49 protein-coding genes, 1 other RNA gene and 1 pseudogene (1 of these 51 only partly in view) are annotated in these 57,414 nt (G+C 66.1%); 29 read left to right on the top strand and 22 right to left on the bottom strand.

What is annotated here, in order from left to right; all coding sequences use genetic code 11:
* The 7 genes from M3A49_RS12260 to M3A49_RS12230 form a co-directional block, all read right to left on the bottom strand.
* Nucleotides 1-743 carry the 5' portion of a bifunctional UDP-4-keto-pentose/UDP-xylose synthase gene (locus tag M3A49_RS12260; protein WP_254355172.1) on the bottom strand. Its footprint begins 307 nt before the window's first position, so the window shows 743 of its 1,050 coding nt (coding positions 1-743); the start codon lies at nt 741-743; its stop codon lies beyond the left edge, outside the window.
* Complete coding sequence (locus tag M3A49_RS12255; protein ID WP_266228924.1) at nt 740-1,696, bottom strand: formyltransferase; 957 nt, start codon at nt 1,694-1,696, stop codon at nt 740-742. Before M3A49_RS12255 ends, M3A49_RS12260 begins: the two co-directional genes overlap by 4 nt.
* The gene (locus tag M3A49_RS12250) at nt 1,693-2,799 is read right to left on the bottom strand and encodes a glycosyltransferase (protein ID WP_266228923.1); all 1,107 of its coding nucleotides are present in this window, start codon (nt 2,797-2,799) and stop codon (nt 1,693-1,695) included. The genes M3A49_RS12255 and M3A49_RS12250 overlap by 4 nt, the downstream gene beginning before the upstream one ends.
* Before the next feature lie 189 nt (nt 2,800-2,988).
* A complete protein-coding gene (locus M3A49_RS12245) occupies nt 2,989-4,152 on the bottom strand; it encodes a DegT/DnrJ/EryC1/StrS family aminotransferase (protein WP_266228922.1) in 1,164 nt (387 codons plus the stop codon).
* A gap of 145 nt (nt 4,153-4,297) precedes the next feature.
* Entirely contained in the window at nt 4,298-4,669 is a 372-nt protein-coding gene (locus tag M3A49_RS12240; protein WP_028204911.1) for an SMR family transporter, read from the bottom strand.
* A 160-nt stretch (nt 4,670-4,829) separates the two neighbouring features.
* Nucleotides 4,830-6,521, bottom strand: a complete 1,692-nt coding sequence (locus M3A49_RS12235; protein WP_266228921.1) for a glycosyltransferase family 39 protein — start codon at nt 6,519-6,521, stop codon at nt 4,830-4,832.
* Between the two features lie 157 nt (nt 6,522-6,678).
* Complete coding sequence (locus M3A49_RS12230) at nt 6,679-7,053, bottom strand: Mth938-like domain-containing protein (RefSeq protein ID WP_254355177.1); 375 nt, start codon at nt 7,051-7,053, stop codon at nt 6,679-6,681.
* Nucleotides 7,054-7,610: 557 nt separating this feature from the next.
* Here M3A49_RS12230 and M3A49_RS12225 point away from each other — a divergent pair.
* The 6 genes from M3A49_RS12225 to M3A49_RS12200 all read left to right on the top strand — a co-directional run bounded on the left by M3A49_RS12225 (nt 7,611) and on the right by M3A49_RS12200 (nt 13,990).
* On the top strand, nt 7,611-8,849 hold the full coding sequence (locus M3A49_RS12225; RefSeq protein WP_266228920.1) for a pyridoxal phosphate-dependent aminotransferase: 1,239 nt from the start codon (nt 7,611-7,613) through the stop codon (nt 8,847-8,849).
* Nucleotides 8,850-8,898: 49 nt separating this feature from the next.
* Nucleotides 8,899-10,230: a homoserine dehydrogenase gene (locus M3A49_RS12220; RefSeq protein ID WP_266228919.1), complete on the top strand. Its 1,332-nt coding sequence runs from the start codon at nt 8,899-8,901 to the stop codon at nt 10,228-10,230.
* Between the two features lie 10 nt (nt 10,231-10,240).
* The gene (gene thrC, locus M3A49_RS12215; protein ID WP_266228918.1) at nt 10,241-11,692 is read left to right on the top strand and encodes a threonine synthase; all 1,452 of its coding nucleotides are present in this window, start codon (nt 10,241-10,243) and stop codon (nt 11,690-11,692) included.
* Nucleotides 11,693-11,990: 298 nt separating this feature from the next.
* Nucleotides 11,991-13,217: a gephyrin-like molybdotransferase Glp gene (gene glp / locus M3A49_RS12210; protein ID WP_416338953.1), complete on the top strand. Its 1,227-nt coding sequence runs from the start codon at nt 11,991-11,993 to the stop codon at nt 13,215-13,217.
* A gap of 13 nt (nt 13,218-13,230) precedes the next feature.
* Complete coding sequence (gene moaD / locus M3A49_RS12205) at nt 13,231-13,488, top strand: molybdopterin converting factor subunit 1 (RefSeq protein WP_254314079.1); 258 nt, start codon at nt 13,231-13,233, stop codon at nt 13,486-13,488.
* 19 nt (nt 13,489-13,507) lie between these two features.
* The gene (locus tag M3A49_RS12200; protein ID WP_266228916.1) at nt 13,508-13,990 is read left to right on the top strand and encodes a molybdenum cofactor biosynthesis protein MoaE; all 483 of its coding nucleotides are present in this window, start codon (nt 13,508-13,510) and stop codon (nt 13,988-13,990) included.
* Between the two features lie 100 nt (nt 13,991-14,090).
* Here the strand turns inward: M3A49_RS12200 and M3A49_RS12195 are convergent, their stop codons facing one another.
* Nucleotides 14,091-14,651 (bottom strand): group III truncated hemoglobin, encoded by a 561-nt coding sequence (locus M3A49_RS12195; protein WP_266228915.1) that lies wholly within the window; start codon nt 14,649-14,651, stop codon nt 14,091-14,093.
* A gap of 210 nt (nt 14,652-14,861) precedes the next feature.
* Between M3A49_RS12195 and M3A49_RS12190 the strand changes: the two genes are divergently transcribed.
* Both M3A49_RS12190 and clpB read left to right on the top strand, forming a co-directional pair.
* Nucleotides 14,862-15,362 carry an Rrf2 family transcriptional regulator gene (locus M3A49_RS12190; protein ID WP_266228914.1) on the top strand — a complete coding sequence of 167 codons (501 nt, stop codon included), beginning with the start codon at nt 14,862-14,864 and terminating at the stop codon, nt 15,360-15,362.
* Between the two features lie 168 nt (nt 15,363-15,530).
* A complete protein-coding gene (clpB, locus tag M3A49_RS12185; protein ID WP_266228913.1) occupies nt 15,531-18,128 on the top strand; it encodes an ATP-dependent chaperone ClpB in 2,598 nt (865 codons plus the stop codon).
* A 111-nt stretch (nt 18,129-18,239) separates the two neighbouring features.
* On the opposite strand, the gene M3A49_RS12180 is transcribed toward clpB, so the two are convergent.
* The 3 genes from M3A49_RS12180 to M3A49_RS12170 form a co-directional block, all read right to left on the bottom strand.
* Nucleotides 18,240-18,680: a YidB family protein gene (locus M3A49_RS12180; RefSeq protein ID WP_266228912.1), complete on the bottom strand. Its 441-nt coding sequence runs from the start codon at nt 18,678-18,680 to the stop codon at nt 18,240-18,242.
* A 125-nt stretch (nt 18,681-18,805) separates the two neighbouring features.
* Entirely contained in the window at nt 18,806-19,396 is a 591-nt protein-coding gene (locus M3A49_RS12175; protein ID WP_266228911.1) for a ComEA family DNA-binding protein, read from the bottom strand.
* 218 nt (nt 19,397-19,614) lie between these two features.
* Nucleotides 19,615-21,624 (bottom strand): sigma-54-dependent Fis family transcriptional regulator, encoded by a 2,010-nt coding sequence (locus tag M3A49_RS12170; protein ID WP_266228910.1) that lies wholly within the window; start codon nt 21,622-21,624, stop codon nt 19,615-19,617.
* Between the two features lie 477 nt (nt 21,625-22,101).
* Between M3A49_RS12170 and M3A49_RS12165 the strand changes: the two genes are divergently transcribed.
* From M3A49_RS12165 to lipA, 6 genes are all read left to right on the top strand, one after another.
* Complete coding sequence (locus tag M3A49_RS12165; protein ID WP_266228909.1) at nt 22,102-23,169, top strand: ATP-NAD kinase family protein; 1,068 nt, start codon at nt 22,102-22,104, stop codon at nt 23,167-23,169.
* Nucleotides 23,170-23,218: 49 nt separating this feature from the next.
* Entirely contained in the window at nt 23,219-23,995 is a 777-nt protein-coding gene (locus tag M3A49_RS12160) for an SDR family NAD(P)-dependent oxidoreductase (RefSeq protein WP_266228908.1), read from the top strand.
* A gap of 68 nt (nt 23,996-24,063) precedes the next feature.
* Nucleotides 24,064-25,041, top strand: coding sequence for a thiamine pyrophosphate-dependent dehydrogenase E1 component subunit alpha (locus tag M3A49_RS12155; protein WP_266228907.1), 978 nt, complete (start codon nt 24,064-24,066; stop codon nt 25,039-25,041).
* A gap of 46 nt (nt 25,042-25,087) precedes the next feature.
* Nucleotides 25,088-26,092, top strand: a complete 1,005-nt coding sequence (locus M3A49_RS12150; RefSeq protein WP_266228906.1) for an alpha-ketoacid dehydrogenase subunit beta — start codon at nt 25,088-25,090, stop codon at nt 26,090-26,092.
* A gap of 4 nt (nt 26,093-26,096) precedes the next feature.
* Nucleotides 26,097-27,218: an acetoin dehydrogenase dihydrolipoyllysine-residue acetyltransferase subunit gene (locus M3A49_RS12145; protein WP_266228905.1), complete on the top strand. Its 1,122-nt coding sequence runs from the start codon at nt 26,097-26,099 to the stop codon at nt 27,216-27,218.
* A gap of 2 nt (nt 27,219-27,220) precedes the next feature.
* Complete coding sequence (lipA, locus tag M3A49_RS12140) at nt 27,221-28,219, top strand: lipoyl synthase (protein WP_266228904.1); 999 nt, start codon at nt 27,221-27,223, stop codon at nt 28,217-28,219.
* Between the two features lie 44 nt (nt 28,220-28,263).
* Here the strand turns inward: lipA and M3A49_RS12135 are convergent, their stop codons facing one another.
* From M3A49_RS12135 to trxA, 8 genes are all read right to left on the bottom strand, one after another.
* Nucleotides 28,264-29,631 carry an MATE family efflux transporter gene (locus M3A49_RS12135; protein WP_266228903.1) on the bottom strand — a complete coding sequence of 456 codons (1,368 nt, stop codon included), beginning with the start codon at nt 29,629-29,631 and terminating at the stop codon, nt 28,264-28,266.
* A gap of 7 nt (nt 29,632-29,638) precedes the next feature.
* Nucleotides 29,639-31,393, bottom strand: coding sequence for an ArnT family glycosyltransferase (locus M3A49_RS12130; protein WP_266228902.1), 1,755 nt, complete (start codon nt 31,391-31,393; stop codon nt 29,639-29,641).
* Between the two features lie 321 nt (nt 31,394-31,714).
* Nucleotides 31,715-31,978, bottom strand: a complete 264-nt coding sequence (locus M3A49_RS12125) for a type B 50S ribosomal protein L31 (protein ID WP_133184305.1) — start codon at nt 31,976-31,978, stop codon at nt 31,715-31,717.
* Nucleotides 31,979-32,136: 158 nt separating this feature from the next.
* A complete protein-coding gene (locus M3A49_RS12120; protein ID WP_266228901.1) occupies nt 32,137-32,973 on the bottom strand; it encodes a M90 family metallopeptidase in 837 nt (278 codons plus the stop codon).
* Nucleotides 32,974-33,008: 35 nt separating this feature from the next.
* Nucleotides 33,009-34,565: an MFS transporter gene (locus M3A49_RS12115; RefSeq protein ID WP_266228900.1), complete on the bottom strand. Its 1,557-nt coding sequence runs from the start codon at nt 34,563-34,565 to the stop codon at nt 33,009-33,011.
* Nucleotides 34,562-35,095 (bottom strand): MerR family transcriptional regulator, encoded by a 534-nt coding sequence (locus M3A49_RS12110; RefSeq protein WP_266228899.1) that lies wholly within the window; start codon nt 35,093-35,095, stop codon nt 34,562-34,564. Before M3A49_RS12110 ends, M3A49_RS12115 begins: the two co-directional genes overlap by 4 nt.
* A gap of 161 nt (nt 35,096-35,256) precedes the next feature.
* On the bottom strand, nt 35,257-36,519 hold the full coding sequence (rho, locus tag M3A49_RS12105; protein WP_027818379.1) for a transcription termination factor Rho: 1,263 nt from the start codon (nt 36,517-36,519) through the stop codon (nt 35,257-35,259).
* Between the two features lie 302 nt (nt 36,520-36,821).
* Nucleotides 36,822-37,148, bottom strand: a complete 327-nt coding sequence (gene trxA / locus M3A49_RS12100) for a thioredoxin TrxA (RefSeq protein WP_027818380.1) — start codon at nt 37,146-37,148, stop codon at nt 36,822-36,824.
* Nucleotides 37,149-37,603: 455 nt separating this feature from the next.
* On the opposite strand from trxA, the gene ffs reads away from it, so the two are divergent.
* The 5 genes from ffs to M3A49_RS12075 all read left to right on the top strand — a co-directional run bounded on the left by ffs (nt 37,604) and on the right by M3A49_RS12075 (nt 42,827).
* An RNA gene (ffs, locus tag M3A49_RS12095) (signal recognition particle sRNA small type) lies at nt 37,604-37,702 on the top strand.
* A gap of 220 nt (nt 37,703-37,922) precedes the next feature.
* Nucleotides 37,923-40,298 carry a DNA polymerase III subunit gamma/tau gene (dnaX, locus tag M3A49_RS12090; protein WP_266228898.1) on the top strand — a complete coding sequence of 792 codons (2,376 nt, stop codon included), beginning with the start codon at nt 37,923-37,925 and terminating at the stop codon, nt 40,296-40,298.
* A gap of 82 nt (nt 40,299-40,380) precedes the next feature.
* Nucleotides 40,381-40,707 carry a YbaB/EbfC family nucleoid-associated protein gene (locus M3A49_RS12085; protein WP_028204938.1) on the top strand — a complete coding sequence of 109 codons (327 nt, stop codon included), beginning with the start codon at nt 40,381-40,383 and terminating at the stop codon, nt 40,705-40,707.
* A 181-nt stretch (nt 40,708-40,888) separates the two neighbouring features.
* Nucleotides 40,889-41,485 carry a recombination mediator RecR gene (recR, locus tag M3A49_RS12080; RefSeq protein ID WP_028204939.1) on the top strand — a complete coding sequence of 199 codons (597 nt, stop codon included), beginning with the start codon at nt 40,889-40,891 and terminating at the stop codon, nt 41,483-41,485.
* Between the two features lie 70 nt (nt 41,486-41,555).
* The gene (locus M3A49_RS12075) at nt 41,556-42,827 is read left to right on the top strand and encodes a CaiB/BaiF CoA transferase family protein (protein ID WP_266228897.1); all 1,272 of its coding nucleotides are present in this window, start codon (nt 41,556-41,558) and stop codon (nt 42,825-42,827) included.
* A gap of 86 nt (nt 42,828-42,913) precedes the next feature.
* On the opposite strand, the gene M3A49_RS12070 is transcribed toward M3A49_RS12075, so the two are convergent.
* Nucleotides 42,914-43,885 (bottom strand): NADPH:quinone oxidoreductase family protein, encoded by a 972-nt coding sequence (locus M3A49_RS12070; RefSeq protein ID WP_266228896.1) that lies wholly within the window; start codon nt 43,883-43,885, stop codon nt 42,914-42,916.
* 269 nt (nt 43,886-44,154) lie between these two features.
* Between M3A49_RS12070 and surE the strand changes: the two genes are divergently transcribed.
* Genes surE through M3A49_RS12045 form a run of 5 tightly spaced genes read left to right on the top strand, consistent with a single transcriptional unit; the run spans nt 44,155 to nt 48,837 of the window.
* Nucleotides 44,155-44,916: a 5'/3'-nucleotidase SurE gene (gene surE, locus M3A49_RS12065; protein ID WP_028204942.1), complete on the top strand. Its 762-nt coding sequence runs from the start codon at nt 44,155-44,157 to the stop codon at nt 44,914-44,916.
* Nucleotides 44,913-45,989, top strand: a complete 1,077-nt coding sequence (locus M3A49_RS12060; RefSeq protein WP_266228895.1) for a protein-L-isoaspartate(D-aspartate) O-methyltransferase — start codon at nt 44,913-44,915, stop codon at nt 45,987-45,989. Before surE ends, M3A49_RS12060 begins: the two co-directional genes overlap by 4 nt.
* 5 nt (nt 45,990-45,994) lie before the next feature.
* Nucleotides 45,995-46,918, top strand: coding sequence for a peptidoglycan DD-metalloendopeptidase family protein (locus M3A49_RS12055; protein ID WP_266229031.1), 924 nt, complete (start codon nt 45,995-45,997; stop codon nt 46,916-46,918).
* 13 nt (nt 46,919-46,931) lie between these two features.
* Entirely contained in the window at nt 46,932-48,038 is a 1,107-nt protein-coding gene (rpoS, locus tag M3A49_RS12050) for an RNA polymerase sigma factor RpoS (protein ID WP_266228894.1), read from the top strand.
* Nucleotides 48,039-48,057: 19 nt separating this feature from the next.
* Nucleotides 48,058-48,837, top strand: a complete 780-nt coding sequence (locus M3A49_RS12045; protein ID WP_266228893.1) for a 3'-5' exonuclease — start codon at nt 48,058-48,060, stop codon at nt 48,835-48,837.
* A gap of 15 nt (nt 48,838-48,852) precedes the next feature.
* Here M3A49_RS12045 and M3A49_RS12040 read toward each other — a convergent pair whose 3' ends face one another.
* Nucleotides 48,853-49,734 (bottom strand): endonuclease/exonuclease/phosphatase family protein, encoded by an 882-nt coding sequence (locus M3A49_RS12040; protein ID WP_266228892.1) that lies wholly within the window; start codon nt 49,732-49,734, stop codon nt 48,853-48,855.
* Nucleotides 49,735-50,013: 279 nt separating this feature from the next.
* Between M3A49_RS12040 and rlmD the strand changes: the two genes are divergently transcribed.
* Entirely contained in the window at nt 50,014-51,432 is a 1,419-nt protein-coding gene (gene rlmD, locus M3A49_RS12035; RefSeq protein WP_266229030.1) for a 23S rRNA (uracil(1939)-C(5))-methyltransferase RlmD, read from the top strand.
* A 115-nt stretch (nt 51,433-51,547) separates the two neighbouring features.
* On the opposite strand, the gene M3A49_RS12030 is transcribed toward rlmD, so the two are convergent.
* Nucleotides 51,548-52,387, bottom strand: a complete 840-nt coding sequence (locus M3A49_RS12030) for an outer membrane protein assembly factor BamD (RefSeq protein ID WP_266228891.1) — start codon at nt 52,385-52,387, stop codon at nt 51,548-51,550.
* 98 nt (nt 52,388-52,485) lie between these two features.
* Between M3A49_RS12030 and M3A49_RS12025 the strand changes: the two genes are divergently transcribed.
* The 4 genes and pseudogenes from M3A49_RS12025 to M3A49_RS12010 all read left to right on the top strand — a co-directional run.
* Nucleotides 52,486-53,733 carry an RluA family pseudouridine synthase gene (locus M3A49_RS12025; protein WP_266228890.1) on the top strand — a complete coding sequence of 416 codons (1,248 nt, stop codon included), beginning with the start codon at nt 52,486-52,488 and terminating at the stop codon, nt 53,731-53,733.
* Entirely contained in the window at nt 53,730-54,599 is an 870-nt protein-coding gene (gene pgeF / locus M3A49_RS12020; protein ID WP_266228889.1) for a peptidoglycan editing factor PgeF, read from the top strand. Before M3A49_RS12025 ends, pgeF begins: the two co-directional genes overlap by 4 nt.
* Nucleotides 54,600-55,010: 411 nt before the next feature.
* The gene (gene phaC, locus M3A49_RS12015) at nt 55,011-57,026 is read left to right on the top strand and encodes a class I poly(R)-hydroxyalkanoic acid synthase (RefSeq protein ID WP_416338947.1); all 2,016 of its coding nucleotides are present in this window, start codon (nt 55,011-55,013) and stop codon (nt 57,024-57,026) included.
* Between the two features lie 90 nt (nt 57,027-57,116).
* Nucleotides 57,117-57,414 (top strand): annotated as a pseudogene (locus M3A49_RS12010) (acetyl-CoA C-acetyltransferase); the annotation flags it as partial.

Genomic DNA, 57,414 nt, shown 5'->3' with positions numbered 1-57,414 from the left:
ATCTTGCCCGTGGCGACGCCGTCCTTGTTCTCGATGATCTTCATGAGCGCTTCGATGCCGTCGTCGATGTCGGTAAACGCACGTTTTTGCGCGCCGCCATCCACGAGGCTGATGTTCTCGCCGCGCACGATATGGCCGAGGAACTGCGTCACGACGCGCGACGAACCTTCCTTCGGCGTGTAGATCGAGTCGAGGCCAGGGCCGATCCAGTTGAACGGACGGAACAGCGTGAAATTCAGGCCTTCCATGCCGTAGCCCCAGATCACGCGGTCCATGAGCTGCTTCGAGCACGCGTAGATCCAGCGCGGCTTGTTGATCGGGCCGTAGGTCAGCGCCGAGGCGTCCGGGTCGAACTGCTCGTCCGGGCACATGCCATAGACTTCCGACGTCGACGGGAAGACGAGGTGCTTGCGGTACTTCACGGCCGAACGCACGATCGGCAGGTTCGCTTCGAAGTCGAGTTCGAACACGCGCAGCGGCTGCTGCACGTAGGTGGCGGGCGTCGCGATGGCGACCAGCGGCAGGATCACGTCGCACTTCTTGACGTGGTACTCGACCCACTCCTTGTTGATCGTGATGTCGCCTTCGAAGAAGTGCATCCGCTCATGCTTGACGAGGTCGCCGAGGCGATCCGTCTGCATGTCCATGCCGAACACTTCCCAGTTCGTGGCTTCGAGGATGCGTTTGGAGAGGTGGTGGCCGATAAAGCCGTTCACACCCAGGATCAGAACTTTTTTGGTCATGGACGGGGGACAGATGAAATGAGTTCGGAGAACGCGGCGGGGCTGATGACGGTCTCCTGACCGTCATGCGCATGCCGCAGTTCGTGGATCGCGATGGCGCGTGCGTCGCCGCAGACGGCGAAAAGCGCATTATCGCTTACGTGGATGCCGGCGGGCAATCCGGCGAGCGGGCGGACCCTTTCGGCGTCTTGCGAGCCGGGGCGCACGAGACGCGCACGGGCAATCACGAAACGCGCGTTGCCGATGTCGGTGAACGCGCCCGGATACGGCGGCGCGACGGCGCGGATCAGGTTGTACACGTGCTGCGCGCTCTCGCCGAAATCGATGCGGCCGTCCTCGGGCTTGCGCCCGCCGTAGTAGCTGCCCCGGGTGAGATCGTTCGGCAGATGCGGCGCCTCGCCCGCGATCAGCGCGGGCAGCACGCGCCAGAGCGTCTGCTCGGCGGCGACCGTCACCTTGTCGAAGACCTGCGCGGCGGTGTCGTCGGGCAGGATCGGCACCGGGGTTTGCGCGACGATTGCGCCCGCGTCGGGCTTCGCGGCCATTTCGTGCAGCGTGGCGCCCGTTTCGGTTTCGCCGTTGAGCACGGCCCAGTTCGTGGGCACGCGGCCGCGGTATTTCGGCAGCAGCGAGCCGTGCATGTTGTACGCGCCGCGCCCGGCGAGGGCGAGCAGGTCCACGGGCAGTATGTGCCGGTAGTAGAACGAGAAGATGAAGTCCGGGCGCGCCGCGGAAACGGCCGCGCGCAGTTCGGCGCTCGTCGGGTCGGCGGGCGTGACGACCTCGATGCCATGCTCCTCGGCCACCGACTTCACGCTGCCGAACCAGATGTTTTCAGTCGGGCTGTCTTCATGCGTGACGACGAGTGCAACATCGACGCCGCCCGCGAGCAACACCTGCAGACAGCGCACGCCCACGTTGTGATACGCGAAGACTACGGCGCGCGGTTTCATTGGCCGGCTCCTTCGTTGGCCGGGTTCGTGGTGGCGGGCCGTGCAGCAGCACCTGCCGCTCGCGCGGGTTCAGCCGGCTGCGCGAATGCGGCGGCCTGCATGAAATCCTGGCGCGGCGTATCGGCGACGGCGCGGCCATTGCGCTCCTCGAGGATCGTCTGGATCAGGTAACGCGGACGCGCGCGCACCTGCTGGTAGATGCGGCCGATGTACTCGCCGAGCAGACCGAGCGCGAAGATGATCACGCCGAGCAGGAAGAACGTGATGGCGAAGAGCGTGAACACACCTTGCACTTCCGCGCCGAGGATGAAGCGGCGAATCAGCAGCAGCAGGAACAGGCCTGCCGAGCCGAGCGAGAGGATCACGCCGATGAACGAGAGCCACTGCAGCGGCACGACGGAGAAGCCCGTCACGAGGTCGAAATTCAGGCGAATGAGGCTGTAGAGCGAGTACTTCGATTCGCCCGCGAAGCGCTCCTCGTGCGCCACCTCGACCTCGACCGGGTTCTGCGAGAACGTGTAGGCGAGCGCCGGGATGAAGGTGTTGATTTCGCCGCAGCGGTTGATCGTGTCGATGATGCGGCGGTTGTACGCGCGCAGCATGCAGCCCTGGTCGGTCATCTTGATGCGCGTGATGCGCTCGCGCAGACGGTTCATCGCCTGCGAGGCCTTGCGCCGCCAGAGGCTGTCCTGGCGCTGCTTGCGGATGGTGCCGACGTAGTCGTAGCCCTCGCGCATCTTCTCGACGAGCTTGCCGATTTCCTCGGGCGGATTTTGCAGGTCGGCGTCGAGCGTGATGACGATCTCGCCGCGGGCCTGCTCGAAGCCCGCGAGAATCGCCATGTGCTGGCCGTAGTTGCCGTTGAGCAGGATCGCGCGCGTGGTATCGGGCCGCGCGCGGAACTGCTCCGCGAGCATCGCGGCCGAGCGGTCGCGGCTGCCGTCGTTGATGAAGATCACTTCGTACGAGGTGCCGAGCTTGTCGAGCGCCGGATACAGGCGCGCGAACAGCGCGGGAAGGCCAGCTTCCTCGTTGTAGACCGGAATGATGACCGAGACTTCCGGCGTGTCCGGGGTCAAGGTGACTTGTTCCGTTTGACTCATGTGTGCGTCGATTCCGTTATTGGATGCTTCGGTTTGCTGCATGCGCAAATCGGCGGCGCGTGCGCTGCGCCGTCCGCCTGCGTTTCCCCTGTGTCGACCAGCGTTGGCGCTTTCGCGCTTATTCTGGTCCCATGCCCGTCAGGGCGGCTCCATCCAGTCCCCGACTTCCGTTACTGCCTGTTTTGCCAGTTACCTGGCGAACTTTGCGCAAATCTCGTTCACGGCACTGCACACGCGTGCCACGTCGGCTTCGCTCATCTGCGTGAAGAGCGGCAGCGTGACCGTGCTCGCGCCGAAGCGCTCCGCGTGCGGGAACATGCCCGCCCTGAAACCACGTTCGCGGTAGAGCGTGAAGAGGTGGATGGCCGGGTAATGCACGCCCGAGCCAATCCCGCGCTCCTTGAGTTCGCCCATGAAACCGGCGCGGTCGATCGCGAGCTTGTCGAGCGGCAGCGTGATCTGGAACATGTGCCAGTTGCTGTTGGCGAAATCGGCGAGCGGCAGGCCGACACCGAGCTTAACCGCCGCGCCGCCTTCGAAGCCCGCGAAGTAAGCCCGCGCAAGCTCGCGGCGCTGCCGGATGAAGCGCTCGATGTGCTTGAGCTGGCCGAGCCCGACACGCGCCGCCACATCCGTGAGATTGTACTTGCCGCCAAGCACGTCGCAGTCCATACCGTCGAAGCCCGTGCGTGTAATGCCCTGGAGGCGGTACTTCTGCGCGAGCACGGCCTCGGCTTCGTCGTTGAGGACGAGCGCGCCGCCTTCGATCGACGTGAGGTTCTTGTTGGCGTGAAAGCTGAACGAGACGATGTCGCCGATCGCGCCGATGCGCTTGCCGTTCCAGCTCGAGCCGAACGCCTGTGCGGCGTCCTCGATCACGCGCAGCTTGTGCTGGCGGGCGATCGCGTAGAGCCGGTCCATGTCGACGGGCAGGCCCGAGAGATCGACCGGGATGATGGCTTTGGTCTTCGGCGTGATGGCGGCTTCGAGCTTGTCGAGGTCGATGTTGCGCGTGACGGGATCGATGTCGGCGAACACCGGCGTCGCCCCGACTTCATAGACTACATTGCTGGTCGCGACCCATGAGGCGGGCGTGGTGATGACTTCGTCGCCGGGACCCACGCCGGCAATGCGCAAACCGACTTCGAGCGTGGCCGTTCCCGAGTTGAAGGTGCGCACGGGACGGCCGCCGCAGTATTCGGAGAGCGCCGCCTCGAACGCCTGGTTCTGCGGGCCGGTCGTGATCCAGCCCGAGCGCAGCACGTCGGCGACGCCCTGGATGGTTTCCTCGTCGATTTCGGGGCGCACGAACGGCAGGAACGGAAGGGTCGACTGCGGGGATGACTGGGTCATGAGTGCCTTGCTCTTTGCTCGTCAGAAAGTGGGGCCGGGCAGCAGGGCTGCCGCGGCGCATCTTACGAAATGCTTATATGGGCGCAATACGCTGCGCTGCAAGCGGTCTCGCCACGCGCGCCACAATCGCGCGCGCCGCGGCGCGTTAGCTGCGCGCCAGCACGAACACGCCGATCAGGATGATGCCGATACCCACGAGCCGCTGCACGCTCAGCACCTCGCCGAACAGATACCACGCCGCGAACGCGTTGACCACGTAGCCGAGCGAGAGCATCGGGTAGGCGATCGAGACGTCCACGCGCGAGAGCCCGACGATCCACACGACCACGCTGAATACGTAGCAGGTGAGGCCGCCGAGAATCGGCACTTGTGTCGCGAGCTTCAGGCCAATGGGCAAGATGTTCGCACGGCTGAATTCGAAGTGTCCAACGGCATTGACACCCGCTTTCAGCAACAGTTGCGCACACGCGTTGAGGCCGACGCCGGCGAGGATGCAGATGAGGGAAATCGGATTCATCGGAAAGGGTGGTTCAACGGATTATCGGGTTGGGGCGGGAGCCAGGCCGCGCCGCGCAGGCGGAGCCTCGCCGGCCAGGCCGCGCCGGCTCGTGCCTGCGCGGCCCGGCCAATTATCGCCCATGCGTCAATCGGGGCCAGGGAGGGGGGCCAGCAAGCGCTCAGGATTGCGGCTTTTCAACGATCACGCGCCGCGCGTCGCGGGCGATCACCCGCATCGGCAGGCCTTGCGCGGCCAGTTCTTCGTAGCGCTTCACCGGAATCAGCGCGAGCGCATAGCGGTCGGACTTCCAGCGCGCCTCCCAGTCGGCAATGGTCGGCACCCATTTTTGTGGCTCCTCGGAGATGCCGAAGGCCAGCTCGTCGGTGACCTCGACCATCGTCATCGTATGGCGCACGTAGAAGGGCATGGTGTGGTCGAGCACGCCCACCGAGTAGAACGGCGTGTCGGGCGGCAGCTTCGCAATCGCGGCGCGCACCGCGGGCGCGAGCGGCGCGCCGGAACTCAGCGTGCCGAACACGTCGTGGCCCGTGCCCGCAATGGTCGCGAGCAGCAGCCACGCGGTGCCGAGCGCAACCGCCGGCACGCGCGCACCGGTTTCGGGTGTGCGCTTCGCGCGGTTCAGGCGCAGGCCGGCCATGGTGACGACGAAGGCGACCGCGGCCGCGGCGAACACCCACACCTGGAACGCCCGGTAGAGGGCGTTCGGATTGCGCGCGTCGCCAAGCCGCGTGAGCACGAACGAAGCCGCCATCAGCACGACGGCGAACAGCGCGTAGCCCGCGAGGTGCCTGTTCCACTGGGCGCGCGTCATGACCGGCAGATACATGCCGATGATGAGCGCGATGGGCGGCGCGATCGGCAGAACGTAGGAAACGAGCTTCGAGTGCGAGGCGCTGAAGAACAGGAAAATGAACACCGTCCACACGAGCATCAGCATGACGGGCGAGAAACCGTTGGGCTGACGCGGCGCGCGCAGCGCATGGCGCACACTCTGCACGCTCACCGAAAGCCACGGCAGGAAGCCTACCAGCATGACCGGCACGAAGTAGTAGAACGGGCCGGGGCGGTTCTGCGCGGGCGTGAGGTAGCGCTGGAACTGCTGGACGATGAAGAAGAAGTTGAAGAACTCGGGGTTGCGCTGCTGCACGAGGATGAACCACGGCGAGACGATCGCGAAGAACACGATCAGGCCGCTCACGAGATAGAGGCGCTTCCAGAGCGCCCAGTCGCGCGAGACCGCCGTATAGAGCACCAGCACGGCGCCCGGCAGGATCAGGCCGACGAGGCCCTTGGACAGCACCGCCATCGCCATGGCGGCCCAGCACACCCACATCCACAGGCGCGCGTGCGTCGTGGGCAGGTTCGGGCGCTGCGCGAGCAGCAGCGCGCACAGCGTGAGCTGCATCCAGAACGCGAGGCCCATGTCTAGCGTGTTGAAGTGGCCCATCAGGTTCCAGTACGGCGCGCAGGCGAGCACGACCGCGGCGAAGAAGCCCGTGGCGGCGTTGAATACGCGCGCGCCGGTGAAGCCGATCACCAGTACGCCCGCGAAGCCGGTGAGCGCCGTGTAGAGACGCGCCTGCCACTCGCCGATGCCGAACCACGCGAACGTGAGCGCGTTCATCCAGGTTTGCAGCGGGGGCTTTTCGAAGTACTTGTAGCCGTTGTAGCGCGGCGTGATCCAGTCGCCGCTCGCGAGCATTTCGCGCGCCATTTCGGCGTAGCGGCCTTCGTCGCTCGGCAGCAGGTGGCGCCAGCCGAGCGGCAGGAACCAGATCACGGCGAGGGCGAGGATCAGGAGCAGGATCGCGCTGCGGTTGAGCGGTAGCCTCGATGGCGTATCGTTCATGGGTTTCAGCCTGTTCTTGTTGCAGTCGTTGCGGTCGAGGTGCGGAGCGCGCATTGGCCGCGCGCGGCATGCGGGCCAGGTCCGGCGCGCGCTTCACACGCGGCGCGCAAGTGTACTACGCCGCTGCGCGGCGACCTGATGGCAAGCTTAAGGCGCGTCAGCTTTCGATCAGAAGCGCAGCCGCCACGCGGCGGCCTTCGGCCATGAGAATGTTGTAGGTGCGGCAGGCGGCCTTGAAGTCCATCGCCTCGACGCCGATACGCTTCGCGGCGAGCGCCGCAGTCAGGCGCGGATGCGGGAAGCGCAGCCGCTCTCCGCTGCCGAATACGACCACTTCGGGGTTCAGCGGGAGAAGCATCTCGAAGAGTTCGGGCGTGAGGGCGTCGAACGCCTGCACCGGCCAGGGGGTGACCGGCGATTCGGGCATCACGATGATGCTGCCCATATGGCGTTCGAGGTTCACTTCGACGTAGTCGGCGCCGTAACCGGTCACGGTGTTCAGCGCGGCGCTGGAGTCCTGGTGTAGTTTCAAAACGGGGTTCCGGGGTAAGGGCAGGTCGGGTGCGCAAGCGAGGGGGCGCATATCCTGTGCCGACGCCGGACTCGGCGCGAACGGCTTTGCAGCCCGCCTTGTCACCCGCTTCGCGACCCGCCTCCTGGCCGATTGCGCATTGCGGAAGTTGGTCAAAATCCGCTAAATTATAGCTTTTTAGCCGCCGCTGCGGCGGCGCCCGCGGGTAGACCGCGCCGGCAGGCCGCTACGTGCGCCATCCGCGCATCGGGCGAGGGCAGCCACAAGCTGCCGGGGCGGTATTGGGGTGGTCGGGTTGGCGAGCGCACGCTTTCTTCCGAAGCGTCGTGTGCACCCCGCGCTCCCCTCGCAATCGTGCACGGCTTTTGTCCCGCCGGGGGCGCCCTCCGGCCCCCTTGCCTGTCTTGTCCGCCAAGGCGCCATCCGCCGGCCGGCCAACGGCATTTCAGCCTGTTCCAGCCCTTTTACCGCGTCTTACTCGCCTCTGACGCCCTGACTGATTCTCTGACCGCTTCTCTGACCGCTTCTCTGACCGCTTCTCTGACCGATAGCCCGCCGTGAAACCGATTCTCAAATCCAACAAGCTGCAGAACGTTTGCTACGACATCCGCGGGCCGGTGCTCGAGCACGCGAAGCGCCTCGAAGAAGAAGGCCATCGCATCATCAAGCTGAACATCGGCAATCTCGCGCCGTTCGGTTTCGACGCGCCCGACGAGGTCATTCAGGACATGATCCTGAACCTGCCGGGCTCCTCGGGGTATTCGGATTCGAAGGGCGTGTTCGCCGCGCGCAAGGCGATCATGCATTACGCGCAGCAAAAGGGCATCAAGGGCGTCGAGCTGGACGACATCTACATCGGCAACGGTGCGTCCGAACTGATCGTCATGGCCATGCAGGCGCTCCTGAACGACGGCGACGAAGTGCTGCTGCCCGCGCCCGACTATCCGCTGTGGACGGCGGCGGTGAGCCTCTCGGGCGGCACGCCCGTGCACTACATCTGCGACGAGTCGAACGCGTGGATGCCGGACCTCGACGACATCCGCTCGAAAATCACGCCGAACACGCGCGCGATCGTCGTCATCAACCCGAACAACCCGACCGGCGCGCTCTATTCGGACGACCTGCTGCGCGGGCTCGTGGCGATCGCGCGCGAGCACGGTCTGATCCTGTTCGCCGACGAGGTCTACGACAAGATCATTTACGACGACAAGACGCACACGGCGCTCGGCTCGCTCTCGGAAGACGTGATCACCGTCACGCTCAACAGCCTTTCGAAGAGCTATCGCGCGTGCGGCTACCGTGCGGGCTGGATGTTCCTCTCGGGCATGACGGGGGAAAACCGCCGCCGCTCGAAGGACTACACGGAAGGGCTCGGCATTCTCGCCTCGATGCGCCTGTGCGCGAACGTGCCGGGCCAGTACGCGATCCAGACGGCGCTGGGCGGCTACCAGAGCATCAACGAGCTGATCCAGCCGGGCGGGCGCCTGTATCGCCAGCGCGAACTCGCGTACAACATGCTCACGGCCATTCCGGGCGTGACCTGCGTGAAGCCGGAGGCGGCGCTGTACATGTTCCCGCGCCTCGACCCGAAGCTCTATCCGATCGAGAACGACCAGCAGTTCATCCTCGATCTGCTCCTGCAGGAGCGCGTGCTGCTTGTGCAGGGCACGGGCTTCAACTGGAAGCAGCCGGACCACTTCCGCGTGGTGTTCCTGCCGAACGTCGACGACCTGACCGATTCGATCAACCGCATCGCGCGCTTCCTCGACGGTTATCGGCAGCGCCACGGCACCTGAGCCAGTCACACGCATTCCCTTTTCAAACACTTGGACGAACACACGCTGCATGGATCCGATCAAAGTAGGTCTCTTGGGCTTCGGCACGGTGGGCAGCGGCACCTTCACGGTACTGCGCCGCAACCAGGAAGAAATCAAACGCCGCGCGGGCCGCGGCATCGAGGTGGCGCGCATTGCCGTGCGCAACCCGGCCAAGGCTACAGCGGCACTCGGCAGTGAAGCCGGCAGCGTCGAGCTGACGACCGACTTCAACGCCGTGGTCGACGATCCCTCGATTTCGATCGTCGCCGAGATGATCGGCGGCACGACGCTCGCCAAGGATCTCGTGCTGCGCGCCATTGCCAGCGGCAAGCATGTCGTCACGGCGAACAAGGCGCTGCTGGCGGTGCACGGCACCGAGATCTTCGAAGCGGCGCGCGCCAAGGGCGTGATGGTCGCGTTCGAGGCGGCGGTGGCGGGCGGCATCCCCATCATCAAGGCGCTGCGCGAAGGCCTCACGGCCAACCGCATCCAGTACATCGCCGGCATCATCAACGGCACGACGAACTACATCCTCTCGGAAATGCGCGAGCGCGGGCTCGACTTCGCGACCGCATTGAAAGCCGCGCAGGAACTGGGCTATGCCGAAGCCGATCCGACCTTCGACATCGAAGGCGTGGACGCCGCGCACAAGGCCACGATCATGAGCGCGATCGCGTTCGGCGTGCCCGTGCAGTTCGACCGCGCCTACGTGGAAGGCATCAGCAAGCTCGACGCGATCGACATCAAGTACGCGGAAGAACTGGGCTATCGCATCAAGCTGCTCGGCATCGCGCGCCGCACCGATCGCGGCATCGAGCTGCGCACGCATCCCACGCTGATTCCGGCCAAGCGCCTGCTCGCCAACGTGGAAGGCGCAATGAACGCCGTGGTCGTGCACGGCGACGCCGTGGGCACGACGCTGTACTACGGCAAGGGCGCGGGCGCGGAGCCGACGGCATCCGCCGTGGTGGCCGATCTCGTCGATGTGACGCGCCTGCACACGGCCGACCCTGAGCACCGCGTGCCGCATCTGGCGTTCCAGCCGGACAGCCTCTCGAACACGCCGATCCTGCCGATCGACGAAGTCACGAGCGGCTACTACCTGCGCCTGCGGGTGGCGGACCAGACCGGCGTGATGGCGGCCATCACGCGAATCCTCGCGGACAGCGGCATCTCGATCGACGCGCTGCTGCAAAAGGAAGCGGAGCAGGTCGACGCGCAAGGCAAGGCGGAAACCGACATCATCCTGATCACGCACGAGACGCTCGAGAAGAACGTCAACGCGGCGATCGCGCAGATCGAAAAGCTCGCGACGGTGAAGTCGCAGGTCACGAAGCTGCGTATGGAAGGACTGAACTAAGGCAAGGGCTATGAATTACGTATCTACGCGCGGCGCGGGCGCCGGCGAGCATCATTCGTTTTCCGACATCCTGCTGGGCGGCCTCGCGCGCGACGGCGGCCTGTATCTGCCGGCCGAATATCCGCGCATCAGCAAGGAAGAACTGGCGCGCTGGCGCGGCCTGTCGTACGCGGATCTCGCGTTCGAGATCCTCTCGAAGTTCGCCGGCGACATTCCGGCCGAGGACCTGCGCGACATCACGCGCCGCACCTACACGGGCGAGACGTACCGCAACGTGCGCCATGGCGAAGACGCGAGCAAGATCACGCCGCTCACCACGCTCGGCGAGGAAAACGGCGCGCAGCTTTCGCTGCTCGAACTCTCGAACGGTCCGACGCTCGCGTTCAAGGACATGGCGATGCAGTTGCTCGGCAACCTGTTCGAGTACGCGCTCGCGAAGGCCGGCCAGGAGCTGAACATTCTGGGCGCGACGTCGGGCGACACCGGCAGCGCGGCTGAATACGCCATGCGCGGCAAGAAGGGCGTGCGCGTGTTCATGCTTTCGCCGCACAAGAAGATGAGCGCGTTCCAGACGGCGCAGATGTTCAGCCTGCAGGACCCGAACATCTTCAACCTGGCGGTGGAAGGCGTGTTCGACGACTGCCAGGACATCGTCAAGGCGGTTTCGAACGACCACGCGTTCAAGGCGCAGCAGAAGATCGGCACGGTCAACTCGATCAACTGGGCGCGCGTCGTGGCCCAGGTCGTGTACTACTTCGCCGGCTACTTCGCGGCGACGAAGTCGAACGACGAGCGCGTCTCGTTCACGGTGCCCTCGGGCAACTTCGGCAACGTGTGCGCGGGCCATATCGCGCGCATGATGGGCCTGCCGATCGAAAAGCTCGTGGTCGCGACCAACGAGAACGACGTGCTCGACGAGTTCTTCCGCACCGGCATTTATCGCGTGCGCGGCTCGGCCGAGACGTATCACACGACGAGCCCGAGCATGGACATCTCGAAGGCGTCGAACTTCGAGCGCTTCGTGTACGACCTGCTCGGCCGCGATCCGGCGCGCGTGACGCAGCTGTTCCGCGACGTCGAGGAGAAGGGCGGTTTCGATCTCGTGGCGAGCGGCGACTTCGTGCGCGTGAAGCAGTTCGGCTTCGTTTCGGGCCGCAGCAGCCACGACGACCGCATCGCCACGATTCGCGACATCTACTCGCGCTACAAGACGATGATCGACACCCATACGGCCGACGGCGTGAAGGTCGCCCGCGAACACCTGCAGCCGGGTGTGCCGATGATCGTGCTCGAAACCGCGCAGCCGGTGAAGTTCGGCGAGACGATTCGCGAAGCGCTGGACCGTGAGCCGGAGCGTCCGCCGGCGTTCGAAGGCCTCGAGGCGCTGCCGCAGCGCTTCGAAGTCGTGCCTGCCGACGCGCAGCGCGTGAAGGACTATATCGCCGCTCACACGGCGGACTGATCGACGCGGCCGGGGCCGGATCGGCTCGCAGTCCCGCCGCGTCGGCATCGCATCGGTTTTTACGCGGCGGCGGGTTGCCCGAACCCGCCCGCTGCAACGCTTCAGCCGATCCTGCGCACCCGCACGGATTGCGCGCCAGGGATATCCACGGCATAAGGCACAGCGCGCCGGTCGCGCCGCTACAATAACGGCAGACCAACCGCTGCTGGCGGCCCCGCCGCCCAAGTCCGAGACGACCTCGATGTCCACGCCTACGTCCCCGTCTTCCGCTGCGCCGGCGCCCGTGCCGCGCGCGCCGATGCTCTCCACCGCCGACGCCCTTGCCGAGCTGCTTGCTGCGGCGAAGCCGCTCGACGGCACCGAAACGATTTCGACGTTCGACGCGTTGAACCGTGTGCTCGCCGCGGACGTCGTCTCGCCGCTCGACGTGCCGCCGATGCATACGAGCGCAATGGACGGCTACGCGGTATGCGTGGCCGATCTCGCGCAAGGCAGCCGCCATCTGCCGGTTTCGCAGCGCATTCCCGCGGGCCATGCGCCACAACCGCTCGCGGCGGGTACGGCCGCGCGTATCTTCACCGGCGCGACGGTGCCGCCGGGCGCGGACGCCGTGGTGATGCAGGAGCAGACCGAGGCCGCGCAAGGCGCCGTCACCTTTCTGCACGCGCCCAAGGCGGGCGAATGGATCACGGCGCAGGGCGCCGATATCCGCAAGAACACCGTGATCCTGCCGGCGGGCACACGCCTCACGCCGGCGGCGCTCGGGCTCGCGGCGTCGGTTGGGTGCGCCACGCTCACCGTTGTGCGCCGCGTGAAGGTCGCGGTGTTCTTCACCGGCGACGAACTGACGATGCCCGGCGAGCCGCTCAAGCCCGGCGCGATCTACAATTCGAACCGCTTCACGCTCACGGGCCTCTTGCGCAACCTCGGCTGCGAAGTCACCGACTACGGCATCGTGCCGGATCAACTCGACGTCACGCGCGCAACGCTGCGCGAGGCGGCCGCCGCCCACGACCTCATCCTTACCTCGGGCGGGGTCTCGGTCGGCGAGGAGGATCACGTGAGGCCCGCCGTCGAGGCCGAAGGCCGCATCAACCTGTGGCAGATCGCCATGAAGCCGGGCAAGCCGCTCGCGTTCGGCGCGGTGCGTCGGGTGCAGGGGGCGGCGGACGCGGAAGCCGGCGTGGCGTTTTTCATCGGGCTGCCGGGCAACCCAGTGTCGAGTTTCGTCACCTTTCTGTTGTTCGTGCGCCCGTTCCTGTTGCGACTCGCGGGCGCGACGCAGGTGAGCCCGCGCGCGCTCTCGCTGCGCGCCGACTTTACCCAGGCGAAGAGCGACCGCCGCAACGAATTCCTGCGAGCGCGCGTGAACCCGGCTGGCGGTCTCGACCTGTTCTCGAACCAGAGCTCGGCGGTCCTCACCTCCACGGTCTGGGGCGACGGTCTCATCGACAATCCACCCAATCATGCGATCAGCGCCGGCGAGACCGTGCGCTTTATTCCGTTCACCGAATTGCTGTACTGAAAAGCCTCGAGCGATGAAGATCCAGTTGAAATTTTTTGCGAGTGTGCGCGAGGCGCTGGGCGTCGCGGACGAAACGGTCACGCTGCCGGACGGCATCGCGACGGTCGGCGACGTGCGCGGCTGGCTGCGTGCGCGCGGCGGTGTGTGGGCCGAGACGCTGGCGGAAGGCCGCGCGCTGCGCATGGCCTGCAATCACGTGATGACGGATCCGCGCACGCGTATCACCGAGGGCTGCGAAGTGGCGTTTTTCCCGCCGGTGACGGGCGGCTGAGCGCAACAGGAGACTCACGATGCCCGTGCGCGTACAAACGGAAGATTTCGACCTCACTAGCGAGGTGGCGCAGCTGCGCGCGCGCAATCCGGCGATCGGCGCGGTGGCCTGCTTCGTCGGCACGGTGCGCGATCTGAACGACGGCAGCACGATCGCCTCGCTCGAACTCGAGCACTACCCGGGCATGACCGAGAAGGCGCTGGAGGCGATCGTCGGGCAGGCGCAGCGGCGCTGGACGGGCATCGAGGTGCTGATCGTGCACAGGGTGGGCAAGCTCGCGCCGCTCGACCAGATCGTGCTGGTTGCGACCACCTCGAAGCATCGCGGCGACGCGTTCGCGTCCTGCGAGTTCGTCATGGACTACCTCAAGACCGAGGCGCCGTTCTGGAAGAAGGAAGAGACGGAGCAGGGCGCGCGCTGGGTCGATGCCCGCGAGAGTGACGATACGGCGCTGGCGCGCTGGGGCGTGGCCTCGGGGAATGCTTCGCGGGAATCCGGCTAGGTGCTCGTCCGCCGGGATGAAGGGACGGACTCAGCTCACCCGCGCCCCTGTCTAACGCAACTAACCGCCTATACCGGCACCTCGCCGAAAGCAGAGGTGCTCACTCTGCCGGCGTTCTCTCGTCGACATCCATCTGGCGGCCAACGAAACGGGCCGGAAACGGCTCGCCGGTCGGGCGCGTGGGCAAGTCGTGGCCGTGCCCGGCGGGGCGCCTGCGCGGCGCTACGCGATCGAGAAGCGCCTGTTGCTCAGGCGGAATCGTGTAATCCCAGCCAAAGCGGCTCAGTTGCAGGCTTTGCGCAATACGCAGCGCGGGTTCCATGAACTGCACGGCCGCAGCGGGCTCGTAGCGGGCCTGAACCGTGTCGAGGAAAAGATAGAGCCAGCGGCTGAAATGCTGCGGTTCGACGCCCGGCACCGGATCGTGCGCCTGCTGCACATTGCCGCGGTAGCTTTTGGTGCCGAGCACGAGGCTCGACCAGAAGCGGCACATCTTGGGCAGATGTTCGTCCCAGCGCCCGGCGAGCACGCCGTCGAACACCGGGCCGAGCATGACGTCGCCGCGCACGCGGTCGTAGAACGCGTAGACGAGTTCACGGATGTTCTCTTGAGTTGGCTGGGCGTGCAGCGCGGCGGCGGGGCGGGTGTCGGGGCGAGTCATTTGGGGCCTGGGTGATACCTGGAGTGCCTGGGGTGTAGTCGGCGGCGGGGCGCCGGCCCGATGCGGCAACGGGCCGCATGCAAGCTGCCAGGCACTGCGAAGCGTCCATCGAAGTGCCAATCATACCCAGTCCAGGCAAAACCTGCATGCTACCTGCATGTTATTGTATGGGTTTCTGTCACCCGCACCACCTCTGTCATTGCGACCGCCATGAGACTGACCGACTACACCGACTATTCGTTGCGCGTGATGCTGTATCTCGCGCTGCGTCGCGACAGCCTGGCCACGATCCAGGAGATTTCGGACGCCTACGGCGTGTCGAAGAATCATCTGATGAAAGTCGTGCAGCGCCTTGGCGAGCTTGGCTGGGTCGACACTGTTCGCGGGCGCAATGGGGGCTTGCGGCTCGCGCCGGCTTCGCTCGATCTGAGCGTTGGCGCAGTGGTCCGTGAGACCGAGAGCGACTTTGCGCTCGTCGGCTGCTTTCCGGACGAGCATGGCGACCGGCGTAGGTGCGTCATCGAGCCGCAGTGCCGGCTCAAGCACGCACTGGCCGCGGCGCGCGATGCGTTTCTCGCGGAACTCGACCGCCATACCATCGGCGAGCTGGCGCAGCCGGCAGGCGAACTGACCGGGCTGCTTGGCCTCGCGCCGATCCAGTTCGTGCCGCACGCGCAGGCGGCTCGACTCGCGCCTTCGCGCGAGCATTGAAGGGCGCGTCAGCGTCATCTTCGTTTTTTTTTCTTCTCTTTCGTGCCGCGGCGCGCTGCCTCGCGCCTGAATCCCCAAAATCGGAAAAAATGACGCCAGAGCGCTTGAAACCGGCGCGTCCCCCCTCAAATTTGGTGACAGTCTAGAAATCTGGAGGTCTCGCATCAAATGAGAATCGACAAACTCACCACCAAGTTCCAGGAAGCCATCGCCGACGCGCAAAGCCTCGCGGTGGGCCACGACAACCAGTACATCGAACCCGTTCACCTGCTGGCTGCGCTCGTCGCGCAGCAGGACGGCTCCGCGCGCTCGCTCATGTCGCGCGCGGGCGTGCAGGTCCAGGCGCTGCAGAACACGCTGAACGACGCCATCAACCGCTTGCCGCAGGTGCGGGGCACCGACGGCAACGTGCAGATCGGCCGCGAGCTCACGGGCCTGCTCAATCAGGCCGACAAGGAAGCGCAGAAGCTCAACGACACGTATATCGCGAGCGAGATGTTCCTGCTCGCCGTTTCCGAAGACAAAGGCGAAGCGGGTCGTCTCGCGCGCCAGCACGGCTTGACGCGCAAGGCGCTCGAAGCCGCGATCGTCGCGGTGCGCGGCGGCGCGCAGGTGCACAGCCAGGACGCCGAGAGCCAGCGTGAAGCGCTCAAGAAGTACACCGTCGACCTGACCGAGCGCGCGCGCTCGGGCAAGCTCGACCCCGTGATCGGCCGCGACGACGAAATCCGCCGCTCGATACAGATCCTGCAACGCCGCACCAAGAACAATCCGGTGCTGATCGGCGAACCGGGCGTGGGCAAGACGGCCATCGTCGAAGGCCTCGCGCAGCGCATCGTCAACGGCGAAGTGCCCGAGACGCTCAAGGGCAAGCGGGTGCTCTCGCTCGACATGGCCGCACTGCTCGCCGGCGCGAAATATCGCGGCGAGTTCGAGGAGCGCCTGAAGGCCGTGCTCAACGACATCGCCAAGGACGAAGGCCAGACCATCGTCTTCATCGACGAAATTCACACGATGGTCGGCGCGGGCAAGGCCGAAGGCGCGCTGGACGCGGGCAACATGCTCAAGCCGGCGCTGTCGCGGGGCGAGTTGCACTGCATCGGCGCGACCACGCTCGACGAATATCGCAAATACATCGAAAAGGACGCCGCGCTCGAACGACGCTTCCAGAAAGTGCTCGTCGATGAACCGTCGGTCGAGGCGACCATCGCGATCCTGCGCGGCCTGAAGGAGAAGTACGAGCTGCATCACGGCGTGGAAATCACCGACCCGGCGATCGTCGCGGCGGCGGAGCTGTCGCATCGCTACATCACCGACCGTTTCCTGCCCGACAAGGCCATCGACCTGATCGACGAAGCGGCTTCGAAGATCAAGATGGAAATCGATTCGAAGCCCGAAGCAATGGACAAGCTCGATCGCCGCTTGATCCAGCTAAAGATCGAGCGCGAGGCCGTCAAGAAGGAGAAGGACGAAGCGTCGCAAAAGCGTCTGCAGCTGATCGAGGAAGAGATCGACCGGCTGAGCCTCGAATATAAGGACCTCGAAGAGATCTGGACCACCGAGAAGGCTGCGGTGCAGGGCGGCGCGCAGATCAAGGAAGAGATCGACCGCGTGCGCGCGGAGATCAATCGCTTCCAGCGCGAAGGCAAGCTCGAGAAGGTGGCGGAATTGCAGTACGGCAAGTTGCCGGAACTCGAAGCGCAACTCAAGCAGGTGACGCTCGCCGAGGCGAACGAGCAGAACAACCCCACGCGTTTGCGCCTGCTGCGCACGCTCGTGGGCGCTGAGGAAATCGCGGAGGTCGTGTCGCGTTCGACTGGCATTCCCGTTTCGCGCATGATGCAGGGCGAGCGCGAAAAGCTGCTGCAGATCGAAGAGAAGCTGCACGAGCGCGTGGTGGGCCAGGACGAGGCCATTACCGCCGTTGCCGATGCGATTCGCCGCTCGCGCGCCGGTCTCTCGGACCCGAACCGGCCGTACGGCTCGTTCCTGTTCCTCGGGCCGACGGGTGTGGGCAAGACCGAGCTGTGCAAGGCGCTGGCGGGCTTCCTGTTCGATTCGGAAGATCACCTCATCCGCATCGACATGAGCGAGTTCATGGAGAAGCACAGCGTGGCGCGTTTGATCGGTGCGCCGCCGGGATACGTGGGCTACGAAGAGGGCGGCTATCTGACCGAGGCCGTGCGTCGCAAGCCGTATAGCGTGATCCTCCTCGACGAAGTCGAAAAGGCGCACCCGGACGTGTTCAACGTGCTGCTGCAGGTGCTCGACGACGGCCGCATGACCGATGGTCAGGGCCGCACCGTCGACTTCAAGAACACCGTGATCGTGATGACGTCGAACCTCGGTTCGCACCTCATTCAGGCGATGGCGGGCGAGCCGCAGGAAGCGGTGAAGGACGCCGTGTGGAACGAAGTGAAGCAGCAGTTCCGCCCCGAGTTCCTGAACCGGATCGACGAGGTCGTGGTGTTCCATGCGCTCGATCGCTCGAATATCGAGTCGATTGCGAAGATCCAGCTGCAGCGTCTGCGCGAGCGTCTGGAGAAGCTCGACATGGAACTCATGGTGTCGGACGAGGCGCTGGGCCAGATCGCCAAAGTCGGTTACGACCCGCTGTTCGGTGCACGGCCGCTCAAGCGCGCGATTCAGCAGGAGATCGAGAACCCGGTCGCCAAGCTGATCCTCGCGGGCAAGTTCGGACCGAAGGATGTGATTCCGGTCGGCGTGCACGACGGCAAGTTCGTGTTCGAGCGCGTGGTGCACTAAGGCTAGCAGCAAGCCTCGGCTGAGACACGTGCCGGCAGGCGCGCGCTAAGCCGAAACGAAAAGGGCAGCGGAGTGATCCGCTGCCCTTTTTTCATTCCCGCAACGAAGCGCTTATGCCTGCTTGTTGCCGCCGCCGAACAGCGACGCAAGCCCGCCGAGCGTGCCGAGCACGCTCTCGGCGTTGATCTGGCCGCCTTGCGGCACTTCGCCAGTCGGCGTGCCTGCGTTGACCACGTGCGGCAGCACCTGGGCGAGCAGCCCGCTCACCTGGTCGGGCTGCATGCCGACCTTCTGGGCGAGACCCGAGACGACGTCCGAGCCAAGCACGTTGTGCAGTTGATCCGCCGAAACAGGCTGGTTCTCGCCGTTGCCGACCCACGACTGCACGATGTCGCCGAGGCCGCCTTGCTGGAACTTCTCGATAAGGCCGTTCAGCCCGCCGGGCTGGTTGTTGACGAACTCCATCGCCGCGGCGAGGAGCTGGGCCTGGCCGCCGCCTTGCTGTTGCGACTGCGAACCGAGCAGGGAACCGAGGGTATCTAGCAGACTCATGACGATCTCTCTGAGTGATGGCCGCGTCGGGAGACGCGGCCGGTAAGTCGGACGGCGCACGCGATGGCGGCGCCGCGTTTTCGAGGTCCGGTGCCCGGCTTGCGCGCGCCGGACGATGGCGGCAATCAGGCGCCGGAAGCGGCCGCGGCGGAAGCGGCCTTGTCCTTCTTCGACTTCCTGGGCTTTTTCGCCTTCGTATCGGATGCCGTGGCCGGCGCAGCCGCTGCGGAGCCCGCTTCGGGCGCGCTTGCAGCCGCGGCTGCCTTGTCCTTCTTGCTCTTGTGCTTCGACTTGCCCGCGGCCGTCTCCGAGGCGGCTTGCGCCGTGGTCGCGGCCGCCGGCGTCTGCGCCGTCATCGGATTGGCCGTGGTCGCAGCGGGCGCGGCGCTCGTGGCAGCGGCGCTCTTGCCGCTCTTCGCGCTAGCCGCCTTGCCCGCCGGCGGCGCCGAGGAGCCGTTGATCGTGAGCCCCGCCGCCTCGAGGTTCTGCACCGACTTCGGGCCAATGCCCTTGACGCGGCTCGCGAGGTCGTCGGCGTCCTTGAACGGGCCGTTCTTCGTGCGTTCGTCGATGATCGCCTTGGCGTGGGCGGGGCCGATGCCCTTGACCGATTCGAGCGCGGTTTCGTCGGCGGTGTTCACTTCCACGGCTGAGGCGAGCACGGTGGACAGCGACAGGCCGATGGCGAGGAACAGCATCAGCAGCTTCTTGAGCATGGCAATCACTCCATTGAGGGCATTTCAGTTAGCCGGGAACGGACGACGCATCCAGCGGAGGGGGCTGCGGTACAAGAATAGGCCAGATGGCGTATCCGTGGATCGCGAGCGCTCGATTTATACCGGTCGATGTGTGGCAAGTAAATCGCGCCGCACAATATTTAATACTTCTGTGCAATCTGGCGACGCGAAACGCGGGGTTGTCGGCGCAATCCGGCTCAAACGCGATGAGGCCCGACGATGGCGAGCTTCGCCATGCGCCGGTAGAGCGTCGCGCGCGAGATGCCTAGCGCCTGCGCGGCGGCGTTTGGACGCCAGCGGTGCGCCGTGAGCGCCGCGACGATGCGTGCGCGCTCGTCTTCGTCCGAGAGCGGCGACGTTGGCGGAATGCCGGCTGGGCAGCGGGACGCGGCGGGCGCTGCGAGTTCCGGCAGGCGCGCCGCGAGGTCGGCGCTCAGGTGCCGCGCTTCGACCCGCACGGTGTCGCATACGGCGCATGCGTAGCGCATCGCATTGCGCAGCTGCCGCAGGTTGCCGGGCCACGCGAACGTCGCAAGCCGCGCCGCGAGCGTGGCGTCGAGCGCGAGCGGGCGGCCAGCGGTCTGCGCTTCTTCCGCGAAGACCGTGTCGATGAGCATCGCGATGTCGCGCCGCTCGCGCAGCGGCGGCAGCGTGAGCACCGCGCCGCTCAAACGATAGTAAAGATCGTCGCGGAATGCGCCCGCGCTGGCCATCTGCGCGAGGTCCCGGTGCGTTGCGCAGACCACGTCGATGTCGACGCGCACCGGCGTTTCGCTCCCGAGCGGCAGGACTTCGCCCTCGGCCAGCACGCGCAACAGGCGGGTCTGCAGCGCGAGCGGCATGTCGCCGATCTCGTCGAGAAAGAGCGTGCCGCCGTCGGCCATTGCGATCTTGCCGCGCGCGCCGTGGCGGCGCGCGCCCGTGAACGCGCCCGGCGCATAGCCGAACAGTTCGCTCTCGATCAGCGACTCGGGCAGCGCCCCGCAATTCACTGCGATGAATGGGCGATTGCGTCGCGCGCTGGCGTCGTGAATGGCGCGTGCGAACACTTCCTTGCCGGCGCCGGTTTCGCCGAGCAGCAGGATCGGCAGGCGCTTGCCCGCCACACGCTGCGCAATGCGCGCGTTCTCGGCCACGCGCGCGTCGGCGCTGCGCAGGAAAGGGCCGAGCGCGCTGCGATCGTATTCGTGCGCGTCGGCGGCGTCGCGCCGCAACGGCATGGCGCCATGCGCCGCGCTGCCACCGCTGTGGCCGCTCCGTACGCTGTGTCCGCCGTAACCGCTCGTCCCGAGCGGCGCGCGAATGCGCGCATGCAGCATCGAGCCGTTCGCGCGCAGGCGCAGCGCCGCTATGGTCTCGATGCGCCCGATGTCGCGCAACTGCACGTGCGACGAATCGAAGATCTCGTCGATATGACGGGGGCCGTCCAGGCACGGCATGCATTCGCGCGCGCGCCGGTTCGCGGCGACCACGTTGCCGTTCTCGTCGAAGGCGATCAGCAGCTCGGGCTGCGCTTCCACGTAATTGCGATTCTGGTGACCGAAGAGTATCCAGCACGACGCGAGGCGATGCAGGAAATAGCCGTCTTCGATCAGCGTGGCGCTCTGGCGCACGAGCTGGTTGACGATGCGCTGGCTCTCGCGATTGTCGGGCGACTGCACGGCCGACGCATCGAGTACGCCGATCAGCTCGCCGCCCGGCGCGAAGATCGGCGCGGCGCTGCACGTGAGCGTGGTGAATGCGGCGCGGAAATGGTCGGTCTTGTGCACCGTGATGGGCGCGAGATCGGTGAGCACGTTCGCGATGCCGCAGGTGCCTTCCTCGCTCTCGGACCAGCACGAGCCGATATAGAGCCCCGCGTGCTTGAAGTCGTTGCGGCGCTCGCGGTCGAGGCGGTAGTCGATGGTCACGCCGTGCGCGTCGGTCAGCATCACGCAGTAATCGGCTTCGCGCACCATATCGTGCAGCCGCGTGAGGCATTGGCCCGAGGCGCGCAGAAAGGACTCCTCGCGATCGCGGATCTCGCGCAGCTCGGCGGCGCTCAGCACGCGCGGGCCGATCACGGAGCCGGGGTCCAGCTGATAGCGCTCGAACGAGCGCTGCCACGACGAGACGAGGCGCGGCGAATCGGACGGCGCGGGCAGCCGGCCTTCGACGGCGCCACGCACGCGCTCGGCGTGCCGGGTAGACGCAAGGGCGTAGGGCATGAGCGGTTCCAGACGGTGGCGCGCGGTGAGCGTCGGGATAACGTCGGGTTACGTCGGACCGGAAAGCGTTCGGCGGGAGTCTTTTGTAGCACATCCTTTGCGCGCGATCACACCGCAGCGCAGCATGCGAGACGGCTGAGACGAACGTCTCAGCGGCTCGTGTCTCGCATTTCGGTGCGGCGGATGGGAGCGTTCAGTCGCCGCTCAGGCAGGCCACGCGGGGCTGTGCGCGTTTTCCTTCATGCGGACGGCTGATGGTGCGACCGGTGCGTCGCTCATCCGAGACGACGGCTGAGACGCCGCGCGCGACGCAGAGCGTGCCGGCGCCACGGCGTGTATTTGCCGCGCAACCCCGCCACGCGGCCTTCTGCGCGGACGCGACGCGTCGTCGACGTCATTGGCATGACGCTTGCAGAGTCTGCTGGCAAAAGCGGCGCACGGCCATTTACGGTACGACGCCAACAGGAGACAAGACCCGTGACGACGCCCGTGACCGTAGGCGTGATCGCGAACCCCGCGTCGGGTCGCGACATCCGCCGTCTCACTTCGCATGCATCCGTCTTTCCCACGGCAGAGAAGGCGAACATGGTCGTGCGCCTGCTCGCGGGCCTGGGCGCGCTCGGCGTGGCGCGCGTGCTGACGTTGCGCGACAACACCGGCGTGGCCGCGCTGCTCCTGCGCGCGCTCGAGACGCACGCGGCGATTGCCGCGCACGAGCCCTGGCCCGAGGTCGTGTTCGTCGATCTGCCGGTGAGCGAAAGCGTTGCCGATACGCACGCCGGCGTCGCTCACATGGTGCGTGAGGAGGTGGCGCTGATCGCGGTGCTGGGCGGCGACGGCACCCATCGCGCCGTCGCGGCGCATTGCTGCGCGACGCCGCTGCTCGCGCTCTCTACCGGCACCAACAACGCCTTTCCCGAACTGCGCGAGGCCACCGTGGCGGGCCTCGCGGGCGCGCTCGTCGCGACCGGCGCGGTGCCGGCCGAGTCGGCGCTCTCGCGCAACAAGCGGCTCGTCGCGCGCTGCGTAGAAGGGCCGTCGCGCGGGCGCGAGGAAATCGCGTTGGTCGACATTTGCGTGGCGCGTCAGCCGTTCATCGGTGCGCGTGCGATTTCGGAAAGTTCGGATATCGAATCACTTTTTCTGACCTTTGCGCCGCCCGACGGTATCGGTCTCTCGTCGATCGGCGGGGCATGGGCGCCGGTCGGGCGCGACGCGGCACACGGCCTGCATATGACGTTCGCTCAGGCGGGCGCGCCTGAGGGCAGCGGCGCGGGCGTGCCGTTGCTCGCGCCGATTGCGCCGGGCCGGGTCGAGCGTCTGACGATGCGCACCTGCCAGCGCCTCGAAGTCGGCGTGGCGCTGCCGCTCGAAGCGGACCACGGCACGCTCGCGTTCGACGGCGAGCGTGAGATCGAACCGGCGCGCGGCGACCGCTATGAAGTGACGCTCGACTGGCACGGTCCGCTGACAGTCGATGTCGCGCGCACGCTGCGTTACGCGGCGTCGCATCAGTTGTTGCGCGAGGCCGCCGCGCGCGCGTAGCGATCTGGCTTGCTTCCTCCACGCTCAACCGAAACAAGGAGACATTGGCATGGACACACCCTTGAAAGGCCAGGTCGCGATCGTGACCGGCGGCGCGCGCGGCATCGGCCGCGGCATTGCGCTCACGCTCGCGCAGGCCGGCGCGGACGTGCTGCTTGCGGATCTGCTCGAAGAACCGCTTGCCGCGACTGCGGATGAGATACGGGCTCTGGGCAGACGCGCCGCCTTCGCCAAGGTCGACGTCACCCAGGCCGTCCAGCTCGAAGGGATGGTCTCGCAGGCGCTCTCGGAATTCGGTGGCCTCGATATTCTCGTGAACTGCGCTGGTGTGATTTCCATTAGCCCGGTATCCGAATTAACGGAGCGGGACTGGGACTTCGTAATGGGCGTCAACGCGAAAGGCGTGTTCCTCGGCTGCAAGGCCGTGTTGCCGCATTTCCGTACGCAAAAGCGCGGGCGGATCATCAACGTCGCGTCGATCGCGGGCAAGGAAGGGTTCCCGAATCTCGCGCACTACAGCGCCTCGAAATTTGCGGTGGTCGGCTTCACCAACGCGCTCGCCAAGGAAGTCGCGCGCGAGGGCATCACCGTGAACGCGATTTGCCCCGGCATCGTGCGCACGTATATGTGGGACCGGCTCTCCGACGAATGGAAGACCGAAGGCGAGAGCGTCGAAGAGTCCTGGCAGCGCCATCAACTCACGCTGATCCCCCAGGGCCGCGCGCAAACGCCTGAGGACATGGGGCGGCTCGCCCTGTTCTTCGCGACGATGGACAACGTCACGGGCCAGTCGGTGAACGTCGACGGCGGCTTCACTTTTCATTAGGAGCAGTGGCATTCCCCGCAGCGGGCTTTATCCAGAGCGGTAGAGCGTCATACACCCAGGAGACAACCATGTCAGTTCAGTTGAACAAGGAGCAGTTGCTCACCGCGTATCGCTCGATGCGCACGATTCGCGAGTTCGAGGAACGGTTGCACGTCGAGTTCGCGACCGGCGATATTCCGGGTTTCGTGCACCTGTACGCGGGCGAGGAGGCCTCCGCGGTCGGCACGATGAGCCATCTGAGCGATGCCGACTACGTCGCCACCACGCACCGCGGCCACGGCCACTGCATCGCCAAGGGCGTGGACGTGCGCGAGATGATGGCCGAGATCTATGGCCGGGCCACGGGTTCGTGCCGTGGCAAGGGCGGCTCGATGCATATCGCCGACCTGTCGAAAGGCATGCTGGGCGCGAACGGCATCGTGGGCGCGGGTGGTCCGCTTACGTGCGGGGCCGCGCTCGCCGCCAAACAGAAGAAGACGGGCGGCGTGGGCGTGTGCTTCTTCGGTGACGGCGCGTCGAACCAGGGCGTGATCTTCGAGTCGATGAATCTCGCCTCCGTGTGGCGCTTGCCGGTGATCTTCGTCGCGGAGAACAACGGCTACGCCGAGGCGACGTCGTCCACGTGGTCGGTCGCGGCCGACAACATCGCCGACCGCGCGAACGGCTTCGGCATGCCGGGCGTGATCGTCGACGGCTTCGATTTTTTCGCCGTGCACGAGGCGCTGGGCGAAGCCATTGCACGCGCACGCAGCGGCGGTGGCCCGACGCTCGTGGAAATGAAACTCTCGCGCTATTTCGGCCACTTCGAAGGCGACGCGCAAACCTACCGCGCCCCTGGCGAGGTGCAGAAGCTGCGCGAAGAAAAGGACTGTCTGAAGCGCTTCGAGGAGCGCGTGGTGCGCGCCGAACTCGCGAGCAGCGACGATCTGCGCAAGGTGGACGCCGAAGTGATGCAGCTGATCGACGATGCCGTGACGCAGGCCAAGGCCGCGCCGCTGCCGCCGCCCGAGGCGCTGCTCACGGACGTGTACGTGTCGTACCCTTAAGCGCTGCGCACTCAGGTCATCAGGATTCCAGATCAAGGAGACGGAAATGGCACGGAAAATCACCTATTCGCAGGCCATCAACGAAGCGCTTGCCCAGGAGATGGGCCGCGACGAGAGCGTGATCGTGATGGGCGAGGACAACGCGGGCGGCGCGGGCGCGCCTGGCGAGCAGGATGCGTGGGGCGGCGTGCTCGGCGTGACGAAGGGCCTTTACGGCAAGTTCCCCGGGCGCGTGCTCGATACGCCGCTCTCGGAAGGCGGCTTTATCGGCACGGCAGTGGGCGCCGCGGCGTGCGGCATGCGGCCGGTCGCGGAGCTGATGTTCATCGATTTCATGGGCGTGTGCTTCGACCAGATCTTCAACCAGGCGGCGAAGTTCCGCTACATGTTCGGCGGCAAGGCGGTCACGCCGGTCGTGATTCGCACCATGTATGGCGCAGGCTTGCGCGCGGCCGCGCAGCACTCGCAGATGCTCACCTCGCTCTTCACGCATATTCCGGGGCTGAAGGTCGTGTGCCCGGCCACGCCCTATGACGCCAAGGGTCTCATGATCGAGGCGATTCGCGACAACGACCCTGTGATCTTCTGCGAGCACAAGCTGCTCTACACGATGGAAGGCGACGTTCCGGAGGAATCCTATTCGATTCCGTTCGGCGAGGCCAACATCGTGCGCGATGGCGACGACGTCACGATCGTCACGTATGGACGCATGGTGCACTACGCGCTCGATGCGGCGCAGAAGCTCGCGAAAGACGGCATCGAGGCGGACGTGATCGACCTGCGCACGACCTCGCCGCTCGACGAGGAAACGATCCTCGAAAGCGCGCGCCGCACGGGCCGGGTCGTGGTCGTGGACGAAGCCAATCCGCGCTGTTCGATCGCGACCGATATTGCCGCACTCGTTGGCCAGAAGGCGTTCAAGGAACTGATGGCCCCCGTCGGCATGGTCACCGCACCGCATACGCCGGTGCCGTTCGCGGCATCGCTCGAAGACCTCTACATCCCGTCGGCGGAGAAGATCGCCGAAGCCGCACGCGCAGCAAGGAGCTGAAGTCATGCCGATTCACATGATCACGATGCCCAAATGGGGCCTGTCGATGGAGCAGGGCCAGGTGAACGGCTGGCTCAAGTCGCCCGGCGACAAGGTCACCAAGGGCGATGAGTTGCTCGACGTGGAGTCCGACAAGATCGCGTCGGGCGTCGAGTGCGCGTTCGAGGGCGTGTTGCGGCGGCAGATCGCGCAGGAGGGCGACACGCTGCCGGTGGGCGCGCTGTTGGGCGTGGTCGCCGATGCCGAAGCGGCCGACGCGGATATCGATGCCGCGGTGGCCGAGTTTCAGCGCGACTTCGTGCCTGCGCAGGCGGGCGACGCCGACGCGGGACCGCAGCCGGAAAAGTCGCAGATTGGCGGCAGGACCGTGCGCTACCTGAAGCAGGGCGAAGGTGAGGGCGTGCCTGTCGTGCTGATCCACGGCTTCGGCGGCGATCTCAACAACTGGCTCTTCAACCACACCGATCTCGCGGCAGAGCGCACCGTCTGGGCGCTCGATCTGCCGGGTCACGGCGAGTCGGGCAAGGCGCTCGAGAGCGGGAGCCTCGACGAGCTTGCGCAAAGCGTGATCGCGTTCCTCGACGCGCAGAAGATCGACCGTGCGCATCTCGTCGGGCACTCGCTGGGCGGCGCGGTGGCCATGGCGGTGGCCGAACAGGCGCCCGGGCGCGTGGCTTCCCTTGCACTGATCTCCAGTGCGGGGCTTGGCAGCGAGATCGATGGGGCGTATATCGAGGGCTTCGTCGTGGCGGGCAATCGCAATGCGCTCAAGCCGCACGTGACGAAGCTGTTCGCCGATCCCGCGCTGGTCACGCGCCAGCTCGTCGAGGACCTCGTGAAGTATAAGCGGCTCGAAGGCGTGCAGGCTGCGCTCGGCAAGATTGCGGGGCAGGCGTTCGACGGCGGCGCGCAGCGGCGCGTGTTCCGCGAGCGCGTAGCATCACTCGCGCCGCGCGCGCTCGTGATCTGGGGCGAGGCTGACCAGATCATTCCGGCGCGCCATGCGCAGGGGTTGCCGTCGCAGGTGCGCGTGGAGGTGATTGCGGGCAAGGGGCACATGGTGCAGATGGAGGCGGCGCAGGAGGTCAATCGCCTGCTCAAGGCCTTTTTCGACGAAGGAGCCTGAGCATGGAGGTCGCCACGTCTCGAACGCCCCATTCGTCGAGTACGGCGCTGGGTCAGGAGGGCCTGCGCAGCCGCGAGAAGCTTGCGCGGATTCCGGTGAAGATCGTGCCGCCTGCCGGCGCTGACGCGGTCTTGCCGAAGCCGCCCTGGCTGCGCGCGCGTCCGCTCATGAGCGAGACCGTAGCGGGCGTGGCGGCCGTATTGCGCGAGCATCGGCTTCATTCGGTGTGCGAAGAAGCGATGTGCCCGAACATCGGCGAATGCTTTGCCCAGCGCACCGCGACCTTCATGATCATGGGCGGGCTTTGCACGCGGCGCTGCCCGTTCTGCGATGTCGCTCACGGGCGCCCCGCGCCGCTCGACGAGGACGAGCCCGCGCACCTTGCGGCAGCGGTCGCGGCGCTGGGCTTGCGTCACGTCGTCATCACCTCGGTCGATCGCGACGACTTGCGCGACGGCGGCGCGACGCACTTCGCGCGTTGCATCGCGCAGGTACGCGAGCGCGTGCCGGGGATCGGCGTCGAGGTACTGACGCCCGATTTTCGCGGCCGTATCGCGCGCGCGCTCGAGGCGCTTTCGCACGCGTGGCCCGACGTGTTCAATCACAACATCGAGACCGTGCCCTCGCTGTATCGCGCGGCGCGGCCGGGCGCGGACTATCGCGGCTCGCTCGACCTGCTTGCGCGCGCGAAAGCGGCCAACGGTGCGCTCGTCACGAAGTCGGGGCTGATGGTGGGTCTGGGCGAAACCGATGAGGAGTTGCTCGCGACGATGCGCGACTTGCGCGCGCATCGCGTAGAAGTGCTGACGATCGGGCAGTATCTCGCGCCGTCGCGCTTTCATCTGCCGGTGAAGCGCTACATGCATCCCGACGCGTTCGCCGCGTTGCGCACGGCGGGGCTGGCAATGGGATTTAGCGAGGTCGTGGCCGGGCCGCTGGTCCGCTCGTCGTATCACGCGGCGCAGACCGTGGAGGCGGCGCGGCAGGCCGATGCGGGGTGATCTGTGTTTGCAACTAACCGCCTAGCATCTCCGTTGCCAACGGGCTAGGCACTTTCCCGCGCAAACCGCGTGCTCACCCGTGAGAGATAAAACAGGAGTCCTGCACCGGCAATCAGGAGGCTCGCCATGTTGGCGAGCCAGAACCCGCGCACGCCCGTCGCCCAGGCGGGCATCGTGCCGGTCACGTCGAAGCCGAGCGCGAAGCCGCCGCCCAGCCCCACGCCCCAGAGCGCGAGCGCATAGATGATGGTCGGCACGATCGCGACCTTGTAGGCGCGCAACGCGAAGGCCGTGGTGATCTGCAGGGCGTCGAACACGTGATAGCAGGTGACGATGGCGACGAGCGGCATGGCCGCGACCGCCACGGCAGGGTCCGGCGTATAGCCGCCGATGATGAGCGGCCGCAGCACGAACACGATCGCGCCGTAGCAGCAGGCAATCGCCACGGCCGTCGCCACGCCGTGCCCCGCGAGCGTGCGCGCTTCGGCCGGGCGATTGCCGCCCAGCGCCTGGGCGACGAGCGTCGAGGTCGCCACGCCGATCGAAAGCGGCGTCATGTAGAGCACGGCACCGATGTTGCCGGCGATCTGATGTCCGGCGAGCGTGGTCGTGCCCATGCGTGCGATGAAGATCGCCATGAACGTGTACGACGTCACTTCGATGAGGTACGAAAGCCCCATCGGAATGCCGAGCTTGAGCAGTTCGGCCTGGCGTTTCCACTCGGGCCAGCAGAAGTGCCTGAAGATTTCGAACGGCGCGAACACGTCCACTCGCGTGAGCGCGACGGCCGCGCACAAGGCGAGCGTCCAGTTGATCGAGGTGCTCGCGAGCGCGCAGCCCGGGCCGCCGAGCGCCGGTACGCCGAGGCCGCCGAAGATGAGCCACGTGTTGAGCGGCACCTTGAGCACGAGCGCGCCGACCTGCAGGAACATCACGAGGCGCGGGCGCCCCACGGCATTGGCGAGCGAGCTGTAGATGCGAAAGGCCAGCGCCGCGGGCAGCCCGAACGAGAGCAGCTGCAGATAGCCGACGGTGCGCTCGCGCAGCGCCTCGGGCGCGTGCGCGAGGTCGAGCAGCGGGCCGGGAAAGTAGAGGATCGCGAAGCCGATCACCATCAGCACGAGCGCGAGCCAGAACGCCTGGCGCACTTCGAGGCCGATTTCCGTGTCCTTGCGCGCGCCATAGAGCTGCGCCGCAACGGGCTGCAGCGCGCTGAGAATGCCCGTGAGGGCGATATACACCGAAATGTAGATCGACGAACCCAGTCCGAGCGCCGCGAGATCGAGCGCCGAGTAGCGGCCGACCATCGCAGTGTCGATCACGCCGAACGCGATGATCGCGAGCTGCCCGACCAGCACCGGCCACGCGAGCGCGGCGATGCGCCGGACGTCGCCCGCGAAAGTCGTCGTCACCGCGGCCTCAGTCCGGACGCTTGCGCCAGACATGTTTCTTGAGCGGCGGCGTCGGACGGTCGATGCGCACGTACAGGCGGAAGCGCTCGTCGCGGTCGGCGGCGCGGCGGCCTTCCCACACGAGCTTCCATACGTAGTCCGGCATCGAACTCGGCTCGCCGTAGTCCTGCGTGTCCTGGCGCAGGATCACGTCGCAGTCCTCGTTGAACGCGAAGTGCATCCTGCCGAAGTACGCGAAGGTGGCGATCTGCGCGTCGCCGAGGCGGACGGGCGAGATGCACTGATAGTCGGCGGGCAGGTGCGCGGCGATCTGCTCGGCCACGTCCTTGTAGGTCCGGCTGTAGTTGACGACCGGCAGCCACAGCGTCATGAGCAGCACCCACATGAGCGTGGTGCCGCCGCTCGAGAGTACGACGCTGCGCCACAGCACCTTCGGATGGCGCGCCACGCGCCAGCGCACGAGCACCATCCAGCATACGGTGACGGCCACCGCGCACACGAACGAAAGAATCTTGAACTGCGGTACGAAACCGGGCGCGAGGCGCGCGAGGTTGCGCGCGAGCGGCGCCGGGAAACCGGTCATGCCCGCGAGCCACACGAGCCACACGAAGGTGCTGAGAATCGTGAAACTCAGCACCGCGAACCAGTCGATCGCGTTGATCGCGCCGCGCTTGAGCGTGGGCAGCGCGAAGGTCGCGAGCACCGCCAGCGCGGGCAGCACGAGCATGAAGAGCCGGTTCGATTCGTGGCTCTGCACGACCACGAGGATGAGCAGCGGCACGATCACCGACAGCGGAATCGCGATGTGCGGCTTGCGGCGCAGTCCGGCCCAGCTCACGAAGGCCCAGATCGCGAGGGGCCACGCGGGCCAGGTGAAGAGCGGCAGGTTCTTGGCGGCGTAGCGCAGCACGTAACCAGGCGGCCCGGCGAAAGCGTTGACGTTGGTGTGCGCCCACTGGTTGAGGAACCAGACGGCGTCGTCGGGATACAGGTGCAGCGCCAGCAGCGGCCATGAGGCCGAGACCACGAGCGCCACGGGCAGGCCCGCCACGAGCAGCCAGCGCGAGCGCGTTTCGGGGGCGATGGCGAGCATGGCGAGCGTGCCGATGAGGAGCGCGCCTACGAGCACGGGGCCGCTCGACAGCATCACGATGCCGAGCGCGAGGCCCCACCAGAGGGCGCCCTGGACCGGCTTGTCGATGGCGCGCACGACGCCGTACAGCAGCATGGCGATGCCCACGAACTGCATGAGCTGCGGCGTGGTTTCGTGGCCGCGCTCGGCGAGGCCGACGCAGCCCAGCAGAACGAGCAGGGCGCCGTCGCCGAGGGTGCGGCCGTAGTCGCGCGGCTCGGGCTCGCCGCCGAATGCGTACTTGAACGGCTGCACTTCGGGGCGGCGGCCGAGCAGATACGCGCTGTACCAGACGAACGCGCATGCGAGACAGAACAGCACGCCCGTGGCGATGCGCGACGCGTTGCTGGCGTCGACCCACGGCGCGAAGAGACGGATGCAGGCGGCGCCCAGCCAGTAGCCGAGCGGACCGTTTTCGGTCACGTACTTGCCGACGAGATTGGGCAGCAGCCAGTCGTGCGAGGTGCCGCCCGCCATCGTCCACATCACCCCGAAGCCCGCCGCATCCTCGTTTTTCCACGGGTCGCGGCCAAAGAGGCCGAACGCCGCGAAGACGATACAGATGGTCAGCAACAGCCAGCGCGGCAGGGCGCTGGTGGCGGAGGCGGTCAGTCGAATGGCTGGCTTCATGCAGTACGAAGGGAGACGGATAAACCGGGCGTGTTCGAGCGGGTGGCTCACACGCGGAGGTCAAGCGGGCATGCGCGACAGACGGGACACCCGGCCGTGCGCCGCGGAGCAATCCGGCATTCTAGCCGGGCCGGCGACCGCGCGTCACGGCGATAGCCGCGGGTTAATCCACGGAAACATCCGAAAAGGGGCGGTAAGTCGCACCCGCCTCGCCGCCCGGACGGCGCAACGGTGGCGCAGGCAACAAAAAAGGGCAGCGTATGCTGCCCTTTTTGTGCACGTTCAATGCGGGACCGGCCAGAAGCCGGCGCGGCGAGGTGCTTACTTGCCGGCCTTGCCCGAGGCGCGTGCGCCGAACTTCTTGTTGAACTTCTCGACACGGCCTGCCGTGTCCATGATCTTTTGCGTGCCCGTGTAGAACGGATGCGATTCCGACGACACTTCGATCTTGGCGAGCGGGTAGGTCTTGCCGTTGAATTCGGCGGTTTCGCGCGTCTGGATGGTCGAGCGGGTCACGAACTTGAAGTCGTTCGAAACGTCGATGAACAGGACTTCGCGGTAATTCGGGTGAATGCCTTCTTTCATGGTTATTCCTTAAATCTGGCGGTAGCCAACCCGCGTGCCTGCAACACCATGTTGCCGACTTTGCTCGCGCGAGCCACTTACCCAAGGGTCGAAAAACCGCGATTATGCCAGATAATCAGCCGGTTGGCGAATTTTTGAGGCTCCCGCGCGGCAGGTCTTCAGGCCGGCTGGCCGGTGAGGGCGCCCACGCGCGCCGGGTCCTGGCGGTAATAGCGCGCGAGCAGCCGGTAAAGCTCGGGATATTCAGCCTCGAAGGCCTTCGGCTTGACGAAAAGGGCTTCGCTGCACACCGCGAAGAACTCCGAGGGGTGGTCGGTGGCATAGGGATCGATCAGCGAGTCGCGCTCGAAGCGCGCCCAGCGGCGCTCCGGCACGGCGTCCACCTTGTCGCAGAACTGATCGTAGGCGTTGTCGAACACGTCGGCCCAGGCCTGCGCGTCGAGCGGGGCATGCCAGCGCCGAAAGAGGGGCGGATGGCCGTCGGCCTCGCCGTTGAGCATGTCGATCTTGTGCGCGAACTCGTGGATCACGACGTTGTACGCGTCGCTGCCATCGGTCATCTGCGCGTCTTCCCACGAGAGGATCACGGGGCCGCCTTCCCACGCCTCGCCGCTCGCATCGTGCTCCACCTCGTGGACCACGCCGTCCTCGTCCTCCACGGTCTTGCGGATCACGAATTCGCCCGGATAGACGACCACACCCACCCAACCCTTGTAGAGGTCGAGTGAAAGATTGAGCACCGGCAGCGACGCCTGCGCGGCGATCGCCACGGTCATCGGGTCGGTCAATTCTAGATCGTGCGCTGTGGAAAACTCCTTTTGCGCGATGAAAAGGCTCGTCAGCTCGCGCAGGCGCGCGAGGTCGGCGGCGTCGAGGTGCTTGAGAAAGGGCAAGCCCGCGAGCGTGGCCTGCCAAAGCGCGTCGTCGATCGCGTAGGTGCGCAGCGCCTTGTCGCGGCGGCGCGCGTCGAACCAGTGAGAGAGTTTCGAAAGCATCGCTGGGTATGGTTTCCCGTGCGTCTGGATGTCGTTCAGTCGATCTGCTTTTGCCACGCGGCGAAGATCCCGCCGCACACGGCCACGCCGATCAGGAAGTAGAACCCGTCGAGCGAACTCAGAAAGCTCGCCTGCTGCGCGACCATGCGGCTCACCTGCGCGAGGGCGAGTCCGTGCGCTTCGCTCGCGGACCGGCCCATCAGCTCGAACGAATGCGTCAGCGCGGCGTAGGTGCTCTGGAACGCCGGGTTGAACGGATTCACGAACTCGGCGAGCCGCGTCCGGTGCAGCGCGAGCCGGTGCTGCTCGACGATGATAACCGTGGCCGTGGCGAACGATATCGTCAACTGCCGGACGATGTTTTTCAAGCGATAACCGTGCGTGAATTCTTCGATCGCGAAGATGCGGAACGTGAGATTGGCGACGGGCAGCACGATAAAGAGCAGCAGCAGGCCACGCAGCAGCAGCGGCGGGATGAGCCAGGCTTCGCTTGCCTGCGGCGTGAGCCGTGTCATCCAGAACGAGATGAACGCCGAGAGCACGAAGCCAGGCACGATGATCCACTTCTTGTGCGTAATGCGCTTCGCGTAGCGGAAATAGAAAAAGAGTGCGCCGGCCGAGATGAGCGACGTGACGCCGGTGAGGCGGCCGGCGTTTTCGACGGGGTAGTTGAAACCGCCTTCGAGCAGCCGCGAGACCAGGTAGCTGAGTGCCGTGCTCAGGTAGTAATAGACCATGTAGAGCAGCAGGCCCACCTGGAACGGCTTCTCGCGCAGCGCGTGCAGGCGCATGAGCGGCTTGGGATGATGCCACTGATGCCAGCCGAACCAGGCGAGCGCCGTGATCCCGACGAGCGTGAGCAGAATGATTTCCGGCGACGCGCTGAACAGTTCGAAGCGTACCTGCTGCATGGCGATTTGCAGCGCGCCCTGCGCAAACGCGAAGATGATGTACGGCCAGAAGTGTGCTTCGCCGCGCTCCTCGGGCAGCAAGTGGCCCGTATCGGGCAGTGCGAGCAGGGCCAGCACGGCATAGAGGACGCCCGCGGGCGCGGAAAACGCGAACAGGGCGCGCCAGTCGAAATGCGCGACGAGCTGGCCGCCCACGAGCGGCGCCAGCGCGCTGGAGAGCACGATGAGAATGAGGAACGCGCGCGTCGCGACGGGACGCTGCTGCGGCGTGAAGCTGATCTGGATGAGGATGCGGCAGGTACCCATCATCGGGCCGATGAAGTAGCCCTGGAAGCCGCGCGCGAAGGCAAGCTCGATCGACGATTCGCACAGTGCCGCCGCGATCGCGCCGGCGGCATAGAGCAGCAGGCAGCTGCCCACGTAGCGGCGGTAGCCCATGCGCTCCACCCACCATTGCTGCTGCAGGATGCCCAGAACGGCGCACACGGCGTAGGCGCTCGACGACCAGACGAGTTCGTCGGGCGACGCGTTGATGCCGCCCGCGATATGGCTCGTGAAGAACGAGAAGATCGCGTTGTCGTAGTAGTCGAGCCCGGTCGCGAGGGCGAGCACCCACGGGAAAAAGTCGCCGCGCAGGCGCGCCGCGCTGAAGATCGGCTCGCGGGGCTGGGCCGTGCTCATGCCGATTCGTCGTCCTCGCGTGCTTTGCTCGCAGGCTCTGCCGGCTTGCCCGCCTTGCGGCGCCGCGTAGCGGCGAGGCGCTGCTCGATCAGCTGGTCGGACGGCTCTCCCGCGAGGCGCCGCTGCAGGTAGTCGAGGTCGTCGGCAAGCTCCGCGCGCACCGTCTGCGCTTCCTTCAACTCGCGGCGCACGGCCGCGATACGCGTGTCGAGCGTCTCGATCTGCTGCGCGAGCGCGTCGGCGATCTGCTGGAGCGACTCCTGCGAATAGCGCCGGCGGCCTTCGCCGACCTGCTCGAGCGGCCGCTTGAGCATTTCGGTGATGCCGTGCAGCGAGAAGCCGAGCGCGCGCAGTCGCAGGATGCGCGAAAACTGCTCGAGGTCGTGCTCGTCGTAGAGCCGGTAGCGGCCTTCGCTGCGGGAAGGGCTGACGAGCCCACGCTCTTCGTAATACTTGAGCGTGCGCGGCGTGACATGCAGGCGCTCGGCGGCGTCGCGCACCGTGAGCAGCGCCGGGGAATCCTTGGGCATAGGAACTCTTTTTTCGCCGTCGGGCGATCAAGGCATGCGGCGCATTATAGTTCAACGTGAACGTTCACGTACAGGTTGCGGCGCGCAACGATTTGCTGCCGGAAAAGAAAAACGCCCGCGAAGTTGCGGGCGTTTTGCGGTGATTCGAGCGGGCGAGCGCTTTAGCCGCCGCGGCGCATCATGTCGAAGAACTCGGAGTTGTTCTTCGTCTGGCGAATCTTGTCGAGCAGGAATTCCATCGCCTCGACTTCGTCCATGTCGTGGATGAACTTGCGCAGCACCCAGATCTTCTGGAGGATGTCCGGCTTGATCAGCAGCTCTTCGCGGCGCGTGCCCGACTTGTTCAGGTTGATCGACGGGTAGACGCGCTTTTCCGCGAGACGGCGCTCGAGGTGCACTTCCATGTTGCCGGTGCCCTTGAACTCTTCGTAGATCACGTCGTCCATGCGGCTGCCGGTTTCGATCAGCGCCGTGCCGATGATGGTGAGCGAGCCGCCTTCTTCGATATTGCGTGCCGCGCCGAAGAAGCGCTTCGGACGTTGCAGCGCGTTGGCGTCCACACCGCCCGTGAGCACCTTGCCCGATGCGGGCACAACGGTGTTGTAGGCGCGCGCGAGACGCGTGATCGAGTCGAGCAGAATCACGACGTCGTGCTTCATTTCGACGAGGCGCTTGGCCTTCTCGATCACCATTTCGGCGACCTGCACGTGACGCGCAGCCGGTTCGTCGAAGGTCGAGGCGATCACTTCGCCTGCCACCGAACGCTGCATTTCAGTCACTTCTTCAGGGCGCTCGTCGATCAGCAGCACGAACAGGACCACGTCGGGGTGGTTCTGTTTGATGGCGTGCGCGATGTGCTGGAGCATCACGGTCTTGCCGGATTTGGGCGAAGCGACCAGCAGGCCGCGCTGACCCTTGCCGATGGGCGCGATCATGTCGATGATGCGGCCCGTCACGTTCTCCTCACCGCGCATTTCGCGCTCGAGCAGCAGCACCTTGTTCGGGTGCAGCGGCGTGAGGTTCTCGAACATGATCTTGTGCTTCGAGGCCTCCGGCGGCTGGCCGTTGACCTTGTCCACCTTCACGAGCGCGAAGTAGCGTTCGCCGTCCTTCGGCGTGCGCACTTCACCTTCGATCGTGTCGCCGGTGTGCAGGTTGAAGCGGCGGATCTGCGACGGGCTGATATAGATATCGTCCGTGCTGGCGAGATACGAGGTTTCTGGCGAGCGCAGGAAGCCGAAGCCGTCGGGGAGCACTTCGAGCGTGCCGTCACCGAAGATCGTTTCGCCCGTCTTGGCGCGCTTTTTGAGAATCGCGAACATGAGTTCCTGCTTGCGCAGGCGGTTCGCATTTTCGATCTCGAGGCCATTGGCCATCTCGATCAATTCGGACACGTGCAGAGACTTGAGCTCGGAAAGATGCATACGGAGAACCCGTCGGGGAGGAGTGCGACGAAAAGGATGGGGGAAAAGAAGCGAGCGGAACCGCTCAAGGACTTTTGGTTGAAACTTTGCTTCAAGCTTGCTTGAAACTTTTATAAGGGCGCCGGTAGACGCTTTATGAATTCTAGCATAGCACACGCCAGAAACCGTCAGTGAAGACCGACTGCAAGTTTCGGCGTGTTTTTATGGTGCGTGTTGTCGCGTGACAACACGCACCTTTGCATGGCTCATCCCTTGCTGGCCGGGCGAGGCGCCCGGGCGGGGAGGGGCGGCCAGCGAGGAGGTTACAGGTGGCTGTCCAGGAACGCGGTGAGCTGCGACTTCGACAGCGCGCCGACCTTCTGCGCCGCCACGGCGCCGTTCTTGAAGAGGATCAGCGTGGGGATGCCGCGCACGCCGAACTTCACCGGCGTCGACTGGTGCTCGTCGACGTTGATCTTCGCGACCTGAAGGCGGTCGCCATAATCTTTCGCGACTTCATCGAGAATCGGCGCGATCATCTTGCACGGACCACACCACTCCGCCCAGAAGTCCAGCAGCACGGGCTTGTCGGATTTCACGACGTCCTGTTCGAACGATGCGTCGCTGATATGCTTGATTTGTTCGCTCATTGTATGAATACCTCTTTCGATTCGAGGCCGAGTAAATTGCTCGCCACGATACACCAAAACTGAAAATTCTTCCGGGGCCGCCTTGGCGGCCAGACCGAACCCGAGTCGTACGTCCGAATCACACGCCATTCGCACGCAAACCGCGTGGCCCAGCCGATTGCCGACGCCAGTGTAGCCTAAATCCCTATGCGTTGCCGACGGTGATAGTACTCATGCCGCAAGCAGGGTTTCCGTCCTGCAGACCACATTCGGCGGGATATTCGGGCGGTGGCGCGGGCAATTTCGTGGGGCCTTTCCGTGCGATACCTTGTGCTCCTGCACGCTATCTGGAGGCGGCGCGGGGCATTGCAAGAGGGTGGCTACCCATGGCACGCAACGATGTCTGGAGCGGCTCGGCGCGTTTTTTCGCACCGCAGCAGTCGCATTGGCGGGCGACCGATGTTAGAATGCGCCGTGACGGGCCTCCTCGCATGGAGGGGCGGTCAACCTGGTCAGGTCGGGAACGAAGCAGCCACAGCCGTTTTCCGCCAGTGCCGAGGGTCAGGCTCGTCACCTTCCTCTTTTTTCTTCCGTTTTTCCCCCAGATACGAGATTGACGCCGCGCCATTGATTGCGCGACGCGGCTCTTCGTTCGTCGTATTTGCCACGTCTGTATCGCCACTGTTTTCGTCGTCTGTAATCGCCGGCTCGCACCATTGCGCGGCGGCCGCGAACCGGGCATTGGCCGCCTTTCGATTCATCTGGACGCGCGGGCGTTGCTGATACAATTTCCGCATGACCTATCAAGTTCTCGCACGCAAGTGGCGACCGAAGGATTTCGCTTCGCTCGTCGGACAGGAGCACGTGGTGCGCGCGCTCACGCATGCACTCGACGGCGGCCGCCTGCATCACGCGTACCTCTTCACAGGCACGCGCGGCGTGGGCAAGACGACGCTGTCGCGTATCTTCGCCAAGGCGCTCAACTGTGAGACCGGCGTGACGTCGAAGCCCTGCGGCGTGTGCCGCGCGTGCCGGGAAATCGACGAAGGGCGCTTCGTCGACTACGTCGAGATGGATGCGGCGAGCAATCGCGGCGTGGACGAAATGGCCGCGCTGCTCGAGCGTGCGGTTTACGCGCCGGTCGATGCGCGCTTCAAGGTCTACATGATCGACGAGGTGCACATGCTCACGAACCACGCCTTCAACGCGATGCTGAAGACGCTGGAAGAGCCGCCGCCGCATGTGAAGTTCATCCTCGCGACGACGGACCCGCAGAAGATTCCGGTCACGGTGCTCTCGCGTTGCCTGCAGTTCAATTTGAAGCAGATGCCGGCGGGCAACATCGTCGAGCATCTCACGCATATTCTCGGTGAGGAGAGGGTCGAGTTCGAGGCGCAGGCGCTGCGCCTGCTCGCGCGCGCCGCCGACGGCTCGATGCGCGACGCGCTTTCGCTCACCGACCAGGCCATTGCTTATTCAGCCAACCAGGTCACCGAGGAAGCGGTGCGCGGCATGCTCGGCGCGCTCGATCAAAGCTATCTGATCCGCCTGATCGACGCGCTCGTGGCCGGCGACGGCGCGAACGTGCTGGCCATCGCAGACGAAATGGCGCTGCGCAGCCTGTCGTTCTCCACGGCGCTGCAGGACCTCGCGAGTCTGTTCCATCGCATTGGCTGGGCGCAGTTCGCGCCTTCTTCGGTGCTCGACGAGTGGCCCGAAGCCGACGACATTCGCCGTTTTGCAGAAGCAGTGAGCCCGGAGCAGGTCCAGCTTTTCTATCAGATCGCGACTCTCGGCCGCAGCGAACTCGGCCTGGCGCCCGACGAATACGCCGGCTTCACGATGACGCTGCTGCGCATGCTCGCGTTCGAGCCTTCCGTGAGCGCGGGCAGCGTGGGCAGTGCGCCGGCGTCGAAACCCGTTGCGGCGGGCATGGGCACGCGTGCGGCGGCTCCGGTAGCGGCGTCGGCGCGCAGTGCGGCGCCTGCCGTTGCGCAGCCGGTCGTGCCGAAGCCGGCAGCGCCGGTGCCGCAGCCGATAGAAGCCGCACCGGCGAAGTTGCCCGTTACCGAGCCGCAAGCGAGTGCGCCTGCGCCGCTCGCGACGCCTGCAGCCGAAGCGCGCGTCGTCCCGCCCTGGGAAGACGCGGGCGAGCCCGCGCCGAATCTGGGCGCCGCGCCGCAAGCTGCGCCTGTGGCCCCGGTCGAGCCGGCGGCGGCCGCTCCCGCTGCGCCAGAAGAGACGCAGCCTGTGCAGAGCGTGGCCGCCGCGCCCACGCCGCAATTCGAATCTCGCGAGGAACCCGCCGCCGCGTCCGCGCGCGGTGGCGCAAGCGCTGCGCTCGACGTGCTGCGCAGCAAGGGCATGCGCGCTGCCACGGGCCGAGGTCCGGCTGCCGCTGCCGGCGTGGCCGCTCCTGCGCCCGCGCCGAAGGCCGCACCGCGCATGGAAGTGAAGGTGCCGACGCCCGATCCGGCTCGCCGCGCCGCCGCCGCGCAGGAAGCGCAGGCGCGCCAGCCGGCACGCAACGCAAGTGCGCAGCAGGACGCCTCGGGCGCGCCGCCGTGGGACGATATCCCGCCCGACGACTACGTGCCGCTCGGCGCCGATGATGCGTACTTCGCGCCCCCCGACGACGGCTTCGTGGCCGCCTACGACAGCGAGCCGTCGGCACCGCGCGCTGCCGCTTCGGTGCCGACGTCGTCGCCGGCCGTGGTCGACGTAAGCAAGCTGCCGCCTGGAATTGCGCTCGATCCGATCGGCTTCACGGGCGACTGGCCCGCGCTCGCCGCCACGCTTTCGCTCAAGGGCATCTCGTACCAGCTCGCATTCAACAGCGAGCTGACGGCGCTCGAAGGTACGCTGCTCAAATTGAGCGTGCCGGTGCCGCAGTACGCCGAAGCCTCGCAGGTGGCGAAGCTCAGGACGGCGCTCGCCGAGCGTCTTGGCAAGGCCGTTGAAGTGAGCGTGGAAGTCGGCCCCGCGCGCCGCACGGCGGCCGCCCTCGACGCCGCCGAACGCGCCCAGCGTCAACGCGAAGCCGAGCGCGAGATCGGCGCCGACCCCTTCGTGCAGCAACTGATTCGCGACTTCGGCGCGAGCATCGTGCCGGGCTCGATCCGGCCGGTTGCGCCGGAAGCCGCATCGGGCGGCACTCAGGCCGCCCACTGAATTGCGCCGCGCGGCGCGGCATGCGTCGCGCGCTTTTGAGCGCATCGATTCGAACGACTACGATCCAGAAGGAGCAGTGACTATGTTGAAAGGCCAACTCGCAGGGCTCATGAAGCAAGCCCAGCAGATGCAGGAAAACATGAAGAAGATGCAGGAGCAGCTTGCCCAGATCGAAGTCGAGGGTCAGGCCGGCGCCGGTCTCGTCAAGGTCACGATGACCTGCCGCAACGACGTGCGCCGCGTGTCGATCGATCCGAGCCTGCTCGCGGACGACAAGGACATGCTCGAAGACCTCGTGGCCGCGGCGTTCAACGACGCGGTGCGCAAGGCCGAAGCCACGTCGCAGGAAAAGATGGGCGGCATGACCGCCGGCCTGCCGCTGCCGCCGGGCTTCAAGATGCCGTTCTAAGGAACGTGGCGAGCGCCGCGTCTGCTTCTGGCAGGCCGGCGCCCGCGCGTCCCGCGTGCCGCGGCAGGCAAGGCTGCGCGGGCGTCATGGCGTCGAAAGCAGCAAGCAGCATCAAGCAGCAGGAAGCACCCCGAAGCCGGTTCCGCTTCAAACTCCGTCGCGCGTCTCGCGCTGAATCCGCATGAAACAACCTTCCGCTCTCGCCGCTCTCGTCGAGGCGCTGCGCGTGTTGCCCGGTGTCGGGCCGAAGTCGGCGCAACGCATGGCCTATCACCTGATGCAGCACGACCGCGACGGCGCCGAAAAGCTCGGCAACGCGCTCCTGTTCGCGACCGGGAATCTGAAGCACTGCGAGAAGTGCAATACCTTCACCGAAGCTCAGGTGTGCGAAACGTGCCTCGACGAGGAGCGTGACCCTACGCTGCTGTGCGTCGTCGAAACACCGGCCGACCAGATCATGCTCGAACAGACCATGACGTACCGCGGCTTGTATTTCGTTCTGATGGGGCATCTGAGTCCGCTCGACGGCATCGGTCCGAAAGAGATCCATTTCGACCGGCTCGTGAAGCGCGCGTCGGACGGCGTCGTCAAGGAAGTGGTGCTCGCCACCAATTTCACGAACGAGGGCGAGGCGACGGCCCATTATCTCGGCCAGACGCTCAAGGCGCGCGGACTCGCCGTCACGCGCCTCGCACGCGGCGTGCCGGTGGGCGGCGAACTCGAATACGTCGACGCGGGCACCATCGCGCGCGCCATGCTCGACCGGCGCTCGATGTAGCGTCCCGCCAGGCTTCGATCGCGGCGTACCGAAATGGCGCCGCTCGCCGAACAGAACGAAAGGAGCCACCATGAGCGCAGCCGCCGCTTCCCCCGATTCCCAATCGAATGCATCCGCAGCGAAAGGCACGGGCCCGCTCACGGGCGTCAAAGTCCTCGAACTCGGCACGCTGATCGCCGGCCCGTTCGCGGCCCGCTTTCTCGGCGAATTCGGCGCCGAAGTCATCAAGATCGAAGACCCCAAGGGCGGCGATCCGCTGCGCAAGTGGCGCAAGCTCTACCCGGAAGCGGGCGGCACGTCGCTCTGGTGGGCCGTGCAGGCGCGCAACAAGAAGTCCGTCACGGTGAATCTCAAAGCCGAAGAGGGCAAGGAGATCGTGCGGCGGCTCGCGAAGGAAGCCGACATCGTCATCGAGAATTTTCGGCCAGGCCTGCTCGAAAAGCTCGGCCTCGGCTACGACGTGCTCTCGAAGGAGAATCCCGGCCTCGTGATGGTGCGGCTCTCGGGCTACGGCCAGACCGGCCCGTATCGCGACCGTCCGGGCTTCGGCGCGATCGCCGAATCGATGGGCGGCCTGCGCCACATCACCGGCTATCCCGATCTGCCGCCGCCGCGCATCGGCATTTCGATCGGCGACTCGATTGCCGCGCTGCATGGCGTGATCGGCGCGATGATGGCGCTCCATCATCGCAACATGAACGGCGGCAGCGGCCAGATCGTCGATGTTGCGCTCTATGAGGCCGTGTTCAACATGATGGAGAGCGTGGTGCCCGAGTACGGCGTGTACGGCATGGTGCGCGAGCGCACCGGCGCGTCGCTGCCGGGCATCGTGCCATCGAATACGTATCCGTGCCGGGACGGCAGCATCGTGATCGGCGGCAACAGCGATCCGATCTTCAAGCGCCTGATGATGGCCATCGACCGCGCGGACCTCGCGAATGATCCGCAACTCGCCCACAACGACGGCCGCGTGCCGCGCACGGCGGAGATCGACGGCGCAATCGCGGCGTGGCTCTCCACGCGCACCATCAACGAAGCGCTCGACGTGCTCAATGCCGCCGACGTGCCCGTGGGCCGCATCTACAGCGTGGCCGACATGTTCGCCGATCCGCAGTTCGCGGCGCGCCAGATGATCCAGCAGTTCCGCTGGCAAGCGCCGGATGCGAAGGAAGGCGAGGGCGTGGACATCGCGCTGCCCGCGGTTACGCCCAAGCTCTCGGTGACGCCCGGCGATACGCGCTGGCTTGGCCCCGCACTGGGCGAACATACCGATGAAGTCCTGAAGACGCTGGGCTATGACGCGGACCACATTGCACGGTTGCGCGAGCAACACATAGTCTAAGGCGGTGTGCATCATGCAAAACGGCTCGCCGGTTGTTCACCGGCGAGCCGTTTTCGCTTTGCGTCGTCCTGCGCGACAGGAAACGTTCAGGGCTCGATCACGATCTTGCCCGTCACCTTGCGCGAGGCCATGTCCTTGAGCGCCTGCGCGGTGTCCGCGAGCTTGTAGCGCTTCGAGACATACGGCTTGAGTTTGCCTTCGCCGATCCAGCCCACCATCTGCGCGAACGCTGCCGCGTTGTGCTGCGGCTCGCGACGCGCGAAATCGCCCCAGAACACGCCGACGAGGCTCGCGCCCTTGAGCAGCGCGAGATTGAGCGGCAGCCTGGGAATCTCGCCATTCGCGAAGCCGACCACGAGATAGCGCCCGCGCCAGCCGATGCTGCGGAACGCCGGTTCAGCATACTCACCGCCCACCGGGTCGTAGATCACGTCGGGGCCCTTGCCGTCGGTGAGCGCCTTGATGCGCTCGCGCAAGTCCTCGGTGCTGTAGTTGATGGTGGCGTCCGCACCGAAGCGACGGCAGACTTCGAGCTTCTCCTCGCTCGAGGCGGCCGCGATCACGCGCGCGCCGAGCAGCTTGCCGATTTCGACAGCCGCGAGGCCCACGCCGCCCGCCGCGCCGAGCACGAGCATCGTTTCGCCTGCGCGCAGCGCGGCGCGATCGACGACGGCGTGATGCGACGTGCCATACGCGAGCGTGAAGGCGGCGGCCGTCGCGAAATCGGCGGCCTCGGGCAGTGCCACGCAGGCCGACGCGTCCGCAAGCGCCTGCTCGGCGAAGGCGCCAGTGCCCACATACGCCACCACGCGCGTACCGGGCGCGAGCTTCACGCCTTCGCCCGCCGCGCGCACGACGCCCGCGAGTTCGGCGCCAGGCGTGAAGGGCAGCGGCGGCTTCATCTGATACTTGTTCTCGATGATGAGCACGTCGGGAAAGTTGACGGCCGCGGCCTTCACGTCGATCACGACCTGACCCGGGCCCGGCACGAGGTCGGGCGAGTCTTCGAGCGTGAGCGAGTCGGGCGGCCCGTACTGGTTGCAGCGGATTGCGCGCATCGTGTCTCCTGTCTTTTCCGGTTCGGTTGCTTGCAGTGGCGTCGGTCATGCATTCGCTACAGCGGGACAGTGTACGGCAATCCGCCGTAATGCGAACGATCGTGCGATTTATTTCGCGTCGATGACAGGCGCCTTTCGAGCCGTGCCGTGGATGCGAATACGCCCCGGACCGGCGCGTGATTTCGACGTGCAGCCCAGTGGCAGACACGCACTGCCGCAAGGGCCGGGCTGTCGTTCGCGTGCCTTCTTTCCTCGGTTACAATCGCTCGATGCGAATACTACTCAGCAACGACGACGGTTATCTCGCCCCCGGCCTTGCGGCGCTTTATGAAGCGCTCAAGCCGCTCGGCGAAGTCACAGTCATGGCGCCCGAGCAGAACTGCAGCGCCGCATCGAACTCGCTTACGCTGTGGCGCCCGCTGTCGGTGTTGCGATCGGCGAGCACCGGCTTCTATTACGTGAACGGCACGCCCACCGACTCGGTGCACATCGCGCTCACGGGCATGCTCGACCAGCAGCCCGACCTCGTGGTCTCGGGCATCAACAACGGCCAGAACATGGGCGAGGACACACTGTACTCGGGCACGGTGGCCGCAGCCACCGAAGGCATCATGTTCGGCCTGCCGGCCATTGCGTTTTCGCTCGTCGACAAGGACTGGGTGCATCTCGATTCCGCGGCGCGCGTCGCGGCCGAGATCGTTGCGCATTACCTCGCGAATCCGTTGCCGGGTCATCCGCTGCTGAACGTCAACATCCCGAACCTGCCGTACGACGAGCTTGGTGACTGGCGCGTCACACGCCTCGGCAAGCGTCATCCTTCGCAGCCCGTGATCCGCCAGACCAACCCGCGCGGCGAGCCGATTTACTGGATCGGGCCGTCGGGCAGCGCACGCGACGCGAGCGAGGGCACGGACTTCCACGCGGTAGCGAACGGCCATGTGTCGATCACCCCGCTGCAACTCGATCTCACCCATACGCAAATGTTGTCCGCGACGCACGACTGGGCGCGCAAGGGCGGCAGCGCTTCATGACGGGCGAGCGCACGAAGCGTTTTCCGCTCGGGCTCGCGGATCTCGTACGCGAGCCGCGCCGGCGCGACGCGCGCCCGGGCGATGCACGCACGTCGCTCGCGGGCGCGGGCAACAGCGGCCCGTCGAAAGCGGGCGTCGGCGCGCTCGCGAAGCCCGTCGCGAAGGTTGGTAATCCGGCCGTTGCGAAGTCCACCGCGAGCACGCCGTCCAAGGCGCCGCCGGCGAAGCCGCTCAATGCGAAGCCGGTCAATGCGAGGCCGGTGAGCGCGAAGCCGGCGAGTTCGATCAAGCCTGCGCATCCTGCCGGCAACGCAGCCGCGCCGCGCGCCGCCATGCCGGGCGGCGTGAGTGTGCCGCGCGCCGCGGTGGCCGTCACGGGCGCGCCCGCCGTTGCGCTCAACGGCGCGCATGCGCTGACTTCGGAACGCGTACGCGAACGCATGGTCGAACGCCTGCGTGCGAACGGCATCGCCGATGCGCGCGTGCTCCAGGCGCTCGCGGCCGTGCCGCGCCACATGTTCATCGACCCGGGTCTCGCTACCCAAGCCTACGAAGATGCGGCGTTGCCGATCGGTCATCACCAGACCATCTCGAAGCCTTCCGTGGTCGCGCGCATGCTCGAGCTCGCGGGCGCGGGCCGCGTGCTGGAGCGCGTGCTGGAAATCGGCACCGGCTGCGGCTATCAGGCAGCGGTGTTGAGCCAGATCGCGCGCGACGTGTATTCCATTGAACGCATCAAGCCGTTATACGAGCGCGCGAAGACGAATCTTCGTCCGCTGCGTATCCCGAATATCCGCTTGCACTACGGCGACGGACGGCTCGGTTTGCCGTCGGCGGCGCCGTTCGACGCGATCGTGATCGCCGCTGCGGGCTTCGACGTGCCGCAGGCGCTGCTCGAGCAACTCGCCATCGGCGGGCGGCTCGTGGCGCCGGTCGCGGTGTCCGGCACACAGAGTGCCGCCGGCGAAGCGACGCAGGTCCTCACGCTCGTCGAGCGTACGGGGCCGGCGCAGTGGCGGGAGTCACGCCTGGATCGCGTTTTCTTTGTCCCCTTAAAATCTGGAGTGATCTGAATCCGATGAGTATGTTGCGCGCGATCAAAAGAAACCGCCTGAATGTCGACCTGCCCGAAGCCACGCTGATCGCAGCCCAGCGCGGCGCCGCGGTCGCCGCGCTCTGTCTTCTGGCCGCATGCGCCACGCGACTCGATCAGGCACCTGTGGTGGACCGCACCGCGCCGCTCGGCACGGCGGCCGCACAGCCTCCGGTGCCGCTCGGTCCGCCGCCTCCGGGATATTACCGGGTGAAGCCGGGCGACACTCTCTATAGGATTGCGCTCGAAAACGGCCAGAATTATCGCGACATCGCGACGTGGAACAATCTCACCAATCCGAACCAGATTGAGGTGGACCAGTTGTTGCGCGTCGTGCCGCCGGGTGCGAATCCGTCGGCGTACACGCCCGGTGTCGTGACCGCGCCGGTGCCGGGTGTGGGCGCCGCGCCGGGCGCTCCGGCAGCGGGGACGCCGGCACAGCCGCCGATCTACGGTTCGGGTGCGAACGCAGCGCCGCCGACGGCCGCCGTGCCGCCGCAGCCGGGTGCAAGCGGCGGCGACATGGCCGCGGCGCCGGGCGGCAACATCGCGCTCGCGTGGCCGGTGCGTGGGCCGGTGCTCAACGGCTTCGACGATACGAAGAACAAGGGCATCAATATTGGCGGTGCGCCTGGCGATCCTGTCAAGGCAGCCGGCGATGGACGCGTGGTTTATGCCGGAAATGGGCTGCGCGGTTACGGCAATCTCATTATCATCAAGCATGACGCAACGTTTTTGACCGCGTATGCACACAACCGGACTTTGATGGTAAAAGAAGGGGATGCGGTCACCAAAGGTCAGAAGATCGCCGAAATGGGCAATACCGACTCGGACCGGGTGATGCTGCATTTCGAAGTACGCCGTCAGGGTAAGCCCGTCGACCCACTGAAGTACTTGCCGCCGCAATAAAAGCGAGCCGACCATGCCGAAATCGAAGCGCCGTCTGCAGCAATCCGAGTCTGACAGCCAAGCCGCCCAGGTTTCGGTGGAGGATGGCGCGCAGGCGGCCGACGACGACGCGTCGCCCGACCTCGACGGCGGTCGCGATTTTGAGGAGCGCGAGGAGCGTGAAGAGCGCGATTCACAGTCCGACGAAGGCGGCTCGGGCGAGGGCGCCGAAACGGCCGATGCCGCGCCCGACGCCGACGATTTCCGCGCCATGCTGCAGGCTGAACTCACGGCCGACACGATCCAGCATTATCTGAACCGGATCAGCGTGAAGCCGCTCCTCACCGTCGAGGAGGAGCAGCGCTACTCGCGGCTCGCCAAGGCCGGCGAGTTCGAAGCGCGTCAGGTCATGATCGAGCGCAATCTGCGCCTCGTCGTCAGCATTGCGAAGGGTTACCTCAATCGCGGCGTGCCGCTGCTCGACCTGATCGAGGAGGGCAATCTCGGCCTCATGCACGCGATCGAGAAGTTCGATCCCACGCGCGGTTTCCGTTTCTCGACGTATGCGACCTGGTGGATCCGCCAGAGCATCGAGCGCGCGATCATGAACCAGGCGCGCACCGTGCGTTTGCCGGTGCACGTGATCCGCGAGCTCAACCAGGTGCTGCGCGCGAAGCGACATCTGGAGAAGAATTCGCTCAACGCCGATTCGGCCTCCGAGCGCCGCGACGCGAGCATCGACGACATCGCGTATCTCACCGGCAAGACCACCGAGGAAGTCACCGACATTCTCGCGCTCAACGAACACACGGCCTCGCTCGACGCGCCGCTCGACCTCGACCCGGCCAGCAGCCTGCTCGACCTGCTCTCGGACGACCAGAGCCAGTCGCCCGACGCCGAAGTGCAGCATCGCGAGCTGGAAACGCTTACACGCGCGTGGCTTGGCCGGTTATCCGATAAGCATCGCCACGTCATCGAACGGCGCTTCGGGCTGAACCATATCGAGCCCGCCACGCTCGAAGAGCTGGCCGACGAAATGGGCCTCACCCGCGAGCGCGTGCGGCAGATCCAGCAGGAAGCGCTGGTGCGCCTCAAGCGCTTTTTCGCTTCGAACGGCGTGCGCAAGGACGCCGTTCTCTAAACTCTCGCAGTCCATCTGAATGACAGTTCCTGTACTCGTATTCGACATCGAGACGATTCCCGATGTCGACGGCATTCGCCGTCTCGACGATCTGCCCGCCACGCTCACCGACACCGAAGTCGCCGAGCACGCCTTCGCCGCGCGCCGCGAGAAGACCGGCAGCGATTTCCTGCCGCATCACCTGCAGCGCGTCGCCGCGATCTCGTGCGTGTTTCGCGACGGCCAGGGCTTTCGCGTGCGCTCGCTCGGCACGCCCGAAGACGGCGAGGCGCGCCTGATCGATTCGTTCTACCGCACGATCGAGAAGTATTCGCCGCAGCTCGTTTCGTGGAACGGCGGCGGCTTCGACTTGCCGGTGCTGCACTATCGCGCGCTCGTGCACGGCATTCGCGCGGTGCGCTACTGGGAAACGGGTGAAGAGGACCGCGAGTTCAAGTGGAACAATTACCTTAGCCGCTACCACACGCGTCACACCGACCTGATGGATGTGCTCGCGATGTATCAGCCGCGCGCGAACGCGCCGCTCGACGCGCTCGCGAAGCTCTGCGGTTTTCCGGGTAAGCTCGGCATGGATGGCGGCCAGGTGTGGACCGCGTTTCAGGAAGGCCGCATCGAGGAGATCCGCAACTACTGCGAAACCGACGTGGTCAACACGTATCTCCTTTATTGCCGGTTTCAGATGATGCGCGGCGGTTTCACGGAGCGCGAATATGCCGATGAGATCGAGTTCGTGAAGCAGTCGCTCGCCGCGGAAGCCGCACCGCATTGGGGCGAGTATCTCAAGGCGTTCGCTAGCTAGGCACGGCGAAATCTCTCAGCCCAGTTCGAGCACGATCGGCTGATGATCCGAAGCCTGGATCGCGCCGTCTATCTCGCAGCTTCGCAAGCGTGGGCGCAAATCCTCCGTGACAAAGACGAAGTCGCACGCGAGCGGGCCATCCGACCATTGCTGCGTGTCGTAGACGCCGGCCGTCGGCGGTGGTGTCGCGCCTGCATGCAGCGCGGTCCACGCGTCGATGAAGGCGGGGCTGCCCGCGAGCGGTTCGAGCATGCGTGTGTACGCCTCGCTGCCCCACGCGCTGTTGAAGTCGCCGCAGACGATCGCGGATAGCGGGCGCGCGGTGCCGGCGAACGGGCCGACATCGTTTTCGGCGGGTGCGGGATGCGCCGCGTGATCGGCGGCTTCCTGCTGCAGGCGCCGCAACTCGTCCACTTGCGCGAGCCGCTGGCGCAGCGAATAGAACTCCAGATGCGTGACCAGCACGCGCAGCGCGCCGCCCGGCGCGTCGAGCACGGCTTCGAGCGCCACGCGTTGCATCGAGGGTGCGGTGGAATCGGCGGGCCACGGCAGGGCGTGGCGAAACACCTGCGCGAGGGGCAAGCGCGTGGCGAGCGCGTTGCCGAACTGGCGGCGCGGCATCTGCGCCGTGCCTTGGCTGGAGGCTTGCGCGTCGCGCGGCGCAGGCAAGTCGGCGCCAATCGCTTCAATGACCGTATAGCCGGGCAGCAGCGAGCGCAGTTCGGCGAACTGATCGTCGCCGGGACCACCCGGCAGCGCCCGGAAGCCGCGCGTGATCTCCTGCAGGCATAGCACGTCGAAGTCGGCGAGGCGCTGCGCCTCGCGCACCGTGCGCGCGAGATCGACGACGCCAGAAGCGTCGCGCCCCCACTGCACATTCCAGCTCATCAGTTTCATCGGCACGCTCCTCGCATGCTGCGGCGGCGGTTCCCGCACGCACGTTTAAACCCTAGCCTGGTTTCTCGTGGCGTGTTGTATGACAAATGCGAAAGCAGCGGCGCAGACGGGGCGCAGCGCGCACGATCGGACCCGTACGAAAATTGCAGCGACGGAGCGCGGGCGCAGACTTCGACTACAATCTCGCCTTCGCCCACAATTCACTTATCGTCAGTCAGGAATCCGCTGGTGTCTCAAGCTGCCCCCGACCCTCAAGCCGAGCCTGCCCAGGCCGAGCCCATGCCGTCCACGCCCCCGAAAAAGCGCAGCAAGCGCGAGCGCCGCGCCGAAAAGCGCGCCGCCCTCGAAGCTTCGGTCGCTCATGCCCCCATTCTCGAGATCGAGTCGCTCGACATGGAGGCCCGCGGCGTTGGCCGCACCGTGACCGAGACGGGCGAGCCCGGCAAGGTGATCTTCGTCGAGGGCGCGTTGCCGGGCGAGCGCGTGACCTACCTCAGCTACCGCAAGAAGCCCACGTTCGAACAGGCGCAGGTAGTCGACGTGCTGCGCGAGAGCGCGATTCGCACGAAGCCGCAATGCCCGTTCTTCGGCACCTGCGGCGGCTGCTCGATGCAGCACCTCGACGTGCGTGCGCAAATCGCCGTCAAGCAGCGCGTGCTCGAAGACAACCTCATGCATCTCTCAAAAGTGCGTTCGGAGACGATGTTCCGGCCAATTCACGGGCCGTCGTGGGGCTACCGCTATCGTGCGCGCCTCACGGTGCGCAATGTGCCGAAGAAGGGCGGGGTGCTGGTGGGCTTCCACGAGAAGAAGAGCAGCTACGTGGCCGACATGACGAGCTGCGAAGTGCTGCCGCCGAACGTCTCGGCAATGCTCGTGCCGCTGCGCCATCTGGTGGCCGCGCTGTCGATTCGCGATCGCATGCCGCAGATCGAACTCGCCGTGGGTTCGAGCGTGACGGCGCTCGTGCTGCGCATTCTCGAGCCGCTCACGGCCGCCGACGAAGACTTGCTGCGCGCGTTCGCGGACGAGCACAACGTCCAGTTCTGGCTGCAGCCGAAGGGCCCGGACACGGTGTTCCCGTTCTATCCGCTAGACAAGGAACTGGACTACACACTGCCCGAATACGGCATTCGCATGCCGTTCAAGCCGACGGACTTCACCCAGGTCAATCACCAGATCAACCGCGTGCTAGTGGGCCGCGCGCTGCGCCTGCTTGCGCCGGAGGCGGGCGACCGCGTGCTCGATCTGTTCTGCGGCATCGGCAACTTCACGCTACCGCTCGCGCGTCTCGCGCGCGAAGTGGTGGGGATCGAAGGCAGCGATACGCTGACGGCCCGCGCGCTGGAAAATGCGCGCGCCAACGGCGTGGACGGCCACACCTCGTTTGCGTGCCGCAACCTGTTCGAAGTCACCGCCGACGACATTCGCGCGCTCGGCCACTTCGACAAGTTCCTCGTCGACCCGCCGCGCGAAGGCGCGTTCGCCATTTCCCAGGCGCTCGCGCAAATCGCGCAGAGCGGCAATGGCCCGCTACCCAGGCGCATTGTCTATGTGTCGTGCAGTCCCGGGACGCTGGCGCGCGATGCGGGGGTGCTCGTCAACGAGGCCGGCTACCGCCTCAAGGGCGCGGGCGTGGTCAACATGTTCCCGCACACGTCGCACGTGGAATCGATTGCGCTGTTCGAGCGCGATTGAGCAAACCCGCAGCCGCGCAGGCGCGTAGCCCGCGCTGCCGCCGAAGCCAAAAAAAACGCCACGGGAAACCGTGGCGTTTTGCTTTGCAGCGTGCCTCAGGCGAGAGGCGCGGCGATCACCAGATCTGCCACCAGGACTTGTCTTCCTTGCCGGGGCGAGCGTGACCGGTGATGTACGGGCTGTCCGGGAAGGTGCCGGCGAGCACGCGGCGCGTGTCTTCGGCAAGCTGCGGCTGATCGAGCTTCTGGTACGACAGGATCATGATGTGCAGGGCGTCTTCGATTGCCGGCGCGCTCTTGTAGTCCTGAATAGCGAGCTGCGCGCGGTTGATGGCCGCCACATAGGCGCCGCGGCGATAGTAGTAGTCGGCGGCGTGCACTTCGTGCGAGGCGAGTGCGTTCACGATGTAGCGCATGCGCTGGGCGGCGTCCGGGGCGTACTTGCTCTGCGGATACTTGTCGACCACCACCTTGAAGGCGTCATACGACTCGCGCAGCGACTTCGGGTCGCGCTCGCTCATGTCCTGGCCCGAGAAGCGGCCGAACAGACCCAGGTCGTCGTTGAAGTGGATCATGCCCTTGAGGTAGTACGCGTAGGCAACGTCCGGGTGATCCGGGTGCAGCTGGATGAAGCGGTTGATCGCCTGGTCGGCGGCGTCGTTCTCGTTGTCCTTCCAGCTGCAGTAGGCCACGTTGATCTGCGCCTGCTGGGCGAAGTGGCCGAACGGGTCGCGGCCCTGGAGTGCTTCAAAATATTTCGCGCACTTGCCCCAGTCGCCGCCGGCGAGCGCGTCCTGGGCCTCCGTATATAATTTGTTGTTGTTCCATGCCGCCGTTTCGTCGGTCTTTTCCGGCAGGCCGTGGCAGGCCGCGACCACGGCGAGCGCCGCGCCGCAAGCAGCAAGTCGAATGATGTTGCCAATCTTGCCGAGCGTGTTTGCTCGCGTCGTGCGCATTGCGTTTCGGGCCACCGCGTGTTGGGCCAGTTTCGTAATCGTGTTCAAGGCTCGCATTTATCCAGTCCAGCTTCAGGTCCACAGGTGACCCAGACTCAATGACCCGTACAGTTATTCCGGGGGCCGGCGCTCCCGGCGCCCAAAACAGCATCAGAGATTATAGCCTGGGCGATGCGCCCGATGACGCAGCCGCCGGTGAGGCGCTCGACGACGAACTTGCGGGCGAGGACGCCGGCGGCGCCCCGCGCGCGCGCGGCGGCGAAGCACCGCGCTCGGTTCAGGTGCCCGATGAGCTCGCAGGCGAGCGCCTCGACAAGGTGCTCGCCAAAGTATTTCCGGAATTTTCACGCAGCCGTTTGCAGGGCTGGATCGAGGAGCAGCGCGTGCGCGTGGACGGCAAGCCGGCCAAGGTGCGCCAGCCGGTGCCGCTCGGCGCGACCATCGAACTCGTGCCGGACCTCCTGCCCGAGCAGCTCGCGTTCACGCCCGAGCCGGTGCCGCTCGATATCGTCTATGAGGACGACGCCATCGTCGTCATCAACAAGCCCGCCGGGCTCGTCGTGCATCCGGCCGCGGGCAACTGGAGCGGCACGCTCCTCAACGGCCTCCTGCATCGCTATGGCGACGCGGCGGCGGGTCTGCCGCGCGCGGGGATCGTCCATCGGCTCGACAAGGACACGTCCGGGCTGATGGTCGTCGCGCGTACGCTCCAGGCGCAGACCGACCTCGTGCGCCAGTTGCAGGCGCGCACGGTCAAGCGCCGCTATCTCGCGCTCGTGTGGGGCAACATGGCCGACGAAGGCACCATCGACGCGCCCATCGGCCGCGACCCGCGCGAGCGCACACGCATGGCGGTGGTGAAGGGCGCTTCGGGCAAGCCTGCGCGCACGCACTTCCGGCGCATCGACAAAACGCTCTGGCACAACCAGCCCGTGAGCGCCATTCATTGCGACCTGGAAACAGGGCGCACACACCAGATTCGTGTGCACTGCGCGCACATCGGCCATCCGCTGCTGGGCGATCCGGTGTACGGCCACGCGCGCGGCAAGCGCTCGGTCGCGGCGCTGCCCGACGGCTTCGCGCGCCAGGCGCTGCACGCGTGGCGACTCGGCCTCGTTCATCCGGTCACGGGCCGCGCGATGCAGTGGCGCGCCGAAGTGCCCGACGACCTGGACGCGCTGATCGAGGCGCTCGGCTTCGGCGGCAAGGAAGACGAGGACGAAATGGGCTTCGATGAAGACATGTTCGACAGCGCCTACACCGACGAAGGCTACGTGATCGGCAGCGACGAGGAAGATTACGAAGACGACGAAGACGACGAGCAAGACGAGGACAAGCACGCATGACGACCTGCCCGGAACTGACATCCGACGATTTGCTGCATCCCGACTGGCAGGTTTCGCCGCGCGTGCGCGCGCTGGTGACGACGCGCGACGGCGGCGTGAGCGAGCCGCCATTCGGGCGCTGGCAGGCGGCGCAGGGCGGTGAGGGCGTGGATCTCCCCGGCGGCCTGAATCTTGGCCGCGGCTCCGGCGACGATCTCGCGCACGTCGAGGCGAACCGCGCACGGCTCTTCACGCATGCGGGCGTGCCGGCCGCGTGGCTCAAGCAGGTCCACGGCCCCGTCGTGGTCGACGCCGCGCAGGCGCTCGCCGCTGCGCGCGCAGGCGCCCCACTCGAAGCCGATGCGAGCGTGACCGCCGAGCCCGGCATCGCCTGCACCGTGATGGTGGCCGACTGCATGCCGGTCTTGCTGTGCGACGGCGAGGGCCGCGCCGTGGGCGCCGCGCACGCGGGCTGGCGCGGGCTGGCCGCGGGCGTCATCGAGCGCACGGCCGAGCGCGTCGCGGCGCTCGCGGGCTGTGGGACGGCCGATCTGCATGCGTACCTCGGCCCCGCGATCGGGCCCACGGCCTTCGAGGTCGGCGCCGACGTGCGCGACGCGTTCATGACCCATGTGGAGCAGGTCGACGCGGCACGACGCGATGCCCACCGGGCCGCCACCGCGGTGGCCTTCGTGGCGCGCCCCGAGGCGAGCGGCAAATACCTCGCCGATCTCACCGCACTGGCGCGGCTGCGGCTCGATACGCTCGGCGTGCGCCACGTGAGCGGCGGCGACCTGTGTACGGTCACGCTGCGCGAGCGCTTCTACTCGTACCGGCGCGATCGCGTCACCGGCCGCATGGCCGCGCTGATCTGGCTCAATCCCTGACGCTGCCGCGACGAGCCGCCGCCGTGATGCAGCGCGGCGGCGCGTGGCGAGCCAGACGATTTTTTGTTGCGCTGCAGCTATTCCCGCAACGCACTGTACGCCACTCCCGGCGCATTAGCTCCCCGATTGCCGCATTGCACTGCAAGCGCTTGCCGCCACGGCGGATTTTTGTGCGCCAGACCGCACAGCAATGTGTCGCGGCAGTTAAACAATTGATTACATCGGGAAAACGATAATTAAAAAAATATCGCAGCGCGGCAAAATCGGGCACAAGCATTGACACGCTTTGCAATGGGGAGCAAGAATGTCCTTCACCCACGGGACAGGTCGTGACGAGCGCCGCAACGGCGCCCGTATGCGTACCACCTGCCTCTCAACCAGTCCTTCGGGACACATCGGTCAAAAGCAGGCATGACGGCATCTCAACGTTCCAAGACTGCCCCGGGCACGGGCGCCTCAACTGATGGTGCAACGCGCGGCAATCCGCCTTTTGCTCCCGACGCAGCCGGCATGCAGCAGTATCTCGACGCGTGGACGAACGCCTGGAAGAACGCCCTGAATGCTGCGCAGCAAACGGGCGGCGCGGCGCAGCAAGCGCCCTTCGCGGGACTCGCGGCCAACTGGTGGCCGCCGACGGGCAACGGTGTTCCGGGCGATCCCTTTGCCGCGGGCAATCCTTTCGCTGCGTCCAATCCGTTTGCAGCCGGCAATCCCTTCGCCGCAGGCAATCCTTTCGCCGCGGGCAATCCGTTCGCTGCCGGCAGTCCTTTCGGTGCAGCCAATCCATTCGGTGGCGCGAACCCGTTCGAAGGTTTCAAGCTTCCCACGGCATTGATCGAACCCACGCGGCTGCAGCATCTGCAAGCGGAATATTCGCGCGACGCGCTCGACTTGCTGCGTCAGGCCACCGACACCACGCCCAAGGCGCCCGAACTCAAGGACCGGCGCTTCAGCTCCGACGCCTGGAAGGCCACGCCCGCGTATGCGTTCACGGCGGCGTGGTATCTGCTCAACGCGCGCTACCTGCATGAACTCGTCGACGCGATCGATACCGATGCGAAAACGCGCGAGCGCATTCGCTTCGCCGTGCAGCAGTGGACCGCGGCGGCCTCGCCCAGCAACTTCCTCGCACTCAATCCCGACGCGCAGAGCGCCTTGCTCGAGACCCACGGCGAGAGCCTGCGCCAGGGCGTGATGAACCTGCTCGGCGACATGTCGCGCGGCAAGATCTCGCAAACCGACGAATCGCGTTTCGTGGTGGGCCGCAATCTCGCGACCACCGAAGGTTCGGTCGTGTTCGAGAACGCGCTGTTCCAGCTGATCCAGTACAAGCCGCGCACGGCCACCGTGCGCGAGCGGCCGCTTCTGATCGTGCCGCCGTGCATCAACAAGTACTACATTCTCGACCTGCAGCCCGAGAACTCGCTCGTCGCTTATGCGCTGGAGCAGGGGCAGCAGGTGTTCCTCGTCTCGTGGCACAACGGCGACGCGTCGATCGCGGACCGCTCCTGGGACGACTACATCGAAGAGGGCGTGCTCACGGCCATCGAGACGACGCGCAGCATCAGCGAGCGCGAGCAGATCAACACGCTCGGTTTTTGCGTGGGCGGCACGCTGCTTGCCACGGCGCTGTCCGTCGCGGCGGCGCGCGGCGAACATCCCGCCGCGTCGATGACGCTGCTCACCGCGATGCTCGATTTCAGCGACACGGGCGTGCTCGATGTGTTCGTCGATGAAGCCCACGTGCAGATGCGCGAGCAGACCATCGGCGGCAAGAATGGCGGCACGCCGGGGCTCATGCGCGGCGTCGAGTTCGCGAACACATTCTCGTTCCTGCGGCCCAACGATCTGGTCTGGAACTACGTCGTCGACAATTATCTGAAGGGCCGTACGCCCGCGCCGTTCGACCTGCTGTTCTGGAATAGCGACTCGACGAGCCTGCCGGGGCCGATGTACGCGTGGTACCTGCGCAATACGTACCTGGAAAACAAGCTGCGTGAGCCGGGCGCGCTCACGGTGTGCGGCGAGGAAGTGGATCTTTCGCACATCGACGTGCCGACCTTCATCTACGGCTCGCGCGACGATCACATCGTGCCCTGGCGCACGGCGTATGCGTCGGTGCCGTTGCTGTCCGGGCCGCTGAAATTCGTGCTTGGTGCTTCGGGCCATATCGCGGGCGTGATCAACCCGGCGTCGAAGAACAAGCGCAGCTTCTGGAGCATCGAGGCCGACGCGAAACATCTGCCGGAAGAGGCCGACGACTGGTTTGCTGCTGCCGAGGAAAAACCCGGCAGCTGGTGGCCGACCTGGGCCGAATGGCTCGATCAGTACGGCGGCAAGAAGGTGAAGCCGCGTGCGCAAGCCGGCTCGGCGGAATTCCCCGAGATCGAGCCGGCGCCGGGGCGTTATGTGCAGCAGCGCGATTGAGGCAATTGAAACGCTTGCTGCGGAATTCGGATTAACAACTTGACGGGCGGGGCGCATGGCGCGCCATCGAGCCGCCCGGAGGATCTGGAAATGACTGACATTGTGATCGTATCGGCCGCACGTACGGCAGTAGGCAAATTCGGCGGTTCGCTCGCGAAGGTGGCGGCGCCCGACCTGGGCGCGATCGTCATCAAGGCCGCGCTCGAGCGCGCGGGCGTTACGCCCGAGCAGGTGAGCGACGTGATCATGGGTCAGGTGCTCACGGCCGGTTCGGGCCAGAACGTGGCGCGCCAGGCATCGATCAAGGCGGGCCTGCCCACGGCCGTTCCCGCCATGACGATCAACAAGGTGTGCGGCTCGGGCCTGAAGGCGGTGATGCTCGCGGCCA

It is taken from the genome of Paraburkholderia sp. CNPSo 3076 (assembly GCF_026343935.1).
GTDB lineage: Bacteria > Pseudomonadota > Gammaproteobacteria > Burkholderiales > Burkholderiaceae > Paraburkholderia > Paraburkholderia nodosa.
The sequence above is the reverse complement of the archived record's forward strand: the minus strand, read 5'-3'. Positions and strand labels throughout refer to the sequence as shown.

Coding starts and splice junctions, on each gene's coding strand:
- rho (WP_027818379.1), bottom strand. CDS start 36,519: ATGCATCTTTCCGAGCTCAAGTCTCTGCACGTGTCCGAATTGATCGAG.
- M3A49_RS12195 (WP_266228915.1), bottom strand. CDS start 14,651: ATGACTCGCCCCGACACCCGCCCCGCCGCCGCGCTGCACGCCCAGCCA.
- thrC (WP_266228918.1), top strand. CDS start 10,241: ATGAATTACGTATCTACGCGCGGCGCGGGCGCCGGCGAGCATCATTCG.
- M3A49_RS12170 (WP_266228910.1), bottom strand. CDS start 21,624: ATGCCCTACGCCCTTGCGTCTACCCGGCACGCCGAGCGCGTGCGTGGC.
- M3A49_RS12200 (WP_266228916.1), top strand. CDS start 13,508: ATGCCCGTGCGCGTACAAACGGAAGATTTCGACCTCACTAGCGAGGTG.
- M3A49_RS12045 (WP_266228893.1), top strand. CDS start 48,058: ATGACAGTTCCTGTACTCGTATTCGACATCGAGACGATTCCCGATGTC.
- rpoS (WP_266228894.1), top strand. CDS start 46,932: ATGCCGAAATCGAAGCGCCGTCTGCAGCAATCCGAGTCTGACAGCCAA.
- M3A49_RS12075 (WP_266228897.1), top strand. CDS start 41,556: ATGAGCGCAGCCGCCGCTTCCCCCGATTCCCAATCGAATGCATCCGCA.
- M3A49_RS12250 (WP_266228923.1), bottom strand. CDS start 2,799: ATGAGTCAAACGGAACAAGTCACCTTGACCCCGGACACGCCGGAAGTC.
- M3A49_RS12070 (WP_266228896.1), bottom strand. CDS start 43,885: ATGCGCGCAATCCGCTGCAACCAGTACGGGCCGCCCGACTCGCTCACG.
- M3A49_RS12025 (WP_266228890.1), top strand. CDS start 52,486: ATGACCCGTACAGTTATTCCGGGGGCCGGCGCTCCCGGCGCCCAAAAC.
- M3A49_RS12125 (WP_133184305.1), bottom strand. CDS start 31,978: ATGAAAGAAGGCATTCACCCGAATTACCGCGAAGTCCTGTTCATCGAC.
- surE (WP_028204942.1), top strand. CDS start 44,155: ATGCGAATACTACTCAGCAACGACGACGGTTATCTCGCCCCCGGCCTT.
- M3A49_RS12110 (WP_266228899.1), bottom strand. CDS start 35,095: ATGCCCAAGGATTCCCCGGCGCTGCTCACGGTGCGCGACGCCGCCGAG.
- pgeF (WP_266228889.1), top strand. CDS start 53,730: ATGACGACCTGCCCGGAACTGACATCCGACGATTTGCTGCATCCCGAC.
- M3A49_RS12130 (WP_266228902.1), bottom strand. CDS start 31,393: ATGAAGCCAGCCATTCGACTGACCGCCTCCGCCACCAGCGCCCTGCCG.
- M3A49_RS12145 (WP_266228905.1), top strand. CDS start 26,097: ATGCCGATTCACATGATCACGATGCCCAAATGGGGCCTGTCGATGGAG.
- trxA (WP_027818380.1), bottom strand. CDS start 37,148: ATGAGCGAACAAATCAAGCATATCAGCGACGCATCGTTCGAACAGGAC.
- M3A49_RS12030 (WP_266228891.1), bottom strand. CDS start 52,387: ATGCGCACGACGCGAGCAAACACGCTCGGCAAGATTGGCAACATCATT.
- M3A49_RS12220 (WP_266228919.1), top strand. CDS start 8,899: ATGGATCCGATCAAAGTAGGTCTCTTGGGCTTCGGCACGGTGGGCAGC.
- M3A49_RS12240 (WP_028204911.1), bottom strand. CDS start 4,669: ATGAATCCGATTTCCCTCATCTGCATCCTCGCCGGCGTCGGCCTCAAC.
- M3A49_RS12115 (WP_266228900.1), bottom strand. CDS start 34,565: ATGAGCACGGCCCAGCCCCGCGAGCCGATCTTCAGCGCGGCGCGCCTG.
- M3A49_RS12255 (WP_266228924.1), bottom strand. CDS start 1,696: ATGAAACCGCGCGCCGTAGTCTTCGCGTATCACAACGTGGGCGTGCGC.
- M3A49_RS12060 (WP_266228895.1), top strand. CDS start 44,913: ATGACGGGCGAGCGCACGAAGCGTTTTCCGCTCGGGCTCGCGGATCTC.
- M3A49_RS12120 (WP_266228901.1), bottom strand. CDS start 32,973: ATGCTTTCGAAACTCTCTCACTGGTTCGACGCGCGCCGCCGCGACAAG.
- M3A49_RS12175 (WP_266228911.1), bottom strand. CDS start 19,396: ATGCTCAAGAAGCTGCTGATGCTGTTCCTCGCCATCGGCCTGTCGCTG.
- M3A49_RS12245 (WP_266228922.1), bottom strand. CDS start 4,152: ATGACCCAGTCATCCCCGCAGTCGACCCTTCCGTTCCTGCCGTTCGTG.
- phaC (WP_416338947.1), top strand. CDS start 55,011: ATGACGGCATCTCAACGTTCCAAGACTGCCCCGGGCACGGGCGCCTCA.
- M3A49_RS12085 (WP_028204938.1), top strand. CDS start 40,381: ATGTTGAAAGGCCAACTCGCAGGGCTCATGAAGCAAGCCCAGCAGATG.
- M3A49_RS12160 (WP_266228908.1), top strand. CDS start 23,219: ATGGACACACCCTTGAAAGGCCAGGTCGCGATCGTGACCGGCGGCGCG.
- dnaX (WP_266228898.1), top strand. CDS start 37,923: ATGACCTATCAAGTTCTCGCACGCAAGTGGCGACCGAAGGATTTCGCT.
- M3A49_RS12155 (WP_266228907.1), top strand. CDS start 24,064: ATGTCAGTTCAGTTGAACAAGGAGCAGTTGCTCACCGCGTATCGCTCG.
- M3A49_RS12040 (WP_266228892.1), bottom strand. CDS start 49,734: ATGAAACTGATGAGCTGGAATGTGCAGTGGGGGCGCGACGCTTCTGGC.
- M3A49_RS12055 (WP_266229031.1), top strand. CDS start 45,995: ATGAGTATGTTGCGCGCGATCAAAAGAAACCGCCTGAATGTCGACCTG.
- moaD (WP_254314079.1), top strand. CDS start 13,231: ATGAAGATCCAGTTGAAATTTTTTGCGAGTGTGCGCGAGGCGCTGGGC.
- lipA (WP_266228904.1), top strand. CDS start 27,221: ATGGAGGTCGCCACGTCTCGAACGCCCCATTCGTCGAGTACGGCGCTG.
- M3A49_RS12180 (WP_266228912.1), bottom strand. CDS start 18,680: ATGAGTCTGCTAGATACCCTCGGTTCCCTGCTCGGTTCGCAGTCGCAA.
- M3A49_RS12150 (WP_266228906.1), top strand. CDS start 25,088: ATGGCACGGAAAATCACCTATTCGCAGGCCATCAACGAAGCGCTTGCC.
- rlmD (WP_266229030.1), top strand. CDS start 50,014: ATGCCGTCCACGCCCCCGAAAAAGCGCAGCAAGCGCGAGCGCCGCGCC.
- glp (WP_416338953.1), top strand. CDS start 11,991: ATGCTCTCCACCGCCGACGCCCTTGCCGAGCTGCTTGCTGCGGCGAAG.
- M3A49_RS12235 (WP_266228921.1), bottom strand. CDS start 6,521: ATGAACGATACGCCATCGAGGCTACCGCTCAACCGCAGCGCGATCCTG.
- M3A49_RS12190 (WP_266228914.1), top strand. CDS start 14,862: ATGAGACTGACCGACTACACCGACTATTCGTTGCGCGTGATGCTGTAT.
- clpB (WP_266228913.1), top strand. CDS start 15,531: ATGAGAATCGACAAACTCACCACCAAGTTCCAGGAAGCCATCGCCGAC.
- recR (WP_028204939.1), top strand. CDS start 40,889: ATGAAACAACCTTCCGCTCTCGCCGCTCTCGTCGAGGCGCTGCGCGTG.